Annotated in this window: 50 protein-coding genes and 1 tRNA gene (1 of these 51 only partly in view); 18 read left to right on the top strand and 33 right to left on the bottom strand. The window is 66.5% G+C overall.

The annotated features are described in order from the left end of the window. A protein-coding gene (locus ACH5AF_RS16790) for a hypothetical protein (protein ID WP_398902412.1) crosses the window boundary here: on the top strand, window positions 1-461 show its 3' portion. Its footprint begins 223 nt before the window's first position; 461 of the gene's 684 nt are visible here — the last part of the coding sequence; the start codon falls outside the window, past its left edge; the stop codon is at window positions 459-461. A 102-nt stretch (window positions 462-563) separates the two neighbouring features. Here ACH5AF_RS16790 and ACH5AF_RS16785 read toward each other — a convergent pair whose 3' ends face one another. Continuing rightward, entirely contained in the window at window positions 564-2,147 is a 1,584-nt protein-coding gene (locus ACH5AF_RS16785; protein WP_398902411.1) for a tyrosine-type recombinase/integrase, read from the bottom strand. A gap of 1 nt (window position 2,148) precedes the next feature. Next, the gene (locus ACH5AF_RS16780; protein WP_398902410.1) at window positions 2,149-2,787 is read right to left on the bottom strand and encodes a helix-turn-helix domain-containing protein; all 639 of its coding nucleotides are present in this window, start codon (window positions 2,785-2,787) and stop codon (window positions 2,149-2,151) included. Window positions 2,788-2,904: 117 nt separating this feature from the next. On the opposite strand from ACH5AF_RS16780, the gene ACH5AF_RS16775 reads away from it, so the two are divergent. Then, window positions 2,905-3,132: an integrase gene (locus ACH5AF_RS16775; protein ID WP_398902409.1), complete on the top strand. Its 228-nt coding sequence runs from the start codon at window positions 2,905-2,907 to the stop codon at window positions 3,130-3,132. Between the two features lie 81 nt (window positions 3,133-3,213). Here ACH5AF_RS16775 and ACH5AF_RS16770 read toward each other — a convergent pair whose 3' ends face one another. From ACH5AF_RS16770 to ACH5AF_RS16755, 4 genes are all read right to left on the bottom strand, one after another. Further along, a complete protein-coding gene (locus tag ACH5AF_RS16770) occupies window positions 3,214-3,516 on the bottom strand; it encodes a helix-turn-helix domain-containing protein (protein WP_398902408.1) in 303 nt (100 codons plus the stop codon). A 421-nt stretch (window positions 3,517-3,937) separates the two neighbouring features. Continuing rightward, the gene (locus tag ACH5AF_RS16765) at window positions 3,938-4,492 is read right to left on the bottom strand and encodes a flavoprotein (RefSeq protein ID WP_398902407.1); all 555 of its coding nucleotides are present in this window, start codon (window positions 4,490-4,492) and stop codon (window positions 3,938-3,940) included. A gap of 5 nt (window positions 4,493-4,497) precedes the next feature. Then, window positions 4,498-5,730: a helix-turn-helix domain-containing protein gene (locus tag ACH5AF_RS16760; RefSeq protein ID WP_398902406.1), complete on the bottom strand. Its 1,233-nt coding sequence runs from the start codon at window positions 5,728-5,730 to the stop codon at window positions 4,498-4,500. Between the two features lie 436 nt (window positions 5,731-6,166). After that, complete coding sequence (locus ACH5AF_RS16755) at window positions 6,167-6,352, bottom strand: transcriptional regulator (RefSeq protein WP_398902405.1); 186 nt, start codon at window positions 6,350-6,352, stop codon at window positions 6,167-6,169. A gap of 456 nt (window positions 6,353-6,808) precedes the next feature. On the opposite strand from ACH5AF_RS16755, the gene ACH5AF_RS16750 reads away from it, so the two are divergent. Together ACH5AF_RS16750 and ACH5AF_RS16745 are read left to right on the top strand one after the other, a co-directional pair. Continuing rightward, window positions 6,809-7,849: an AAA family ATPase gene (locus ACH5AF_RS16750; RefSeq protein WP_398902540.1), complete on the top strand. Its 1,041-nt coding sequence runs from the start codon at window positions 6,809-6,811 to the stop codon at window positions 7,847-7,849. After that, window positions 7,846-8,400, top strand: coding sequence for a guanylate kinase (locus ACH5AF_RS16745; protein WP_398902404.1), 555 nt, complete (start codon window positions 7,846-7,848; stop codon window positions 8,398-8,400). Before ACH5AF_RS16750 ends, ACH5AF_RS16745 begins: the two co-directional genes overlap by 4 nt. 3 nt (window positions 8,401-8,403) lie before the next feature. Here the strand turns inward: ACH5AF_RS16745 and ACH5AF_RS16740 are convergent, their stop codons facing one another. From ACH5AF_RS16740 to ACH5AF_RS16730, 3 genes are all read right to left on the bottom strand, one after another. Continuing rightward, window positions 8,404-9,267 carry a DUF1932 domain-containing protein gene (locus ACH5AF_RS16740; RefSeq protein ID WP_398902403.1) on the bottom strand — a complete coding sequence of 288 codons (864 nt, stop codon included), beginning with the start codon at window positions 9,265-9,267 and terminating at the stop codon, window positions 8,404-8,406. A 26-nt stretch (window positions 9,268-9,293) separates the two neighbouring features. Beyond that, the gene (locus ACH5AF_RS16735; protein ID WP_398902402.1) at window positions 9,294-9,959 is read right to left on the bottom strand and encodes an HAD family hydrolase; all 666 of its coding nucleotides are present in this window, start codon (window positions 9,957-9,959) and stop codon (window positions 9,294-9,296) included. A gap of 325 nt (window positions 9,960-10,284) precedes the next feature. After that, window positions 10,285-11,061 carry a sulfotransferase family protein gene (locus tag ACH5AF_RS16730; protein WP_398902539.1) on the bottom strand — a complete coding sequence of 259 codons (777 nt, stop codon included), beginning with the start codon at window positions 11,059-11,061 and terminating at the stop codon, window positions 10,285-10,287. An 826-nt stretch (window positions 11,062-11,887) separates the two neighbouring features. Here ACH5AF_RS16730 and ACH5AF_RS16725 point away from each other — a divergent pair. Continuing rightward, window positions 11,888-12,871: a RimK family alpha-L-glutamate ligase gene (locus ACH5AF_RS16725; protein ID WP_398902401.1), complete on the top strand. Its 984-nt coding sequence runs from the start codon at window positions 11,888-11,890 to the stop codon at window positions 12,869-12,871. A 242-nt stretch (window positions 12,872-13,113) separates the two neighbouring features. Continuing rightward, window positions 13,114-13,187: transfer RNA gene (locus tag ACH5AF_RS16720), tRNA-Lys, on the top strand. A 170-nt stretch (window positions 13,188-13,357) separates the two neighbouring features. Here ACH5AF_RS16720 and lysX read toward each other — a convergent pair. The 7 genes from lysX to ACH5AF_RS16685 all read right to left on the bottom strand — a co-directional run bounded on the left by lysX (window position 13,358) and on the right by ACH5AF_RS16685 (window position 20,374). Beyond that, window positions 13,358-14,848, bottom strand: coding sequence for a bifunctional lysylphosphatidylglycerol synthetase/lysine--tRNA ligase LysX (gene lysX / locus ACH5AF_RS16715; protein WP_398902400.1), 1,491 nt, complete (start codon window positions 14,846-14,848; stop codon window positions 13,358-13,360). A 221-nt stretch (window positions 14,849-15,069) separates the two neighbouring features. After that, the gene (locus tag ACH5AF_RS16710; protein ID WP_398902399.1) at window positions 15,070-16,332 is read right to left on the bottom strand and encodes an aminotransferase class I/II-fold pyridoxal phosphate-dependent enzyme; all 1,263 of its coding nucleotides are present in this window, start codon (window positions 16,330-16,332) and stop codon (window positions 15,070-15,072) included. Continuing rightward, complete coding sequence (locus tag ACH5AF_RS16705; RefSeq protein ID WP_398902398.1) at window positions 16,329-17,159, bottom strand: hypothetical protein; 831 nt, start codon at window positions 17,157-17,159, stop codon at window positions 16,329-16,331. The genes ACH5AF_RS16710 and ACH5AF_RS16705 overlap by 4 nt, the downstream gene beginning before the upstream one ends. Next, entirely contained in the window at window positions 17,159-17,854 is a 696-nt protein-coding gene (locus ACH5AF_RS16700; RefSeq protein WP_398902397.1) for an SDR family oxidoreductase, read from the bottom strand. The genes ACH5AF_RS16705 and ACH5AF_RS16700 overlap by 1 nt, the downstream gene beginning before the upstream one ends. After that, window positions 17,854-18,600 (bottom strand): hypothetical protein, encoded by a 747-nt coding sequence (locus ACH5AF_RS16695; protein ID WP_398902396.1) that lies wholly within the window; start codon window positions 18,598-18,600, stop codon window positions 17,854-17,856. The genes ACH5AF_RS16700 and ACH5AF_RS16695 overlap by 1 nt, the downstream gene beginning before the upstream one ends. Next, on the bottom strand, window positions 18,558-19,523 hold the full coding sequence (locus ACH5AF_RS16690; RefSeq protein WP_398902395.1) for a radical SAM/SPASM domain-containing protein: 966 nt from the start codon (window positions 19,521-19,523) through the stop codon (window positions 18,558-18,560). Before ACH5AF_RS16690 ends, ACH5AF_RS16695 begins: the two co-directional genes overlap by 43 nt. Beyond that, window positions 19,520-20,374, bottom strand: coding sequence for a phosphotransferase family protein (locus ACH5AF_RS16685; protein WP_398902394.1), 855 nt, complete (start codon window positions 20,372-20,374; stop codon window positions 19,520-19,522). The genes ACH5AF_RS16690 and ACH5AF_RS16685 overlap by 4 nt, the downstream gene beginning before the upstream one ends. A gap of 910 nt (window positions 20,375-21,284) precedes the next feature. Between ACH5AF_RS16685 and ACH5AF_RS16680 the strand changes: the two genes are divergently transcribed. Then, window positions 21,285-22,517, top strand: a complete 1,233-nt coding sequence (locus ACH5AF_RS16680) for an XRE family transcriptional regulator (RefSeq protein ID WP_398902393.1) — start codon at window positions 21,285-21,287, stop codon at window positions 22,515-22,517. Window positions 22,518-22,711: 194 nt separating this feature from the next. On the opposite strand, the gene ACH5AF_RS16675 is transcribed toward ACH5AF_RS16680, so the two are convergent. Continuing rightward, a complete protein-coding gene (locus tag ACH5AF_RS16675; protein ID WP_398902392.1) occupies window positions 22,712-23,590 on the bottom strand; it encodes a GNAT family N-acetyltransferase in 879 nt (292 codons plus the stop codon). 201 nt (window positions 23,591-23,791) lie between these two features. After that, a complete protein-coding gene (locus tag ACH5AF_RS16670; RefSeq protein WP_398902391.1) occupies window positions 23,792-24,511 on the bottom strand; it encodes an HAD family hydrolase in 720 nt (239 codons plus the stop codon). Window positions 24,512-25,049: 538 nt separating this feature from the next. Between ACH5AF_RS16670 and ACH5AF_RS16665 the strand changes: the two genes are divergently transcribed. From ACH5AF_RS16665 to ACH5AF_RS16650, 4 genes are all read left to right on the top strand, one after another. Further along, complete coding sequence (locus ACH5AF_RS16665; RefSeq protein WP_398902390.1) at window positions 25,050-25,244, top strand: hypothetical protein; 195 nt, start codon at window positions 25,050-25,052, stop codon at window positions 25,242-25,244. Between the two features lie 281 nt (window positions 25,245-25,525). Next, complete coding sequence (locus ACH5AF_RS16660; protein ID WP_398902389.1) at window positions 25,526-26,389, top strand: hypothetical protein; 864 nt, start codon at window positions 25,526-25,528, stop codon at window positions 26,387-26,389. Between the two features lie 73 nt (window positions 26,390-26,462). After that, entirely contained in the window at window positions 26,463-27,989 is a 1,527-nt protein-coding gene (locus ACH5AF_RS16655; protein ID WP_398902388.1) for an amino acid permease, read from the top strand. Window positions 27,990-28,336: 347 nt separating this feature from the next. Continuing rightward, window positions 28,337-28,891 (top strand): phosphotransferase, encoded by a 555-nt coding sequence (locus ACH5AF_RS16650; RefSeq protein ID WP_398902538.1) that lies wholly within the window; start codon window positions 28,337-28,339, stop codon window positions 28,889-28,891. A gap of 174 nt (window positions 28,892-29,065) precedes the next feature. Here ACH5AF_RS16650 and ACH5AF_RS16645 read toward each other — a convergent pair whose 3' ends face one another. From ACH5AF_RS16645 to ACH5AF_RS16575, 15 genes are all read right to left on the bottom strand, one after another. Next, entirely contained in the window at window positions 29,066-30,043 is a 978-nt protein-coding gene (locus tag ACH5AF_RS16645) for a GlxA family transcriptional regulator (RefSeq protein ID WP_398902387.1), read from the bottom strand. 257 nt (window positions 30,044-30,300) lie between these two features. Continuing rightward, window positions 30,301-31,704 carry an MFS transporter gene (locus ACH5AF_RS16640; RefSeq protein ID WP_398902386.1) on the bottom strand — a complete coding sequence of 468 codons (1,404 nt, stop codon included), beginning with the start codon at window positions 31,702-31,704 and terminating at the stop codon, window positions 30,301-30,303. A gap of 16 nt (window positions 31,705-31,720) precedes the next feature. After that, the gene (gene car, locus ACH5AF_RS16635) at window positions 31,721-35,293 is read right to left on the bottom strand and encodes a carboxylic acid reductase (protein WP_398902385.1); all 3,573 of its coding nucleotides are present in this window, start codon (window positions 35,291-35,293) and stop codon (window positions 31,721-31,723) included. 8 nt (window positions 35,294-35,301) lie between these two features. Further along, the gene (locus tag ACH5AF_RS16630; protein WP_398902384.1) at window positions 35,302-36,573 is read right to left on the bottom strand and encodes a hypothetical protein; all 1,272 of its coding nucleotides are present in this window, start codon (window positions 36,571-36,573) and stop codon (window positions 35,302-35,304) included. Window positions 36,574-37,188: 615 nt separating this feature from the next. Continuing rightward, a complete protein-coding gene (locus tag ACH5AF_RS16625) occupies window positions 37,189-38,640 on the bottom strand; it encodes an amidase (protein WP_398902383.1) in 1,452 nt (483 codons plus the stop codon). Continuing rightward, a complete protein-coding gene (locus ACH5AF_RS16620; protein ID WP_398902382.1) occupies window positions 38,633-38,851 on the bottom strand; it encodes a hypothetical protein in 219 nt (72 codons plus the stop codon). Before ACH5AF_RS16620 ends, ACH5AF_RS16625 begins: the two co-directional genes overlap by 8 nt. Next, a complete protein-coding gene (locus ACH5AF_RS16615; protein WP_398902381.1) occupies window positions 38,841-40,328 on the bottom strand; it encodes an aminopeptidase P family protein in 1,488 nt (495 codons plus the stop codon). Before ACH5AF_RS16615 ends, ACH5AF_RS16620 begins: the two co-directional genes overlap by 11 nt. 53 nt (window positions 40,329-40,381) lie before the next feature. Beyond that, complete coding sequence (locus ACH5AF_RS16610; protein WP_398902380.1) at window positions 40,382-41,305, bottom strand: ornithine cyclodeaminase family protein; 924 nt, start codon at window positions 41,303-41,305, stop codon at window positions 40,382-40,384. A gap of 41 nt (window positions 41,306-41,346) precedes the next feature. Then, a complete protein-coding gene (locus ACH5AF_RS16605) occupies window positions 41,347-42,603 on the bottom strand; it encodes an aminotransferase class I/II-fold pyridoxal phosphate-dependent enzyme (RefSeq protein ID WP_398902379.1) in 1,257 nt (418 codons plus the stop codon). Next, window positions 42,582-43,532 carry an alpha/beta hydrolase gene (locus tag ACH5AF_RS16600; protein WP_398902378.1) on the bottom strand — a complete coding sequence of 317 codons (951 nt, stop codon included), beginning with the start codon at window positions 43,530-43,532 and terminating at the stop codon, window positions 42,582-42,584. Before ACH5AF_RS16600 ends, ACH5AF_RS16605 begins: the two co-directional genes overlap by 22 nt. Before the next feature lie 40 nt (window positions 43,533-43,572). After that, a complete protein-coding gene (locus ACH5AF_RS16595) occupies window positions 43,573-44,502 on the bottom strand; it encodes a hypothetical protein (RefSeq protein WP_398902377.1) in 930 nt (309 codons plus the stop codon). Window positions 44,503-44,562: 60 nt separating this feature from the next. Continuing rightward, window positions 44,563-45,411, bottom strand: a complete 849-nt coding sequence (locus ACH5AF_RS16590) for an HpcH/HpaI aldolase/citrate lyase family protein (RefSeq protein WP_398902376.1) — start codon at window positions 45,409-45,411, stop codon at window positions 44,563-44,565. Next, complete coding sequence (locus tag ACH5AF_RS16585; RefSeq protein WP_398902375.1) at window positions 45,408-46,361, bottom strand: isopenicillin N synthase family dioxygenase; 954 nt, start codon at window positions 46,359-46,361, stop codon at window positions 45,408-45,410. The genes ACH5AF_RS16590 and ACH5AF_RS16585 overlap by 4 nt, the downstream gene beginning before the upstream one ends. A gap of 14 nt (window positions 46,362-46,375) precedes the next feature. Then, the gene (locus tag ACH5AF_RS16580) at window positions 46,376-46,909 is read right to left on the bottom strand and encodes a MaoC family dehydratase (RefSeq protein ID WP_398902374.1); all 534 of its coding nucleotides are present in this window, start codon (window positions 46,907-46,909) and stop codon (window positions 46,376-46,378) included. Then, window positions 46,906-48,639 (bottom strand): 2-isopropylmalate synthase, encoded by a 1,734-nt coding sequence (locus ACH5AF_RS16575; protein ID WP_398902373.1) that lies wholly within the window; start codon window positions 48,637-48,639, stop codon window positions 46,906-46,908. Before ACH5AF_RS16575 ends, ACH5AF_RS16580 begins: the two co-directional genes overlap by 4 nt. Before the next feature lie 529 nt (window positions 48,640-49,168). On the opposite strand from ACH5AF_RS16575, the gene ACH5AF_RS16570 reads away from it, so the two are divergent. The 7 genes from ACH5AF_RS16570 to ACH5AF_RS16540 all read left to right on the top strand — a co-directional run bounded on the left by ACH5AF_RS16570 (window position 49,169) and on the right by ACH5AF_RS16540 (window position 57,515). Continuing rightward, a protein-coding gene (locus ACH5AF_RS16570) for an IS3 family transposase (RefSeq protein WP_398902372.1) occupies window positions 49,169-50,406 on the top strand; the annotation gives its coding sequence in 2 pieces (ribosomal slippage) (window positions 49,169-49,493 and window positions 49,493-50,406; 1,239 coding nt in all). A gap of 622 nt (window positions 50,407-51,028) precedes the next feature. Next, window positions 51,029-52,336 carry a nitroreductase family protein gene (locus ACH5AF_RS16565; protein ID WP_398902371.1) on the top strand — a complete coding sequence of 436 codons (1,308 nt, stop codon included), beginning with the start codon at window positions 51,029-51,031 and terminating at the stop codon, window positions 52,334-52,336. Between the two features lie 37 nt (window positions 52,337-52,373). Then, window positions 52,374-53,891, top strand: a complete 1,518-nt coding sequence (locus ACH5AF_RS16560) for a class I adenylate-forming enzyme family protein (RefSeq protein ID WP_398902370.1) — start codon at window positions 52,374-52,376, stop codon at window positions 53,889-53,891. Between the two features lie 70 nt (window positions 53,892-53,961). After that, window positions 53,962-54,234 (top strand): acyl carrier protein, encoded by a 273-nt coding sequence (locus ACH5AF_RS16555; protein WP_398902369.1) that lies wholly within the window; start codon window positions 53,962-53,964, stop codon window positions 54,232-54,234. A 160-nt stretch (window positions 54,235-54,394) separates the two neighbouring features. After that, window positions 54,395-55,105, top strand: coding sequence for a class II aldolase/adducin family protein (locus ACH5AF_RS16550; protein ID WP_398902368.1), 711 nt, complete (start codon window positions 54,395-54,397; stop codon window positions 55,103-55,105). Between the two features lie 41 nt (window positions 55,106-55,146). Further along, entirely contained in the window at window positions 55,147-56,400 is a 1,254-nt protein-coding gene (locus ACH5AF_RS16545; RefSeq protein ID WP_398902367.1) for an MFS transporter, read from the top strand. A gap of 95 nt (window positions 56,401-56,495) precedes the next feature. Continuing rightward, complete coding sequence (locus tag ACH5AF_RS16540) at window positions 56,496-57,515, top strand: LLM class flavin-dependent oxidoreductase (RefSeq protein WP_398902366.1); 1,020 nt, start codon at window positions 56,496-56,498, stop codon at window positions 57,513-57,515. The last annotated feature ends 156 nt before the right edge of the window (window positions 57,516-57,671 follow it).

Raw genomic sequence — 57,671 nt, 5'->3', positions numbered from 1 at the left:
CGAACACCCCTGCCTGGGACGCGGACTACTTCCACGCGGGCTGGTCCAGCACATACGCGGAAGTGCCGGCGGACCGGCGGGCGTTGATGGCTGCGTACGTCGACCGCCTGCACGACCTTGACGGGAGCCTCCTGCAGGAGTCCGACCTGCGAGCAGCAGCTGCCGACGGCGGAGCCTCCGCAGTCGACCGACTCGTCCGTCGTCACGTCAGCCGGGCAGACGAACGGCACGCCGCACTGGACGGCCTCATCAGCGCCCTGATCAACCCCGATGGCATCCTCCCGAACTGGGCCCGGGAGCTCGTGCACCGCGAGGTCGACGACCTAAACATGACCCGGGAATGGCTGACCAGCGCCGTCGTCGCCTACCACCACGGCACCGCCGGCCTCCGCCCCGACACCGTCTTCGGGGGCATCCGTTACGACTTCGCCTGCGGCTCGGTTAACCTCGTACGCTCCTGACGCCCAGGTAGCCAGGCGTGCTTTCTCCCACGCGGCCTACAGAGCAGCCCCCTGCTACGGCATGAACCGGGGCAGGGGGCTTTGTCGTGAGCCGGTGCGAGGTCAGGCGGTTCGCCCCGTCGCTTCGTGCGGTGGCTCGCTCTTCTTCGTTGTGCGGGTGCGTCGTTGGCGGGGGACGAGCTTCACGACCGCCTCGGCGGCCTCGCGGGCGAGATCGTCCAGGACGGACTGGTAGATGTCCCGGGTGATGTGGGTGTCCGAGTGGCCGAGCATCTCCGAAACGATCTTGATGTCCACTCCAGCGGCGAGCGCCAGCGTCGCGGCACCGTGCCGCAAGTCGTGGAGGCGGACCGGGGGCAGGCCGGCGGCTTCCAGCTCCCGCGTGAACATGAGCGAGACCTTGGCGGGGTGCAGGAGCGAGCCGTCCTCGTCGGTGAAGACGCGGCCGGTCGTCTTCCAGGCGGCACCCCAGCGGGCCTGTTCCTTGCGCTGCCGCTTCTGGTGCTCGCGGAGTGAGTCGACCGACTCGGCGTCCAGAGCGACCAGGCGTTCCCCGCTGTCGGTCTTCGGGGCCGCCTCGTGCACCTGCCAGCCCGACTGGACGAGCTGGGTAGCGACGGTCATGGACTGGTGGGCGAGATCGATGTCCATCCACCGAAGCCCGCAGGCTTCACCACGGCGTAGCCCTCGGAAGGCGATCAGGTGCCAGAGCGTGTAGAGGCGGTGCGTGGCGACCTGGTCGAGGAAGGCGCCGGTCTGCTCCGGCGTCCAGACCATGACGGGGCTGGGCTTCTCCCCGGTCCGCTTCCAGTGGCGTACACGCTCGGCGGTCCAGACCATGGCCTTCGCGCGCGAGGCCGGGTTCAGTTCCACATGCTCGGCGGGGTTGAAAGGCGGGATGATCTGCTGGGCGATCGCGGTGTTGAGGGCGGCCCGCAGGGTGCGCTTGATCGTGTGCTGGCTGTTGGTGCGGGTGGGCTTGCGGAAGGGCGGCATCTCATCGATGGACGCCTTGAGCCACTTGCGGCGGGCGCGGTTCTCCGCGCCCTTCCAGGGGATGGTCTTCAGCTCGTTCAGGGCTGCCCGCCGTAGGGCGTTCTGCTCGATGATCTCCACGTTCGCGTCGTTGATGGCCTCGAACATCCTGTCCAGGTCGGCGACGCGGAGTCGGTCGAGCCGCAGGTGCCCCAGGTGGGGTTTCAGGTGTACGCGTACGTCGCTCTCGTAGCGCTTGAGGGACGTGGAGCGCAGCCGCTTCTTGCCCGCCAGCCACTCGTCGAGCCAGTCCACGACAGTGATCTTGGAATGAAGGCTTTGCCCGGTGGCGTAGCGCCGACGCGTCTCGTCGTAGTCCGGCAGCGGCTCCTTGTTCTTGGCGCAGGCCTCCAGCGTGTCGCTGACCGCGAGATGGCCGGCGGGGTCGTCCTCGTCGGGTATGGCGAGCAGTGCGCGGACCTTGTTCAGTTCCTTGGTCGCCTCGGCTGAGGTCTCGAAGCCGCTGCGGCGGAACTCCCGGCGGGTGCCGTCGGACCGGTTGGCCAGTTCGTGGCGTATCGCCCAGGTGCCGTGGCGCCGGTTGGCGAGCTTGGGGCAAGACTTGCCGTAGTTCTTGCCCGTCTCTGGATTGCGGCACGAGCAGCGCCGGATGGTTGTGCCGCCGGAGGAGGTGGTGGTGGTGCTGGTCACGCTAGTCCTGGGAGTCGGGTTCGTCGACGAACGAGAGATCGGCGGGGAGGGCGGGCGGAACCAGCCCACGTTCCCGCATCGCCTGGCGGAACTCCCGCAGCTCTCTGCAGTCGTCAAAGGCGAGTTGCTCGTACGAGGCGGCGGCTTCCAGGAGAGTCTCGCGGCGACCGGAGTCGAGCGTGATGCTGGCCTTCCGGCGTCGCTCCTTCGCCAGGCGGGTGGATGTCGTAGCCGTGGCCACGGCGTCGCTGTGGGCGCGGAATGTGTCCAGCACCTCTCGGGCGGAACCTGGCGGCGCGGGCTGGACCAGCGGTGTCTCGCCGGTGAACCAGGCGACGGCCTCCCACGTCGGGACCTCCCGGTCAGGAAGCACGGCGACGGAGGCTTCCGTACTCAACGGGAACAGCAGGCTGATCGGCGGGACCTTGTAGACCTCGGCGAGCACGAGGAACTCCGCCAGGTCGATCGAGGTGCGGCGCCCGGTCTCCAGATTCGTGATCGTCGTCTTGGGGACCGCCAGGCCCAGCTCGGCGCACGCCTGTGCGGCCTCTGCCACAGTGAGGCCCGCGGCCTTGCGTGCTTGGCGCATCTGCTCGGCGACGCGGGCGGTGAAGCTCGGTGACCAGTCTCCATTCGTCATAGCTACAACTTACGTCGAAAAAATGAGTGGCTGCAACATCCGTGGTACATGTTCTGCTGTCACTGCACATTTTGGCGATCGGAATTCATCATGGCGACATCGAAAGCTGACCGAGGGATGACCCGCGACGAACTGCTCGCTCTGCCTGTTGCCGTCGACCTCGATACGGCCAACAAGGCGCTGACGATCGGCCGCAGCACGGGATACGCCCTGGCGAAGAGGGGGGAGTACCCGGTGTCCGTCCTCAAGCTGGGCAACGCGTATCGCGTGGTCACGGCGGAGCTGCATCGGATCCTCGGCGTAGGCCCGGACCAGGGGGCCGAGCGCGGGCAACTGTGTGCCTAGCCAGGCGCGCCTACGGACTACGACGTTGTGTTGGCTGCGAGGCTCCGGGCGGTGGTGCTGTATGCGGCGAAGACAGCGAGGTCAGCGCGGCGAGAGAGCCGTCGACGCTGGCCCACGAGGCTGGTGATGGATGCTAGGCCGCAGCATCGGTCCGGTGAGTTCTGGCGGAGCGTCCAGGCCATCCAGCAGTTGAATGATCTTGTCGATGTTGGTCAGCTTGCGGGCTCCGGACTCGAGCATCGACAGGAAGGCTTGGCTCAATCCGGTGATTGCGGCTATGTCGTCTTGGCGGATCCCACCGTGCTGTCTGATCAGCTGGCACATACGCCCGAATTCTCGGTTGACCAAGGCTTGGCGGACATCGGGTAACTGCCAGATGCCCATGGGGACGCTGGGTGCGGTCCGTTCCTGCTGCCGGTTGTCGCGATTGCAACCGGCACACAGGTCTTCCCTGTTGTACCGACTCAGACCGCATCGGCAGAGGCTGCAGAGCCGGGTGACGCCAGCAGGTGTGGGAGTGCTTCTCACCACGATGTGCTCCGCACCTGACGGCGATACGGCGGCCCCTGACGAGCGTCGAGATGAGTAGTCAATGCCAGCCATCCCATCCGTGCGTGCGCTCGGGCAGCTGCTGGATGCGTCACCCCAGGCCTTCGTGTCGGGGAGCGCCGTGCTGAATCCCTGATCGGGCACCCGTTGCCTCCGGTAGTCGGTGATGCCCTCAGGCTGGCGCCAGTCATAACGAAGGACCCGGACAGACTGTCCGGGTCCAATTCCTCTTGCTTTTAGCATTACTGAAGGTGCGTCAGGACGCAGCCCTACCGGCCTCATCCAGTACGGCTTCCCACGGGTACCGGCGCCCTGGCATCCCCGCCCGCGGTTCGGCGAGCGGCCACATCTCGTCTCCGTAGATCAACCGCACCCCTGAATCATGAAGGGCTTTGATGTGTCCCTCCCATGCGGGGTGGCGGGTATGCGCGGCGTTCACCCGGGGCCAGACGACTACTGGGAGGTCCAGTGTCCCGATGGCTTCGTTGACCTGTGTCAACGCCTGGTTGTCTGAGATCCCCAGGGCGAGCTTGGCGACGGTGTTGGCACTCGCCGGGGCGACGACGTAGCAGTCGACTGGCGGATGCGGCCGGGAGTCACCCGGCAGGCGCGATTCGGCCCGTACGGGAAGACCGGTCAGCCCTTCGAGTTCCGTCGTCTCCCCGCTCGTGCGGAGCCACTGACCGGCGGTCGGTGTGAGCGTGACCGCGACCGTCCAGCCCCGTTCGAGTGCCGGGACCACGAGCCCCGTACGCAGCTCCTCGATCCCGCCGGCGCTCGATCCGACGACGCCCAGCACCTTGCCCCGCATCGAATTCACTGCACCGCCCTGCATCGTTGGGCCATGGCCAGCAGCTCGGACGAGTGGCTGCCGCCGGTGACCGGGGACTGTTTCCTCAGGTCGCGAAGGGTCTCGCGTACGCGTGGATTGTTCCGCACGAGCTGCGGTGAGGTGCGTTCGGCCTCCCGCAGCTCGCTGAAGGACTCGTCGACGCGACCCCTGAGGCAGAGGCCGCGGGCGTAGTCGATGCGGTGGGACACGGCGCGTTCCGCCGGCATGTGGGAGACGTCGATGCCGCCATGCTCGACGACGTACGGGATGTTCTCCAGGTCAAGCTCGATCGACAGGCGGTGCAGCTCGACGTTCGTCGGACCGAAGCACGTCTGCCAGTAGTTCTCGTCGGAACCGAGCCGGTCGGCGAGCCGCTGCGCTTTCTCCAGTAGGGAGTTGGCGGTTGGGCGATCTTGGTGACGTGCGGCGGCCACAGCAGCTCGCAGATAAATCATGCCAAGCAGGCTCAAGGCGGCCGGGTCATCGTCACGAACCTGACCGGCGAGCCAAGCCGCCGCGGTATCGCCGAGTTCGAGGGCATCCTCGTAGCGCCCGTTGGCCAGCAGTGCGTGCGTACCGGAGCGGGCGGCGGAGACGAGCGACAGCGGGTCCTCGGATTCGTCGGCGGCGCGCATGGCTCGCTCGGCCGCGAGCCACGACAGGTCGGACTCGCCGACCTTGGCGAGGGTGGTCGCCGCCAGGTGATGCGTACGAGCCGAGACGGCGAGACCGCGTCTCCGCTGATCGCCAGGCGGAAGGTCTTCCAGATCCTGGGCGGTCCTCAGCAGACCGGGCAGGGCGGCGATGACGTCGCCAAGAACGCCGGCCTGGTAATCGCCCCAGCCGCGTTCGACGAAGACCTGCGCCTGGTCCGGCCGCGGCAACTGCCGCTCCGCCGTGGGACCGAACAGCAGCTTGGAGAGCCGCCGAGGGCTCATCAACGCATCGCGGACCGCCGGCACGTCGTCCATGTGCTTTTCCTCGTCCTCCAAGAGGACGGGCTGACCCATCAAGTCGCCGAGCGGGACACGCAGTACACGAGCGAGCTCAGCGAGCTTGTCGATCCTGGGCGGCTTCCGCACGCCTCGCTCGATCTTCGACAGCCAGTCGGTGCTGTGACCGACGAGACCGGCGAGCACAGGCTGCGTATAGCCCCGGCGCTCGCGGTAGAACGCGATCCGTTCTCCGATGCTGAGGTGATCACCAAGACCACGCATGCGCGCTGCCTCCCCGACTTTGGTACGTCATCCACGGTAGCGGCCGTGCAGGCCGCGAGATCAGGGAGCGATTCGGGCTGCGGTGCCGTGCTCAACATCCGCTCTGGGGCCTGGAACGGGCCGGACACTTTGTCCGGCTACGCCCACGAGTCCATGAGGCGCCAGAGTTCTACTCGTCCGTGATCACGGCCAACGGGCGATGATCTGGGGAACTACTAGCGCGGCGGCGCAACGTAGTGGAGGTCTCCGAGCCGCGCCCAACGCCGGATCACGAAGTGCGCACAGGCGTCCTGATCACCGAGGAGTTCCGTGATCCTGCTGCCAACCTCCACGAGCACCGACAGGCCTCGCGGAGGGCTTCGGTGATCGCCCCGAAGTTCTGGGCGAGGAAAGCTGACCAGAGCCCTCTGGCCTCCCGACTACATCCGATCCGAGGTCACGATGCCGCGAGGAGAGATAGGTCTGGAGCGATGGGCGTAGGACGCAGCATCGGCCCTGTGACGTCAATGGGGGCGTTCAATCCGTTCAAGAGCACGATGATCCGGTCGATGTTGGTCAGGCGCCGCTGTCCGGACTCCAGCATCGACAGGAAGGGCTGACTCAGCTCCGTCAGGAGGGCCATATCCTCCTGACGGAGACGGCCGTACTCTCGTACCAGCTGGCACAGCCTGCCGAAATCCCTGCCGACCAGAGCGTCTCTTACGTCTTGGTGGGCCCAAACTTGGGGTGGGACGGTAGGGCTTGCGGATTGGTCCTCAATCCCGCTGCGAGCGCAGCCGGAACAGACGTCGTCGCTGTTGTACCGGCTCAAGCGGCACTGGCAGGTGATGCACCGCCGAGTGCCCGTCGCAGTTGCAGCTACCTCAGTGGTTCGCGGCTCCGACACCGTGATCGTCTCCTTCACCAGATGGTCAGCCCTGGTCCAGCAGGTGTGCTGCCGGAGTGGTCCCCATCACACCGGTGTTCAGCGGCACGGAGTATCACTGCCGCTTGGCGAAGTCGCTCATCATCGGGCGACGTGACTTTTCAACATCCGCTTACACACGGGTTCGCGCGGGGCAGACTTAAGGTCCCGATCATGATGAGTAGTGGGCAGGCGGTATCAGCCGTGGGAAAGAGCCGCGCGGGGTGGCGCCCAGACCAGCTTCGCGTCATGCGCGAAGCACACGGGCTGACGCTGGAGGGTGCCGGTGAGCGGCTACGCGAAGTAGCACGGGCAGCTGGGATCACCGTGCCTGCGGCGAACTTCCAGACGCTATGGCAGCACGAGCAGGGAGAGGTGTATCCCGGTCCGCATTACCGCCGGGCGTACTGCCTTCTCTACCGAGCCACCGAGCCCGAGTTGGGACTCCGCAAGGCTCTGCCGGGCGAGCAGACTCAGCTCAAGCTCACGCCGTCAGGAGTCGAGCCGCACGGTGATCACGTCCTCGCGGTTGAGCGCGCGGTGCTGCAGATCGCTCCGGGTGACGGTGGTAGCAGGGGGCAGGAGGTTCAGCAGCGGATCATCGACGCGTGGAAGCGTCGTCACACTGGCGGTGACCCAAATCGGCCCACCTTGTTGATGGTGGGCGGCTTCGCCGGCAGTGGGAAGTCGGAATTCTCACGGTTCATCTCCCGGCTCACCGGGTGGCCGGTCCTCGACAAGGACCCGATCACCCGTCCCCTCGTTGAGCGGCTGTTGGTCGAGATGGGAAGCGACCCGAACGACCGCCACTCCCCGGCATATCGAGACAAGGTGCGCCCCCTCGAATACCAGTGCTTGCTGGAGACCGCCTACGCCAAGGTCGACTGTTCGATCAGCACGGTCCTCACCGCGCCGTTCGTTGCCGAGGTAAGCGATGAGCGGTGGATGCGTCGACTGATCAACCGGTGCGAAGCGCGGGGGGTGACCGTGGCGGTCATCTGGATCCAGTGCGACCTGGAGACGATGCACGAGTACATCAGCTTCCGCTCGGCGGCCCGGGACAGTTGGAAATTGCAGAACTGGGACGAGTACGCGGCCACCATTGATCCCGAGCTTCGCCCCGCCGTACCGCACCTGGTGGTGGACAACCGGCTCGGCTCCGCCATCTCTCTCACCGACCAGGTGCGTCAGGTCTTCGGGACGGTCTTCGTATGAAGAAACAAGGCATCTTGCTGTACGGTCCGCCTGCGTCGGGCAAGGACACTGTTACTGCGGCTCTCGCCGAACTCCGTTCTGTCTATGTGCCGTTCACGCGCCTGAAGGTGGGTACGGGGAAGACGCAGGGCTACCGGATGGGTACGCCCGAGGAGGTGGCCGGCTTGGAGGAGCGTGGCGATGTCCTCTACAGCAATGCCCGGTACGGCAACATCTACGTCGTTGACCGCCCCGGACTCCAGTCGGCGATGGATGGCGACCGTATTCCGATCCTTCACCTGGGTCAGGTCGCAGGCCTTACGGCCATCGTCGACCGGTATCCAGCCGCTTGGGCTCGTGTCCTGTTGTGGTGCTCCCGGGAGACCACCGCTGCACGCTCGAAAGAGCGGGGCGACGGTGACACGGAGGCGCGGCTGGCCGCCTGGGACGCAACCGAGCGGGACCTTGGCGAAGACAACGAAGTCCCGTGGGATCTGCGGGTAGATACCGAGGCCAACTCGCCAGCGGATACAGCCCGTTTGATTGATGGCCTCGTAGATTCCCTGGGGTAACGGTCACAGGGTTTGCCCCGGAGACGTTCCCGGTGCGAGTTCGGTGCCCGCGCCTCCGTTGTCGGTACTCAGGAGTGCGAGGGCTTCGCCGACGGTGAGGGATCTGTCGCGGGCCTCATCCCAGGTATGGAGCACTTCGGCAGCGGCACGCATCAGGTGACCGGGGAGGCCGGTTTCAGTAAGCAGCTCGGCAGCATCTTCGAGTTCTGGAGCCCATCGCCATGCTCGGGAAGCCGTCTTGGGGATGTACTCGGTTTCCGTCAGGTAGCTGCCTGTGCGCTTAGCGGCGATCTGTAGCAGTTCATCTGAGACGCCGTTCGCGTCAGCGAGACCGTAGGCCACGGCGGCCAGAACACGGGACGCCTTCTGGTAGCTGGAGTAGGCGAGTTTCAGCGCGGATGCCTGCCCGATGGTGACGCCGAGGGGATGGGTCCGCACATCGGTGCCGGCGAAGAGGTTCTCGAGGCCTGCAACCTGAACCTGTGGGCCCGCGAGGTAGAGGGTTGGGGTCTTGCCACCCTTGGGCGGTGAACCGACGACGGCTCCGTCGATAACGACTGCGTGGGGCAGGCGCTCGGCGACGTTGCGAACGCGCTGCGGGGTGATCGCATTCGCTTCGACATAGGTTCCGCGGAAGCCGTGGGCGGCGACCTGGTCTGCTACGTCTTCCGCAGATGCAGGCGGGCACAGCGACAGCAGCAGATCGGCGCGGTCGAGGAGACCAGCGAGACTGGGGACCGGCTCGGCACCGGCCTGCTCGGCGCGCTTTCGGGAGCTCTCGCTACGCCCCGCCGGGCACCACAACACCGTCGTGCCCATGGTGCGAAGCTGCGCGGCGAAGGCTGCGCCCATGCTGCCGGGATGCATCAGTCCAACCGTTACGTGGGGCGCCGTCACGATGCTGTCCTCGTCCGCACGGTGCTCTGCAGCAGGTTGATGGCGCTGAAGACGTCGGGTACGGCGTGGTCGGGCGGGTCCAGGTGATCAGGCCAGGGCCTGCCTTGGCTGATCCAAATGGTCTTCAGGCCGGCAGACCGGCCGCCTCGGATGTCGTTCTCGGCATTGTCGCCGACGGTCCAGGCTTCTCCCCAGGGGGTGCCGCCGCAGCGGGCGACGGCAACATGGAAGGCCTCTATTTCGGGCTTGCGCGCTCCGATCTCTTCGGAGATCACGATGGCGTCGACCGACTCAGCGAGTCCCGCAGCAGCGATCTTGGCGTGCTGGATGTCGATGGCCCCGTTGGTGAGGATGCCTAGTCGCCACCCCCCGGCCCGTAGCTGCTCCAAGCCCTTGAAAGTGTCCGGTTGAGGGGCCACTCCGGAGGCGATGCCGGTGACGTAGTCCTCCCAGAGTTTCGTCGCCGGCTCGTCGAGGGCGAGTTCCTGGCGCAGCCGCTCGAAGGTAGCCGGATAGGCCCTCTCCTTGAGTGCGTGGACGAGATGTTCTTCGGCTCGTCCGTCGAGCATGCGGCCGCGGCAGAAGCCAGCCGCCCATTCTGCGAGGGCACCCTGGCGATCGATGAGGGTGTTGTCGAGATCGAAGAGCACCAGCCTCTGCATAGGGCGAGACCTTAGCCGGACCAGTCAGGGGGCAGATGCGCGTGTCCAGAAGTGTGTCACTCCGCTGCTCGACAGTGCTTTCAACGGTCACAGGAGAGACCGTCGAGATCGCCAACCGACGCGGCCCGAGCCCATCGAGGTGAAGGAAAAGCGTGTGGGAAGACCGGTCGCCGGTCTTCCACGCCGAAGTCCCTGCCCCCGAGATCACCGACTCCGAACTGACCGGGAGGGTCTCGTGGTCGCTTCCAGCGGGACGCTTCGTAGAAGCCCGCGTCATCAGGCCCGCGTCCTGGCCTCCCCTAGAGGGCGCAAACGGTTGAGCAAATTAAAGTTGAAACTTTTCGGCGAGGGCATTTTGCAACCCTGCCGTGGTGGGAGCAAGGGACCATGGCCGATCGACATCGCGATTGTGCGCGATCGAAGAAAACTCGGGACGGCCATGGGCATCTACGCGAGCAATAACGGGCCGCTGGTGGGCAGAGTTGGTGGCATGACTCTTTGCCAGAACCGTTGGATCCAGATCACCTAGCGAGAATCCTTTTGCCGCTATCCGACATTCGAGATCCCGAATAGCAACTCCGGGTGTCGCGCAGAGTTCATCGTAGCTCACGGCGACAGTTCTTTCGCTGGGGAGCTCGAGTGCCTTCTCATAGAAACGGCGCCAGATATTCACCCTCGCGGCCTCGTCCTCACCAGCCCACGAGCGACCATCGTCGAACGAGCGTCGCAAGCTCTCCACGACTCCACGCGGATTTCGGAGCATAAGAACAAACAGCGCGTCCGGCACATCGCTGACTAGGTCTTCGCCAAGCAGGAGGTTCCATGGGGAATGATCCAGGTAGAATTCGCAACTTTCCTTCACGGCTATTGACTGAGCGAATTCGAGGGCGTGCGTGCGCAAATCGCCAAGGTATTCGTTCAGGAAACGTCCAGGAATGCCCTCAAATTCGCGCGGCGCGATCTTGCGGGTGAAATAGAAGGCATTGAATTCACCCAAGTCGCAGACTCTTTTAGAGGTCCCCAGGTATCTACCCATCATCGTTGTTCCACTGCGAGGGCTTCCCAGGACGAGGACTGCGCGTGGCGTCCCGCCCGCCGGCATCATCGACCTCCATCCAGTTCTGAATAGTCGACGCTTGAAGCATCGGCGAGTATCGCGAGACGACGTGGCAAGTTACCCGAACCGGACATTTTCTTGTTCATCCCGTCTTGAGAGATCAGTGTTTCCCTGGTGGGACTGCATGCCTAATGGGCGCTCGGCTTAGGCGAGTTGGAGGATGGTCGGTAGTGGTATCGCTGCGTGACCCTACGTAGGGATCGAGCACCGCTGCAGACCGCTAGATCAACTCGCCTGGTCCCGCGTGGCTGTGGCCCATGGGAGCGACCTTCAGTGCTGGGCCGGCGTCAAGATGTGACAGTTCATCGCCTGGACTCAGCATCAGCTACTCGAGGCTGCGAGACGATCCGACGGACCTCCTCGGGGTGGGGGGATCGTCCCAGCGTGGGCGTACTGCTGTGGAGTTGTGGCCACTTCGAAGGTAGCCAGCCAACTCACAGCCAATCACATCAAGTTCGAGCGGCGATATCACGGTAGTGATTTGGTTTCGTAGCGATCAACGCGCACTCTACGGGATATCCGATGGGAGGAATGGAGGGCGTCTCCCCCGCCAGGCGACAACCGCCGGGTCCGTGATGCTCCGGCGCAGCGGTCATAGCGGACTATACGCAGGGCTGGGGAACTCATGAATCCTCTGCCGGACTCGCTAGCCACATCTCAGATATTCGAAAAGATCCGGAGGAGGTCTGCTGCATGCTCATGCTTGCGGCCAGCATGGAGGTTCAGGATCGTGGGTAGCCGACGTGAGGCGGCAGTAACGCCAATCCCCTCAAGCAACGACATTCCGTTCGCATACCAGGTTATAGCTCACGTGGCGCCTCGGCTGGGCATTGAGCTGGAACTCGAGCCGTGGGGCGGCGAAGCGGCCCGGCTCGGATTCCCAAATGGTCGGATCGCCTACTTTCGCCACGGCAACCTCGATATCAACCCCTCAGGTAGCGCCGACCTCGCTCGGGACAAGTACGCATGCGCGCACTTCCTCGCTAACGCCGGTATCCCAGTTCCATCGAGCTTCCCGATCCGCGCACTTGACGAGGTTGCGGACGAGAAGCTACGCAGCTTCGTTGCGCAGCACTCTTGGCCGCTCGTCGTGAAGCCCAATAGCCGCTACGGCGGTCAGGGAGTCGAGAAGGTCGACAACATGTCGGCCTTGCGTCACGCCGTGAAGCAGGCGTTGAACATGGACAAGATCGTTCTGATTCAGCCCTACGTTCGGGGGCAAGATGTCAGAGTCGTGGTGCTCGATGGTTCACCGATCGCAGCGTACAGCCGTATCCCGCCGGTACTGATTGGTGACGGCAGGCGTCCGATTCAGCTACTCCTCGAAGACTTGTATGCCGATGGTGAGCCTGCCGGGCCAGCAAAGCGACTCCCGGATCGCGGTGAAGCCGCAGCCCGACTGGCGAGGCGAGAAGGCGGCCTGCGTCGTGTACCTCGCAGCGGCGAGTACGTTCCCCTCGCGGACGCGGCCAATGTCGCGACCGGGGCGGCCGTAGTCGACCTGTCTCGGAAACTCCCGGCGGATGTAGTGTCCTTGGCGGTCAGCGCGGCCCGGACTGCGGGGCTGCGCCTGGCAGGGGTGGATCTCCTGGTCGACCTCGGGATCGAGCACTCCGACGTCGTTCACTCCCAGGCCCACCGCGACGTAACGCACGATGGCCGTCGCGACGGGCAGTGCGTCGTCTTGGAGATCAACAGTGCCCCTGAGCTCGACGGCTTTGCCTCGCTCGGCGACAGCCAGGCCGCTCTCGTTGAGCATCTGTACGAAAGGATCCTGCTGGAGATAGCCAGATAGCCGACATGCAGTTCCAGATGGATCAGAGCGGTGGCTTCGATGCCTGGCCGCGGAAAGCGGGCATCGCGATCGGCTAGGACAGGCCGACCTCCAGAGCTCCCGTCCCGGGCAACCCTGGACCGACACGGCGGGCAACATGGGTTGTTCCGACACGAGGGCTGTCGTGTCGGCCAGCTTCGACTCGCAGGTGGAGACGTGGTCGGAGTGGCCCCACGGGCTAGGTACCATTTGTGGGTCAGTAGGCGCCGCTAGCTCAGTTGGTTAGAGCAGCTGACTCTTAATCAGCGGGTCCGGGGTTCGAGTCCCTGGCGGCGCACCCTCGCCAAGTTGCATGGCTGGCAAGGCCGTTCACCTCCTTGAGGTGGGCGGCCTTTGGCGTTCTTCCCGGCGGCGGCGGCAGGCCGCGAGCTCATCACTTCCAGGGCTTTCAATGGCCCCTGCGTCAGGGTCACGCAGAGGCCACATCAATAGGAGCGCCGGGATGTGTCAGCTGGGCTTCACCAGAGGGAACAGGATGGTTTCGCGGATGTTCTTACCGGTGAAGGCCATGATCAGGCGGTCGATGCCCATGCCCATGCCGCCCGTGGGAGGCATGCCGTATTCCAGGGCACGGAGGAAGTCCTCGTCGAGTTGCATGGCTTCCGGATCGCCGCCCGCGGCTAGCAGGGACTGCTCAGTGAGGCGCCGGCGCTGCTCGATTGGGTCGACCAGTTCCGAGTAGGCAGTGCCCAGTTCGGCGCCGAAACCGATCAGGTCCCACTTCTCCGCCAGGAGCGGTTCGGAGCGGTGCTGGCGGGTAAGGGGCGAGGTCTCGACCGGGTAGTCCATGACGAAGGTGGGCTGCATGATTGTGTGCTCGACGAGCTCCTCGAACACCTCCTGGACGAGCTTGCCCTGACCCCACTTGGCGTCCCAGTCGACCCCACGGGCGTCAGCGAGCTTGCGGACGCCCTCGATCGGGGTGTGCGGGGTGATCTCCTCGCCGAGGGCGTCCGAGACCAGGCCGTAGACGGTCCTCCGCGGCCACTCGGCGAGGCCCAGGTCGTACTCGACAGTGTCGTGGACGACCACGGTCGTGCCCAGTGCCGCCATGACGGCCTGTTGGACAGACCGCTGGGTGAGGTCGGCCATGCCGTTGTAGTCGAGATAGGTGCCGTAGGTCTCGAGCATCGTGAACTCGGGGTTGTGCGTGGAGTCCGCACCCTCGTTCCGGAAGTTCCGGTTGATCTCGAAGACCTTCTCGATGCCACCGACGACGAGCCGCTTCAGGTACAGCTCAATCGCGATCCGGAGATACATCTCCATGTTGTAGGCGTTGATGTGAGTCTTGAACGGCCGGGCTGCCGCACCGCCATGGATCGGCTGAAGCATGGGCGTCTCGACCTCGAGATAGCCCTCAGAGTGCCAGAAGTCCCGGATCGCACGAACGGTGTCGCTGCGCAGGTGGGCCATCTTGCGGGCCTCATCGTTGACGATGAGGTCGAGATAGCGGTAACGGACGCGTGCCTCGGGATCAGTGAGGCCGGCGTGCTTCTCCGGCAGCGGCCGCAGGCACTTCGACGTGATCGCCCAGCTCTCCGCCATGATCGACAGCTCGCCGCGCTTGGACGAGATGACCTCGCCCGTCACACCGATGTGGTCACCGAGGTCTACGTCGGTCTTCCATGCCTTGAGCGCCTCCTCACCGACGCCCGCAAGCGAGATCATCACCTGAATCTCGGCGGTACCGTCCCGAAGAGTGGCGAAGCAGAGTTTGCCGCCGATCCGCGACAGCATGACCCGTCCCGTGATACCGACCTTCTCCCCAGTCACGGTGTCGGCTTCCAGCTCGGGGTACTTCCCCCGGACTTCGCCGATGGTGTGCGTGCGCGGGTAGGTCACCGGGTACGGTTCGATGCCGTTCTCTCGGAGGCGCGCCACCTTCTCCAGACGGACGCGCATCTGCTCCGGGGCACCCTCGTAGATCTCGTCACTCATGGCACAAGGATAGGCGGAAACGCGCTGCGGCTTCGCCGTGGTTAAGGCCTTCTGAACCGCCAAGGCCATTCTCTGGAAGCCGGGTTGGCTACCACTTCAGATGCTCGGCGCCTCCCCATTGTTCGTCGCCGTCTACGCCGCGGCATCTCCCAGCAAGCCGAAACGGCTCACCCGTGGGTCGAGTGAGCCGTCGCGAAGGATCAAGGCCAGATCTGAGCAGGTCAAGTGGCACTTCCTGCATAGCTACTCGCCAATCCCATGAGTGCAGGGACCTGTGAGGTGACTTCGTTGATTCGTTCGAGAAGGCCATCAATCTGCTCGCTGTTGTGCATGGCTGACACGGTGAGACGTATACGACACGTCTCCGGCGAGACGGCTGGCGGGGTGACGGCGACGCACCAGTACCCCTTGTCGAGCATCAGCTCCTCGAACTTCGCCGCTGCGTGTGGTGTTCCCATGTGGAGGGGGACGATGGGTCCGTCGCCGGGCGGGTGGATGCCCATACGGGCCAGGCCAGTTCGGAGCCGACGCACGTTGGCCCAGAGGGTTTCGCGTACTCCCGGCTCGCTTCGAAGGATGCGCAGGGCCGCGATGGTCGCTGCCGCCTGTTCTGCCGGCAGGCTCGAGGTGAAGCGGTAGCCCGAGCTGAAGGTGCGGAGCATTGCGATCGTCCGCTCATCGCCCAGAACTGCTCCCCCCATGCCCCCGAAGGCTTTGCTGAGGGTGGCAACTTGGAGGGGGATTCGGCCGGTGAGGCCAAAGTGGTCGGCAGTACCAGATCCGTCGGCACCGTACACGCCTGTGCCGTGAGCATCGTCCACCATGAGGACCGCTCCGTGCGCATCGCATATCTCGACGAGGCGGGGGAGATCCGCCAGGTCCCCATCCATGCTGAACACCCCCTCCGTGACGACGAGGATGGCGCGCCCTCTGTACACGGCGAGGATGTCGGCCAGGTGTTCGGCATCGTTGTGCCGGAACCGAACCCGCTCGCCAGAGGATTCTCGCGCACCCATCTGGATGCTGCGGTGACACAGCTCGTCGTAGATCACCACTGGTCGGCTGTTGGGCGACGGGGACCCGTACCAGCGGTGCGCCAGTTCACTGGCATCGAGGATGCCGTGGACGGCTGCGATGTTGGCCAGCAGTCCGGTCGCTGTGATGAGGGCTGAGGGCTGCTTCTTGAACTCGGCGAGCTCGTCTTCGAGTTGTTCGAGTAGCCCGAGGTTGCCGCCGAGACGACGGGATTCGCTGGTGGCGTGGGTGTGCTCGCGCAGTGCTTGGGAGGCCGCGGCCTTCACCTCGGGCCGGTGGTTGAGGCCGAGGTAGTTGTTCGAGCAGAAGGAGACCACCGTGCTGCCATCGTGGAGGCGTACGTGCGGTGTGGGCAGTGTCTCGCTCCGGCGCTCCGGGGGGAGAAGTCCACGGCCGGCCAGCCAGTCGTGTGCGGCATGAAGGTCGGAGAACAGCGTTGGTGTGTTCATATGGCGAGCCTCAGGCTGGAAGTCACGGTGAGCAGGGGCGCGGCGTGGAAGCCGCTTTGGTGACGGGCAGCGAGGTCAGTGGCCCAGCGAAGGAGCGCGTCGTCCTCGACAAAGAAGCTGTCCTCCGCTTGGCTTGCAAGGATTCCGCGAATGGACAGGTCTGCTAGCGCCTGTCGGCAATGAGGGGCTTCCAGCTCTGCGAATCTGCGGTAGCCGGAATGGACGCCGAAGCCACCGTTGGGGTGGTCCGTGTCGAGGATGCGGGCCATGACCTCTTCGGCATCGAAGCCCCTGCTTCTGAGGTCGGGGAGGCAAAGGGTCACGATGGTGGCCCACGCCCGCCTACGGAGTCCCGCGAGAACGTCTCTGTTGCCGGCTACGTGTCGGCTGAAGGCCAAGGCGCCCATCCAGGCCAGATACCAGGTGTCCTCGCTGCTGTTCCAGTAGGAGTCACCCAACTTCCGGGGAAGCGCGGGCTCGCCGTTGATCACGGGGATACCTCGGCCTGCTGCGGCGTCGTGTGCCTGGTCGATGGTGAAGTATTCGCCGGGGTAACGGCAGTCGAGGCGCATCCCATGCTGGTGATGCAGGTTGCGGTAAGCGTCGATGAAGCCGCTCAGGCGGTCAAAGAGAGCGTCGTCAGGCTTCGTGCCAGCGGGGAGGATGACGTTGACGTCGATGTCGCTGTCTCCGCGGACGGCGGCGCCAAAGGGCAGGCTTCCGCTGGTGAATGCCACCACCGCCTCGGGTATGTGGAATTCGACGAGCTTGCCGAGCTGCTCGTGGATGCGGTCAGCCTCGTCCAGGCCGATGATCTCGCGGGGCATCACAGGTCCCCCACCGCGTTGTTGACGAACAGCGTCTCCACGCAGGCCTGCGGAGGAAGCTGAATTGCCGCGACAGTCAGCTCAGCGATGGATTCGGGATGCATGAACTCCTTCTTCTCTTCGGGCCGCAGATGGTCGTACGAAGGCGTATCGACTGAGCCGGGCTGGACACTCGTCACCCTGATGCGGCGTGGCCGGAGCTCGTCCCGCATGCTCGCGGCGAAGCCCTCCAGCGCGTGCTTGGAGGCGCAGTACAGGGACCAGTCGGCAAAGCCCCTGCGGCCCGCGATGGAGGAGACGAATGTGACCACCGCCTTGCCGTCACGAAGCAGAGGCGTGAACGCCTGGGTGGAAAAGATCGACCCGGCCACGTTCGTGTCGAAGAGTTCGTCGTACTGGGCGCGGCTGGCGGAGGGGAGCGGCGTCGGGTAGCCAACTCCCGCGCACAGGACCAGGGCATCTACGCGTCCGGAGGAACTCGCCACAGCGTCAGCGGAGTTGTTGACGGCGTCGAGGTCGCGAACATCGACATCGTGAGTACGGCAGCCCTCGTGATCGGCGTGGACGTAGCTGCTGGCTCGCCGGGCAAGGATGTGGACCTTCCAGCCGAGGTTGAGCAGCTGGGTGCTGATCGCCTCGCCGATTCCGAGGCTTCCTCCGGTGATAACCGCGACACGCTCGGTGATCTGGATCATCACTGACCTCCGGTCAGGTCCTCTTGGATGGACTGGCACAGGTCGTCTACCGCGGCAGCGATCCGCTCCGGAGTGCTGGTGAACACATCACCGTCGCGGTTGTGGTCCGAGATGACGAGCAGGCAACGCACTTGGTGGCCGGCGAGGGCAGCCGCGGAGAACAGATGCGCACTCTCCATGTCGACGCAGTCAGCCGCACCCGTGAGCTGGTTGTGGAGAAGCGTGGAGTCGGCCAAGCATCCGACCGTTGCGGCAACCGCGCCGGGCACCAGCGGCTTGGCCGGATGGCTACGACTGTGGAACGACAAGTCCGTGGAAAGGGGCGACTGGCCGGACACTCCACCAGAGGGGTCGGCGATGAAGGCAGACACCGGATCCACGGTGGTACCGATCGGTTGGTTCCGGAGGCCACCCGCCAGGCCGACGAACGTGATCCGAGACGCTTGGGGAAGGGCGAAGACGATGTCCGTGGCCGCAGTCCCTTGAGGAACGTGTACGACGGCAGCATCCCCGAGCAGGGAAGTACGCCACCACCCGTCGCACTCCGTTCCGCCACGGGCTAAGGCAGTGTGGATACCGCGGATGGGGGTCAGGACCGCTTCAGGACCGAGCCAATCGCACCCGAGCAGCGTCATACGTGCCCGCCGCCGCCACTGCTCGTCCGGCACCTGCACCTTGCTGGAGACCAGCTCTCCCTGCGCGTTCACGACGAGATCACCGGCAAAGAAAGCATCGGAAGCGGGCAAGCTGTGGCCAACTCCCGGACCGGGCTCATCATGGCTTCCACGCCCGCGCGCAGCGCGGCGAAGGACGCTTGTTCCAAGTTCCCCAGGCGGAACCGGTCCTGGTCCAGCTTGTAGAGCCACGAGCACGTGGCCAGGTCCCCGTTCGGCGCCACGAAGAACACCGACTGTCCCGCTGGGCACCCCTCGACATCGCTGGGCTGCGGTTTCCCGAGGCTGTGATCGATCTGCATTCCGAGCTGCTCGTACTTCGCCTGGAGTTCCGAGAGCTCATCGAACAGTTCCTGCTTGCGTCCGGCAGGCAGAGCCAGCTCCGGGTGACGGGCTGCTCGCCCTGCGGGGAACACAGAGTTGATCACGAGCGCCTCGACACCCATACGAGCCATCTCGGCGCAGAACTCGGCGACGTGATCGACGTTGCCAGGATGGACGACATGGGATACCCGAACGGGAACTCCAGCAGAAAGGAGTCGCTGAACAGCATCTATGGCCCGGTCGAAGGATGCCGGCTTTAGGCGCACGAGCGCCTGAGACTCCCGGTTGTGCCCGTCCACACTCACCGTTATTCGACGCAGAGCCGTCCCGGACAGAGCGTCGGCGACTTCCTGTGTGATGAAGTAACCATTCGTGTTGGCATACACTTCGGTCACGTTCGGGTCGATGGCGGCGATAATTTCGACGAGATCGTCCCGGGCGAATGGTTCGCCTCCGGTCAGGTAGATCTCGGTGACCCCGGAAGAGGTCATCTCTCGCACTGCGGCGAGGAAGCGGGAGGTGCTGAGATCGTCCGAGCGGGAGATCTCCGGTGAAGAGTCTGACAGGCAGTGCTTGCACGACAGGTTGCAGTAGTTGGTGACCTCCCATATGACCGTGGCCCCCTCGGCAGGGGGACGGAATCGGCAACGGTCCCCAGATGTCTTAGTCATACCTCTCCCCTTTCAACTGCTTCGATCCCAAGGGCTGCATTACTGAGCACGGCTTGCTCGAACCCATCCGTTACCGGGCGCTGGCGGCGATGCCATGCCGCGCACTGGGCCGCCCAAACGGCAATAGCTCCAGCCATCCGACTGGCCAGATCCAGCCCTGTCTTCGCCTCCACCATCAGCCGCCCTTTCCTCAGAAAGTCCAGGCGCATGTGTTCCGGAAGCGTCAAGGAAGGCGTCAGGCACAGGGCCGCAATATCGTGCAACGGGTCTCCGGGGCCGTAGAACTCGTAGTCCAACAACCACGCCCTGGGCTGACCAGGATCGACAAGTACGTTGGGTGGGGTGGCGTCCCCATGGCAAGGCACTCGCAGTGGGTCCTCTATCGCCACGTGGAGTGCTCGGCTGCTGGCTGGCACGCGAGCGGCGAGGGCTGCGGCCACCTCGGCCTGCGGGCCGCTGATTTGAGGTGGTGGGTCGTCGGGCCACGGCCCGGGAAGCCCAACGGAGGCAACCACCGTCTCCATCACCACGTGCATCCACGCGGCAGGATCGCCGGCCGCTGGGTCGTCGAGCATCACGCCGGGAAGATCTTCCAAGACCAATGTCGGCGGATCCTGGTGATGTTCCAAGACTCGGGGAGCGAGTCCGTCCGGCATCTGCTGCAACGCGCGGGCTTCTCGCTCATACGGGTCTCGAGCGGCGTACCGCTTGACGTACTTCGGGATGTCGGTTGTCGAGTCTCCCACTCCCTGCACATGCCACAGTGAACGTCCCGAACGGTCGACGTGGACTGGCCTCCATCCGGCGACGCACTCTTCCTCGCTCGAAGTACCCGCCGAGTTCGTGCCCATAGGAAGCTCCTCGACTGTGCAATTGATGCAAGAAGGAAAGATCCACTGGCGCTCTAGCAGCCGCTGTCACGGCCGTGGTGGTTTAGCGCGCTGCCGCAACTTTGGTTGATCTAATGGGAGTTGGCACATCACACCCGCGATATCACCCAGGTAATGTGGCGCTCTGTGGTCGCGCATGCGGGCTTGGCGCGTCGAGGCCGGCGCCGACTGCGCAGGGCGGAGTCGAGACAGCCCGGGGCCGCAAGATCAGGCCAGTGAGTTCAAGTGGAGCCTGCAGGCCATCGAGCAGGCAGACGATCTTGTCGATGTTAGTGAGGCGGCGCGCACCCGATTCCAGCATCGACAGGAACCCTTGACTTAACCCGGTTAGCGTGACCATGTCATCTTGACGGAGGTTGCCGATCTCCCGCACCAGGGTGCACAGAGCCCCGAAGTCCCGGGCTACTAGCGCGTCCTGGACACGCCTGTCCATCCACACCTCCGGCGGTACGTGAGGTGGTTCCGGGGGTAAGAACTGGGGGACTCGAAGGCATCCACTACAGCGGGTCTCGCGGTTATAGCGACTCAGACGACAGGAACACCGAGAGCACCGACGGTCGCGCTCAGTAGTCACGCCAGCCCCGACGATGCGCTCTCTCGGCACAGTTGTCATCCCCTCGTCGCTGTCAATCAGTCGGGCTCTGAATTGAGCCAGGCAACGCTCGCCTCCGTGACGGCCGCGGGTTCAAGCCGTGGACGCTCACCACCTCGCGATCGACACTCTGTAGCCGGACGATTACCTTCGAAAGGGCGGACAAGGGGGGCACTTCTAGTGCCCTCGCTCTGTCCTCACGGTCTGCACGCGGCATGCGACACATGCGTGCGAGACTCGCCAGGAAGGGACATCTGACGGCTTCGTGGAGGGCACGACATGATCGACGATCGCCCCCGCTGGGCAGGGCGCATGGAGTCTGAGCGTGCCGCTCGCGGCTGGAGTCCTCTCGACGCTGCCCGGGCCATGCGCGCCCATTCGACCCACGAGCTGCCAGACGAACGGACGCTTGCACGATCGTGGCGCCGCTGGGAGTCCGGCGCGGTCGAGCCCCGAGATCACAAAGGGCTGATCGCGGCTGTCTTCGGCACAACCACCCACGCGTTCTTTCCCATAGACCATCGCCGGGATGGAAACGCCGAGGTGCTTGACGTTTCAGGCATGGACACCGTCGAAATCGTGGCCCGGTTGCGGGCTTCAGATGTCGATGAGGCCACCCTGGACGCGCTCCGCATCACGGTCGACAGGCTTTGCACGGAGTACGCCTACATGCCTGGCGACCAGCTGTTGGTTGAAGGCAGAGCATGGCTCAACCGAGTCGTCAGCATGCAGCACCAACGGCTCACGCTCGGACAACACCGTGATGTCCTGTCCCTCGCGGGAATGCTTACCCTGCTCGTGGGCTGCGTGGAGTACGACAGCGGGGGTGTGACCCGCACCCATGCGGAGGCCACTCGGCAAGCAGCCCTGGCTATCGGGCGCGAGGTCGGAAACGCCGGCATTCAAGGTTGGGCGCATGAGATGCGAGCGTGGTTTGCTCTCACTACCGGAGACATGCGCGGCGTAATATCCGCGGCCGACTCCGGTCTCGCTGTCGCGCCCGCTGAGTCCGTCGCCGTCCAGTTGCTGGCGCAGAAAGCCAAGGCGTGGGCCAGGCTCGGCGACAGGCGCCAGACTGAGGTCGCGCTCGACGCTGGCCGCAGTCTCCTGGAATCCATGCCCTACCCGGAGAACGTACAGAACCATTTCGTAGTTGATCCGGGAAAGTGGGATTTCTATTCCATGGACTGCTATCGCAAGGTGGGTGACAACCAGATCTCCGAGACCTTGGCGCGTGAAGTCCTGCGAGCCGGGGTGGACTTTGACGGGACCGAGCGTTCGCCAATGCGCAACGCCGAAGCCCGGATTACCCTGGGCGTCGTCGCTGCCCGGGAAGGTGATCTCGGAACTGCCCTCGCCTATGGAGAGCAGGCATTGCGGAGTGACCGGCAGTCCCTTCCTTCACTGACCATGGTCGCCAGCGACCTGGGCGCAGTTCTCACCCAGCGATACGACGACGATCCTCAAGCGCGCGATTTCGTTCAACATATGCGTTCCCTGGGTTCCCGCTGATATCGACTGAGTCCGACACCATTCTTCGCGCAGGGTTCCCCTGGGGAGAAGCAGAGACTGCTCTCTCGCCACTCATGCTCTGGGGCGCAGCGCCACAGGTTCGTCGAAGACGCCCAACGGGTGCCGCCGGCGAAGCCGCCTCGGATGACAAAGGCGCTCGGTGCGCAGCCCGTTGTGGAACCTCCGAGAGTTCCTCACCCCGCTTCTGGACCGCCATACGAGAAGTCGTACAGCGCAAAGTCAGTCACCGGGCGGTACCCGATCCGCTGGTAAAGGCCGTTGCTGGTGGGGTTAGCCAGGTCCGCGAACAGCAGGACCTCCGCCGCGCCCGCGGCCAGCGCGGCCCGGCTCACATCAACTGTGGCGGCTCCCGCATAACCACGGCGTCGTAGGTGGGCCGGGGTGTAGACCGGGGCCACCCTGATCTGGCCAGCGACCATCGGGGTCGCCCCCGCCATGGAGACAGGGGTGCCGTCCGGGGTCTGCCAGAGCCTGATTCGCCCGTGGGCGATGCGCGTGTCGGCCCAGGAACTCGCGTCCGAGGAAGCGACTCCGCCAATGGAGTCGACGAACTCGTGGTACCAGCACATGAGTTGCTCACGGTCAGGTTCGCCCGCGACTCGCCCCTGGCCGTCCGGGAGCGGCTCCGGTGACGTAAGAGCGCCGAGCCTGTACAGGCGCTGCCGCTCGTGGAGCAGCGGGGTCGCATCCACGTGTCGCTGCCAAGCCTCAGCGAAGGCTGTGGCGGTGTCGTGGTCCGCGTTGACTCCGGGGAGAAGGTAATCGAGGCCAGCCAGATGAGCGGCGAGGGCGTCGGCCTCCTCGGTGGTGAGAGGGGTGAGGACTAGGCGGCGGGGTGGGGTACGGAAGAGGGCCGCGCGGACCTCGCCTCCCCGCTCCAGCCAGCCGAGGATGGGGGCCTCGGCACCATACGCGGCCACCCCACGCTTACGCAGGGACTCGGTCACCGTCAGCGGAATGGTGTGCAGCACGGGGCGTGACTGCAGGAAGTCTCCAGCTTGGTCGAGAAAGCCGTCGAGATCTTCGGTGAGGTGCCACTGCCCCGGACGCATACCTCACGATCACTCGCGCTGTCGACGTGCGCTCGCGGGATTCCGCTAGTCAGGTGACAGGGCCGAGCAGCCCGCGCCGGAGGCCCTCCCAGGAACTCCGGAGGCTGTCGGCGGCGGGCGACACAGCGAAGATGACGACCATCGGGGGCTTTCCCGCCAGCACCTCGTTCCACGCCGGCCGAGCCAGCGATGGGAAATCGTTCAGGACGTAACTGACGTGATCGCGTCTATCAGCTGCTGTACGTCTTCCAGATTCTCGAGAACGACATCGGCTCCCGCTTTCTCGAGGTCCCGAGCGGAGGTCTTGCCTGAGGACACACCAACGACCGAAGCGCTGCCCTCCAGGCCGGTGCGCACGTCCTCAAGGGAATCCCCGATGATCACCGTGTTGGCGCGGGTGAAGACCGTGCCGTGCTTGACTTGAGCGCGCTTCTGCGCGATGCCGGCGAGGGTGGGGCGGTGGTCATCGTCTGACGCGTACCCCCCGATCTCAGTATCGAGGTAGGTGTCGAGCTTGAAGGCTGCGAGCTTCAGAACGGCGTTTGGCTTGAGATTTCCGGTAACGACCGTAGCCACCCAGTTCTCGTAGTCGTGTACTGCTTTCAGCGCGGCAACGGCTCCCGGCATGAGGACGCCATGGAGCCGGAGGTCTTCGGTGTGGGCTGCGAGCCGTTTGGGCAACATCTGCACCATGCGCGGCAGCAGCTCTGGGACCGTCGCCTCCGGTACGCCGTTGTCCAGGAGCAGGGAGCGGATGGCGAGGGGCATGGTCACGCCGGTGCCGCGCGCCGGCAGACGCTCGGCGGGGCGGCCTACGACTTCGGCAAACGTCTCGCGGTACACCTGGCGGTCGATGTCGCCGACGTAGAGCAGCGTGCGGTCGATGTCCCACAGGACGAGGGTCGGCTGGGCGCGGGTCACGTTCAATTCCTTGCTCCCGTCGCAGCGGCGGCACGGTCCACTAGGGCGGGGCGGCGCCACACCTGCCCGGATACGGCAGGGATTGCTTGACTCAGGCCGCGCGAGCGAAGGCAGGCCGAGCACCTTGTTCCCGAGTTGTATTGGCTCAGTTGGCAGCCGCACTGTTCACAGCGTCGCGGCGACTGCGCAAGCACCTCTTCCTCCCCGATGAGCACGGCCCTGTTGGCTCAACTGCCCCTTGTGAACTCGTAATCACTCCAGTGATATCACCTGGGGAATGTGTGCACTGGGCGTTTTCCCGTCACTCTGGAACTCCCGCAATGCGTGGCGTCGACGAATCGTTCGGGAACGGATCATTCGGGCGCACGCCTGTCCCTGGCGCTGCGGATGCGCAGTTGTCCCTGAACTCGTCTACCGGAGTCCAAGGTGTCCTCGGTCTTACACGTACGGCTCACACAATCTCGGCCGGGCCGCTCGTGGGAGACGGCGTGGCGGCCTCTCTCGCGTTGCGGCACGATCTCCTCCGCAGGGGTGTGCTGTGGCCGTTAGCATCTCCGCCGTCGCGCTGCTGGCCATCATCGCCTTCCTGCTCATCAAGAAGGGCGGACTCAACGCCGGGCACGCCGTCGTCTGTATCCTTCTGGGCTTTTACCTGGCCAGCTCCTCGGTCGCGCCCACGATCTCTGGAGCCACTTCGCGCGTGATCGAAATGATCGGCGGAATCAAGTTCTAACGGAGAGTACAACCGACAGTGCGGCAAGTCGTCGTTTTCTTCTGACTTGACCGCTCAGTCGCTCTACACAGTCGCTCGTTCCCTACGTCGGGTTTCCGCTGCGGCGGAACGCATTCCGGAGGCTACAAGGTGCTAATGGACGCCGCCATGGAGCGCGGCGAGCAAATATCCCAGCCGTCTGAAGCGACGGTGGTGGGATAGCCATGAGACGCGTACCGGCGTTCGACCGGCATCCGGCTCGTGATGACTTCCCGCTACGGACGGTTTTGCAAGACGCTGCGATGGGCCGATGGGAAGGCGCCCGGGAGCTGCTGGCCGCGACCGGTACAGACTGGGACCGGCGCATCTTCCGCCTCCAGGTCCTCGCCCGCGCCGGAGTACGGCTGACGTTCGGCGATACGTGGGCGCAGGCCGAACCGCGGTCCCCGCACGCCTTGGCCCTCCTTGCCACCGTCCAAGCCTTGCGGTCGATGGCCGGCCCGCGGGGTGGGGGCAACAACGCGGCGATGGGGCGTGCGTGGGAAATGTGCGACGCCGCCTGCGAGGCCCTGCCGGCTGATCCGACACCGTACGTCGTCATGCTCGCTCTCCTCCGCTACCACTCCCCGAGCGGTGACCGCCAATGGCGGGCGACGGTGCAGACGGTGTGGAAGCAGGTGCAGGAGCGCGACCCGTGGAACAGAGAGGCGCACCACGAGCTCCTTACCTACATGTTCCCCTCCTGGCATGGCGTGGGGGGCGAAGTGTTCCACTGGGCACAGGAGCGATGCGCGCACATCCCCCGGGGGCTGCCGCTCCACACTCTCCCTTTGGTCGCTCTCGCCGAGTCCCACCGTGTACGGATGGAGAGGGAGGGTCACCGGTACGGGCTGACGGTTCATCCGTGGACGGACAACCCGTCGACGCGGCAGACATGGGAGAACTGGTGGACGTACCGGGCCCCCGGCAGCCCTCACGCCGCATTCCATGAGGACGCCAACTACCTCGCCCATGCCCTGTCCTTCGCGAATCAGCACAGGGAAGCCGCGGAGGTATTTGACGCTATCGGCCCGTACGCCACCGACGTTCCCTGGAGCTACTGCGGGGACGCTCCGACGCTGTTCGCCCGCCATCGCACCTGGGCGGTTAAGGCGTCCGCACCGTAACGCCTTTCGCAGGTAGTGACCTCAACGCACCCTGCGCATCTACCAGTTACGACCAACGGAAGTAGGTCTTGCCATGCCCCTGGACATTCCGAGCGTCACACCGTCGGAAGAGGAACGCCTCGCAGAGCTCGGCATCACCCAGACTCTGGACCGCTCCATGTCGGGGCGCCAGAACTTCGCCGTCTCGTTCACGATCATCAGCATTCTGTCCGGCTGCCTGACCATGTACGGGTTCGGCATGAACACCGGCGGGCCCGCCGTGATCATGTGGGGGTGGGTGCTCGTCGGGCTGATGACCCTCTTCGTGGGCCTGGCCATGGCCGAGGTCTGTTCCTCCTACCCGACCTCCGCCGGCCTCTATTTCTGGGCCCACAAACTCGCCCCGCGCAAGTCCGCTCCGGCCTGGGCCTGGTTCACCGGCTGGTTCAACACCCTCGGCCAGGTCGCCGTCACCGCGGGCATCGACTTCGGCGCCGCATCGTTCCTCAACGCCTACCTGAACCTTCAGTTCGGGTACGCCGCCACCCCCGGCCACACCATCACGCTGTTCGGCCTCATCCTCCTGCTGCACGCCGCCGTGAACACCTTCCGGGTGCGAATCGTGGGCTTCTTCAACACCGTTTCCGTGTGGTGGCATCTGATCGGCGTCGTAGTGATCGTCGGCGCGCTCCTGGCCATCCCCGACGCGCACCAGTCCCCTGGGTTCGTGTTCACCGAGTTCGTCAACAACACCGGCTGGGGCTCCGCCGTCTACGTGGCCCTCATCGGTCTGCTGATGGCGCAGTACACCTTCACCGGCTACGACGCGTCCGCCCACATGACCGAGGAGACGAAGAACGCGTCCATGGAGGGGCCGAAGGGAATCGTCCGGTCCATCCTCGTGTCCTGGGCGGCTGGCTTCGCCCTCCTTTTCGGGCTGACCTTCGCCGTCCAGTCCTACGCAGGCTCCCTTGATTCAGAAACCGGGGTGCCGCCAGCGCAGATCTTCATGGGTGCCCTCGGCGAGAGCACCGGCAAGATGATGCTCCTCATCGTCATCGGCGCCCAGCTGTTCTGCGGCATGGCATCCGTGACCGCGAACTCCCGCATGATCTACGCCTTCTCCCGCGACGGCGCGCTCCCGCTCTCCACCGTGTGGCACAAGCTGCACCCGGGAACCCGCACCCCGACCAACGCCGTCTGGCTCGCTGCCGGGGGCGCGTTCCTCCTCGGCCTGCCCTACCTGTTCAACACCACCGCGTACGCCGCTGTCACCTCCATCGCAACGATCGGCCTCTACATCGCCTACGTCGTCCCCACACTCCTGCGCCTGCGCCAAGGGGAGGACTTCAGGCGGGGTCCCTGGCACCTGGGCCGCTGGTCCAAGCCCGTCGGCGTACTCGCGGTGATCTGGGTCGCGGTCATCACCGTCCTGTTCATGCTGCCCCAAGCCAGCCCGGTGACCATCGAGACGTTCAACTACGCGCCCCTCGCCGTTGGCGTGGTGCTCGCCTTCGCCGGAACGTGGTGGCTCGTCTCCGCACGCAAGTGGTTCCTGAACCCGAACCACCCACGGAACGCCGCTCCGCTCAGCCCCGTACCGCAGAAGGCGTCCCGATGACACACCCAAGCCCAGGGGGCGTACGAGCGGCACGGTGAAGCAGCCAACGCCACCGCCAACCGTTCGACGGCCCGCCGCCTGTCCCTGCTGATCCGATGCTCACTCTGACCGGCCTGGCGGGCCGACCGAACCTCGGTGATCGTTCTGATGGCGCGGCAAGCCGTACCGGCGCTGGAGAGGTTCGCCCTACCGATTGCCCTGACCAGCGCATAAGGCTCCATGACGACTGCATTGTCAGTGGCCCCTGGCATCCTGCACACCCACATCCACAACTCTGCGTACCGAGGATGACACGCAGAGTCCAGGGGTCGCTATCGCGTACAGAAAGGCGCACCGCTGTGAACAAGATGCCCGCTGCTCTCCGTGACCTGCTGGCCACGGTGACCGACGCCTACACCGTCGTCGCCGTGCACTCCCGGCCCGACGACTTGCGCCCCCCGGTGTGGGAGATCGAAGGCCCCGACAGCAAGCGGTGGTTCGCCAAACAGCATGTGGGCGATCGTCTACATCAGCGCGAGGTGAACGCATACCAGCAGTGGACGCGGGCCCTCGGAACGGATCGTGCACCCTTCCTGGCTGCCTCCAACTCGAAGGGGCGGGTCGTTGTGGTCACCGCCATTCCTGGAAGCAGTCTCGACAAGCTCCGCCTGCCGGCCGAGCAGGAGCGCGAGGCGTACCGGCAGGCCGGTCTCCTGCTCGCCCGACAGCACACCGCGGACCCCGGTCAGCCTCCGACGGCAGCAGCGGAAGCGGACTGGGACGAAAAGCTCACGAACCTGCTGGACGGCGCCGCGCGATACGTGACCGCCGACGAGATCGCGATGCTGCACTCCCTCGCCAAGCAAGCCCCTGCCGTCTTGCCGAAGGTCGTGGCGCACGGGGACTACAGGGACCTTCACTAGGCAAGTCAGTTGTCGGAACCGTTCTTGTCGGACCGATGCCCGAGCTGAGGCAAGGCTGCCTCGATATCGCCGCACTCCGTCGTCACAGGGGAATCGGTGTAGACGCGTGCCCACACTTGGTCCGGGCGGAAATGTTGATCAACCGCGCTGGATTTCGGCTCAGATCATCGGCGATCAGGAGAACCGGCTTCGGTAGTCGACGGGCGAGACTTGAAGGACGTGAAGGAATGACTTGCGCATGGTGGTCTCGGTGCCGAATCCGGTCTCGCACGCGATCACCCGAGGGCTCTCCGTACCTTCGATCAGCATGTGGGATGCGACGGCCACCCGAGCACGCTCCACGTACTCCCGTGCAGTCATGCCGACCTCGGTGCGAAAGAGGCGGCTGACATGGCGCTCGGACAGGCTGGCGTGATGGGACAGCGAACGCAGGGACCAGTCTGCGCCGGGATTGGTGAGGACCTGCTGCTGTACCCGGCGTAAAGCGGGGCTCTGTGCCTCGCGAGCCCGCGGCTCGATGAACTGCGCCTGACCGCCCGGCGTTCTCAGATGGGTGAGGAGCAATCGGGCGGTCCGCTGGGCGACACCACGCCCAAGATCCTCCTCCACCAGGGACAGCGCCATGTCGAGGCCGGAAGCGCCTCCTCCCGCAGTCGTGACATGACCGTCCTTCATCACCGTGTCCCGGCAGTCCACGGTGACGTCCGGGAAGCGGCGGGCGAGTTCGTCAGAGAACTCCCAGTGTGTAGCCGCCTTGCGGCCGCTGAGGAGACCCATTTCCGCGATCAGGAAGGCACCTGTGCCCACGGCTGCTATTCGCTGGGCCCGGTCCGCCACGTCTTCCAACGCGCGGAGCACCTCCGGTTCGGACGTCGGGATCCCGTCCACGTCCGGCATGATCAGCGTGTCGGTGCCGATGACGTCCGCGAGGTCACAGTCCGGGATCACTGTCAGACCACTCGCTGTGCGCACTGGTGCGCCGTCGCGTGAGGCCGTCCGCACGTCGTATCGGAAGCCTTCCGAAACTGCCGCATTCACGCAGGAGAAGACATCTGCGGGACCGGAGAATCCAAGGCCCTGAACGCCTTCAATGAGAAAGATCAAGACGGAGTGTCGCTGCGTGTCACCACTTGCGTCGGCCAGGGGGTTCACGGGCCTGTCCTCTCGGGGGGTACCTCGTCTGTTGCGGGATGCTTACCGTGTGACGGGACCGCCCTCCGTGTGACCGAAAACGGTGGGCTTCGGGGCGAGGCCGGTCGGCGGACACCGGCGCCTCATCGTACCCGCGGCACCGTTCTGGTCACGTGCGGGAGCCCGGCGAGCGTCGGCGATCGCGGCGGCGACCGGAGTGCTGTTCTCCGGGCTGCCGATGTCTTCCCGCGCCTTCGGCACGTGTCCCGCTGGAGTGATCATGATCTCAGCCGAGGTGTGCCGATGCGGGCACGCCTGCCCGCGGCGGCGCCCACCAGGAGCATCAGGAGATAGACCACGAGTGCCGCGCATGCCGGGATCAAGATGGTGTCGCCGGACTGCAAGCCGCCCAGCAGCGCTACTCCGAGAGAGGCACCTGATTGTCGCCCCGCGGTCAGCATGCCACTCGCGATCGCGGTGCGATGACTCGGCGCCGTGGCCATGACCAGGGTGATCTGCGGAACGGTGGCCAGACCGAAGCCCAGTCCGACCGCGAAGAGGCCGACGCTCATCCCCACCGGTCCGGAGCTGCCGAACGCCATCAGAAGCACCGCGCCCAAGACCGTGAGGGACAGCGCGATCAGCAACATCCGCAAGGCGCCCAATTGTGCACTGATCCGGCTGGCCAGCAATGGCGTGAACGTGATGGGTAGCGCGGCCGGCAGGAAGCTGATCCCGGTGGCTACGGGGCCGTAGCCACGCACCTGTTGCAGATAGAGACTGATCACGAAGACCAGCCCGTAGTACCCGGCGAACAGCAGCAGGCCGACACCGACGAACCCGCTGAAGCCACGGCTGCGCAGGAGGTCGGCCGGGAGCATGGGATGCGTGTAGGTCCGCTGTCTGACGACGAATGCGGCCAACGCCACGCAGACCACCGCGATCGCTGCCCATACCGGTCCGCCCCAGCCGATCTCGTGGCCCTTCACCAGCGCCAGTGTGGCTCCCCCGAGGAAGACGGCGGCGAGTGCCTGACCGACGAAGTCCTGGGGTTCCGTTCGCACTTGGTCGGCCGGCGGCATGAAGCGCGATGCCATCCACAACGCGCCGATGACGACGGGTACGTTGATGAGGAAGATGCTTCGCCATCCGATCGATGCGACCAGGGATCCGCCCACGGTCGGTCCGAACGCCACCGGGCTTGCGGCGACCGTGGCCCAGACGGCCATGGCCTTGGCGCGTGCCTCCGGATTCGGGTACGCCCTCGTCAGCATCACCAGGGTGGCGGGCATCAGCAAGATCGCACCGATGCCCTGGAGGATGCGCAGGGCGACCAGAGCCGGGCCGTTGGGTGCGACACCGCACAGCAGTGACGCCACCCCGAAGACGCCGACGCCGACCCGGTACATGGGGACTGCGCCGAAGCGCGCGACCGCCGTGGCGCCGGCGAGAACCAGGCTCGCCAGGACGATCACGTAGGAGTCCACGACCACCTGCATCATGGCCAGGTCCGCGTGCAGGCTCGTCTGCATCGTGGGGATGGCCACGTTGACGACGGTGGTGTCCAGGACCACCATTCCGTAGCCGAGGCACGCGGCCGTCAGTACGCGACGGGGTCGAACCGTGTCGTCACGCCCTTCTCCGAGGCCGTCGACGACGACGGTAGGGTTTTCTTCGGACATCGTCTCGTCCCAACTCCTACAGCAGCGCCAGTAGTTTCAGATCGGCCACGTATTTCTCGATCAACTGCTTGGACAGTCGCGGAACACCCTCGTCGCCGCCCACTCCGCATTCCCGGACTGTGGCGTGGAACCGTTCAGCGGGAACGAGTGCTCCCGACAGGGGCCGTGCCGGTGTGTCGTACGCGTGGATCAGCGGCAGGAGCGAGTGCTTCCGCTGCCGCTCGGGCAGTGCCTTCAGCGCGATCTCGAATCGGGTGCGCCAGTCCTGGTAGTCGTCGATGCGGTTGATCCGGCAGCCGAGTTCGATGAGCCAGTCGACGAACTCGTCCAGCGAGATGCCGTCGTCATGGTTGTTGACGGCGTTGTAGGTCGAAAAGCCTTCCCTGACCTGCTCGCCGAGGGAAGTGACGGCGGCTGCCGTGAAGTCGACCGGCAGACCGCTGTAGTGGGCGCGTCGGCGTTCGCCTTCCGCATCCGTCGTGTAGAAGGAACGCGGCGCCACGCCGGTGGCGACGACGCTCAACAGCAGTCGGGTGAAGCGGTCGGGGACGTTCAACTGGCCGGCGAAACGGCTGTGGGCGAGGATCATGTCCGAGCGGAACACCCCGACGGGCAGACCACAGTGATCGTGTGCCTCGCGCAGCAACACCTCGCCCGCCCACTTGCTGGTCGCGTACCCGTTCGCGTAGGTGTCGTTGAGAGGACGCACCGGGCTCGCCGCGCGGATGTCGACGTCTTCACCGATGAACCCGCCGTCCGGCAGCATCGCCACACCCACCGTCGAGATGTAGCTGAACCGCTTGCGGCGCGTGGTGAGCGCCAACCGGATCAGTTCGGCTGTGCCCACGACGTTGGGCTCGAACAACTGGGCATACGGCAGCACGTGGTTGACCAGTGCGGCAGAGTGCACGATCTGGTCGACGGTCCCTGCGAGGCGGTCCCAGTCGGCGTCCCGCAGGCCGAGTCGTGGGACGGAGACATCTCCCGCGAGCACCTCCAAGTGGCGCTCGGCCAGTGTGCGGTAGCGCTCGTCGAGTTCCGCCGACCCGCTGGTGAAGGCGTCGTCGATGCGCTGCCGGGCCGCTGCGTCGTCGCGTCCGCGCGCGAGGCAGATCAGCTTCCCGCCCGTAGAGGCGAACCGCTCGAGCCACTCCAGGCACAGGAAGCGGCCCAGGAAGCCGTTCGCGCCGGTGAGCAGCACGGTTCGGGTCGCGTCGGCGGCACTCGGCAGTGTCGTGGCCCGGTCCAGTGTCCCGGCGTCGATGAATGCGTCGAGTGTCAGGTCGGCGGCGCTCACCTGTGAACTCGCGCTGCCGTGCACCGAGGTGAAGCTCGGGCGCCTCATCTCCGAGCCGCGCACGGTGTCGACGTATGCGGCGATGCCGGTCAGGGTGGCTTGCGGCCCGATGATGGCCTGAATGGGTATGTCGATGCCGAAGACCTGCCCGAGCATGGTCGAGAAGGTGTGTGCGGAGAGCGAGTCCCCACCCAGGTCCGTGAAGCTCTGGTCCGGCTGACATTCCGGTGACCGCAGTCCGAGTGCGACCTGTGCGGTGTCGGTGACGGTGTCGAGTGTGGGCCTGCTGCCGCCGGTGGCGCGGACCTGGGCGAACAGTCCGGTCCGGCGGTCCGCGATCTCCTTGTACTTGTTCTCCAGTCGCTCGCCGTAACGGGCCTTGAGTTCGGGCCGCAGATGCTTGCCCACGCCCGAGAGCAGGCCGTTCTCCACGGAGAACCTGTCGGGTTCGAGGAGGAAGTCGTTCGGAATCTCGTACGGCTTCAGTTCGGCTTCCGCCGCGAGTCGCCGTATGGACTGGCTGACGGCCGCTCGGACCTCGTCGGCGTCGGATGACCCGATTCTCGCGAAGTCCGGGACGACCACCGCGAGCAGGAAGGCCTGCTCACTGCTGCCGTACAGGTAGATCTGCTCGATGTACGGACTGCTCGAATACAGGGCTTCCAGGCGGGAGATCTCGACGAATTCGCCCTGGGAGAGTTTCACGACGTTGTTGATTCGGTCGACGTACACCAGACGATCCGGTGCGACTTCCGCCATGATGTCGCCGGTTCTGTAGTACCCCTCGTCGTCGAATGCCCGGTCGGTGACTTCGGGTTGTCTGTAGTAGCCGCGGACCATTCCGTCGGACTTGAGTCGCAGTTCACCTCGCGGGTGGGGCCTGTCGGTCTGGAAGTACCCCAGTTCGGGCACGTCGACCAGCTTGTAGTCGATGACGGGTGGTCGCCGGACCTGCTGGTTGACGACGACCGGACGACCGGTCTCCGTCGAGCCGTAGCAGTCGGTCACCAGGATTCCGAGGACCGATTCCGTGAATTCGCGCATCTGCCGGGAGAGCGGGGCGCTCCCGCACAGTGCGCTGAGAATGCGACCGCCGAGGAGCCGGTCACGTATCTCCGCGCGCGCCGCGGCACGGGTCGCATCATCTTCCCCTTCTCGTCCCGCGAATCGATCCACCTCTATCTGATAGAGCTGGAAGACCATGTCGCAGATCCGGGGGACCAGGCTCAGTACGGTGGGCCTCGCGAGGGAAATGTCCTCGAACAGCGTGGACAGGTCGCTGCGTCCCACGAAGAAGCCGATGCCGCCCGAGGCGAGCCCGGAGACCAGCCAGGACCGGCCGTTCGCATGGCTCATCGGCATGTAGTGCAGGACGATGGTCGGCAGCGGCGCGTCGCCGCTCGCTCCCGCGTTGGTCATGCCGCCGCTTGAACGCTGCCACATCTGAGTGAGCATTCCTTCGGTGTACATGGCGCCTTTCGGGGTGCCCGTACTGCCGGAGGTGTAGATGAGGCCGGCCAGCCGATCGGGATCGCTGTCCGTGAGGGCCGTCGGGGTGTCTGTCGCCAACTGCCCCTGGCCGCGCTCCAGTTCCTCGGAGAGCGTCACCACCGTGGCACGTCCGCGCAGCTTGTCGACGACTCCCGATAACGTCTCACGCTGGTCGTCGACTCGGCCGTCGTAGTCGAAGACCACGAGCCGTTCGATGGAGTCGCTCCGGAGCACCACGTCCACCGCGATGCCCACTGACTCGACATCGGCCGCCAGGATCCGCGGGCGTGTCTCGTCCACGACCGGCGCGAGGTGCGCGGCGGAGGCACTTCTCGGCAGCGGGACCGACACCGCGCCCAGCATCATGCAGGTGAGGTCGATGGTCGCGTAGTCGATGCCGGTGAACCCCAGGACGGCGACGAAGTCACCTGCTACGAATCCGCCGGACACACCGGTGGTCCATGTCCCCGCCAGCGCGCCGACTCTCGCCCACAGCTCGCCGTAGGTGATCGTGTCGAAGTGCGGGAGGAGTTCCAGGATGGCTCGGCCCGTCGCGCGATCCGTGACGACCTCCCGTGCCCGCTGTGCGAGAGCGGGCCGGTCGTTGTATCCCGTTATGGCGGCGGCGATGGTGCCGGCCAGACTTCCCGCGGCCCTCCGCGTGCCGTCCGCCACCGTCGCCGACGGGATCGCCGCGGCGAACTCCCGGTCGTCCACCCGCAGTGCCGCGATCCGTTCCGCCAGCCACCGCTGCTGCCTCTGCTGCTGCTCGGAGTCGGTCGTCGACTCCGGTTGAGCCATCGGTGCGGTTACTCGACGAACGCCCACGACACCCCACCGCCCTGCGACAAGTTGACCACCGGGGAATGCGCGGTACCTCGCACAAGGAGACCGCTGGCTCCCTCGCCGTAGAGGTACATCCCCAAGACGTAGTGATACGGCACGAGTTCACCGTCCGGGCCGGGCAGCTCCAGGCTTGACGTGTGCAGCCTTCGCTGGCAGTTCCATCCCGAGACGTCGACGCTCAGCAGTGCGCGGAGTTCCTCCGACGAGTACCGGTCGCCGATGAGCACTTCCTTGCCGCCGTAGGTGTAGCTGCGTTTGAAGACCAGCCGGTCCTTGTCCGCCAACGCCGATTCCAGGGTGGCCGAGGACAGGTCGAAGGTGTGCGGCACGTACTGCTGGACGACCTGCCGTTCCTCCTCGCTGAGGATCTTCTGGTACTCGGGGTCGCAGAGCATCGAGAACCACCGACGGTGCATCTTCAGCTCGCCCTCGAACAGATCGGAGAAGGTGGCCCCGCTGTCCCGCAGCGCCACCAGGAACTCTCCCTCGTCAGAGGTGTCCTCGACGGTGACCAGGCGGTGGATGAGTGTCTTCCCGGCCTCGGCCGGGGCCAGCCACTCGGACGGGTAGGTCAGTTCGTCGTGGTAGTGGATCTCGATGTCCGGCGCCATCAGCCGGAGGTAGCGCTGCAACAACCAGTGCGGGCTGAACCCGTAGGCGCGATGCTTGGTCGAGTCGAGTATGACGAAGCGGGTGAAACCGCCGCGCCGGCATTCGGCCATGTAAAGATGCGCCTGCTGCCGGATCGGCGACACCCCGACTACGGACCGGCCCAGCAACTCCGCCAAGGCGTAGGCGCTGTAGTAGCCCTCGGTCGCACCGACCCCGGAGAAGTGGTTGATCTCGCAGAAGTAGTAGCCGGAGTCGGTCGGGATGATGTCGGCCCGCAGCATCCGCAAGCCACGCGAGGCAACGGTGGGCCAGTCCATCTGAGCTGCCATCTTGGGCGGTACGTTGAACAGTGCCCGTAGTTCGTCCGGCGTCCGTGTCGTGCACAGATGCCGCACGAGCTTCTCCTGCGCGTCGACCAGAGTACGCGTCGCACGGACGAGTGTGGCGTGGGTCGCCGGGTCGATACGGAAGTAGTACGGCAGCGACCGGAAGGCGATCCCGAGATCGTCCAGGAGCTGGTCGGCGCCGCGCGCGGCCATCGCATGGTCGGGCGCGGCGCGTTGGGCGGCCAGGAACGCGCGGTTGTACTCGGTGAACATGGGCAGTCCTCGTGGTTGAGACATGATGCGGTCCTCACCTCAGCGCGCGGTCGTATGGGCTTCCTGCTGCGCTCGGATCCGGCAGAACGCGTAACCGGCGGCCAATGGGTGCGACGGCATCAGGATCAGGAAGGCGGCCAGGGCGGTGACCGCGTCGACGTCGGTCGGTGTCGGGAGCCCGACACCGACCAGGCAGGCGCTTTCCTGTCTGCTGCCAGCAGCGACCGACGCACCGCAGGGGCCGCTCGCGTCCAGGCGGTTGCCACGAGCACCTCGTATTCGGACGAGTGGCGGAAGGCCAGACCGGGATGCACCACGTCGGACGAGCCGGGAGCGAAGTCCGTCGACCGCATGTGCCCGGCACCCACTTGAGGCTGACGAGCCCGGTGTCGCCGAGGCAGCGGGTGCTGAGGACGGTGACGGCGCGTCCGGGCAGCGCCCGGCGACCCAGCGGGTGACGGAGCTGGCGCCCACCCTGATCACCAGGCACCGCCGACCGCGACCGAGCCCGGTCAGCCGTCATGCGGTACAGGTGTCGAGATCGCCCCGTTCCTTTCGAGTCGCAGCCGTTCCAGCACTCCTGGTGTGTCTTGTGCAGCGAACCTGAGGGGTAGTCGGTCACCGGTCTTGTCCCGCCGCTCATGCCCCCGTTCCCGTGTTGTCCGGTTCCGGCGGGCGCCGGTGGCGCTGTCCGAGTTCGGCCTCTAGCGCCGCCGCGACACGCAGGACGGTCGCCTCCTCGAAGGCCCGCCCGACGATCTGGAGGCCGATGGGCAGGCCGTTCGCGGCGAACCCGATCGGCAGGGACAGCGCCGGATGACCGGTGACGCTGAACGGGATCGTCTGCATGTCGTTGGCGAGCTTGGGCGGCGGCCAGTCCGCCGGGAAGTCGCTCCACAGCGCGGCGGTGGTCTGTCCGCACACGGTGATCAGTACGTCGTGGCGGTCGAAGACCGTCTCGTCGAGTTGCCGGGTCAGCCGCCGCCGCACCTCGTAGGCGCGCATGAGATCGGAGGCTGCGATCCCGGCTCCCGGCATCACACGCTGGTACGTGTAGCGGCCGAACGATCGCGGGTGGCGTCGCAGGTCGTCCTCAAGATTCGAGAACGCCTCCGCCGCACAGATGACCCGGCCGCACGCGTTGAACACCTCGTAGGGTGGCAGCGTGACCTGCTCGACGCGCGCACCCAGGCTGTCGAGCACGCCGAGCGCCTGCTCCACGCCGGTGACGATCTCGGGCATTGTCATGGGGTCCTCGGCGTACCAGCCCGGTGAACTGGCCACACGTAGTCCGGCGACGCCGCGGTCCAGCGCCGCGGTGTAGTCGGGGACCTCGATGTCGGCAGTGCGCGGATCGGCCGGGTCGGCGCCCGCGATCACGCGCAGCGCCGCCGCCGTGTCGGCAACCGTCCAGGTCAGCGGGCCGAAGTGGTCCATCGTCTGCGAGAGTGTCCATGCGCCGTGCCCGGACACCCGCCCGTAGGTCGGTTTGAGGCCGACCGCGCCGCAGTGGAACGCCGGGCCCCGGGTGGATCCGCTCGTGTCGGATCCCACGGTGACCCGCACCAGGCCCGCAGCGACCGCCGCTCCCGAACCCGACGACGAACCGCTCGGCACATGCTGCTCGCTCCACGGGTTCCGGGCGGGCGGGACGGGCAGGTCGAAGCTCGGACCGCCGATCGCGAACTCGAACGTGGTCAGTTTGCCCAGCCCCACTCCGCCCCCGGCCTGCAGGCGGCGTTCGACCGTGCTGTCGGCGCGCGCCACCCGGTCGGCGCGCAACCGCGAAGCGTTCGTGGTGGGCACACCCGCCACGTCGAAGATGTCCTTCAGCGCATACGGTATTCCGTGCATCGGGCCACGGTCCCTGCCCGCCCGCAGGTCCCGGTCGGCGACCGCGGCACGCCGCAGCGCCGTCTCCTCCGTCACCTGGATGAAGGCGTGCAGAGCCGGGTCGAGCAGGGCGATGCGGTCGAGGGCGTGGCGGGTCAGCTCGACCGAGGTGAGCTCGCCGGAGCGCAGCAGCATGCCTGCCTCCTGGACGGAGAGTTCGTGCAGCGCCGTTCTCCCTCCTGTGCGTTCCTCAGCCACCGGGTGCCCCCCTCTTCCCGCCCGGCCTCTCGTGGCCCGGCGGGTCGCCGGGCCCGGCGTCGGTATCGCGCAGCAGTTCGGCCATGGCCCGCAGCCCCTGATAGCCCCGCAGGACGCCGCCCTTGAGGTCTGCGGGCACGTCGATGCCCAGCCGCGCGGTGAACGCGTCGAATTCCGCCTCGGTCGCAGCCGCGGTCACGTCAGCTGCCATCGCCGCAGGGTTCCCGCGGACCCGCCTCGCGCTGGGCGGCGAGCCAGGACTCGACCTCGTGCGACTCCGTGGGAAGCGCCTGGGTGAGCAGGTGTGCGCCGGTGGCGGTAACCAGAACGTCGTCCTCGATCCGTACGCCGATGCCCCGCAGTTCCTCGGGCACGAGTTCGTCGTGCGGCTGGAAGTACAGGCCGGGTTCCATGGTCAGCACGTAGTTCTCGTTCAGGACGCCGCCGGCATACGCCTCGGGACGGGCGTGTCCGCAGTCGTGCACGTCCAGACCGAGCATGTGGCCGAAGCCGTGCAGCGACCAGCGACGGTACGCGATCGACGACGGGTCCAGTGCTTCTTCGACGCTGCCCTTGAGGAGGCCGAGGCCGCGCAGCCCCTCGGCCAGCACCCGAGTGCAGGTGTCCTGGATCTCCGCGAAGGCGACGCCCGGGGCCATCACCGCGAGCCCCGCGGTCCGTGACGCGTGCACGATGTCGTACACGTCCCGCTGAGCCGGGCTGAACGTCCCGGAAACAGGCAGGACGCGGGTCACGTCGGCGGTGTAGAGGTTGACGTTCTCGATGCCCATGTCCAGGAGCAGGATCTGCCCGGGCTCGATTGAGCCGTCGTTGCGGGACCAGTGCAGGATCGTCGAGCGGGGACCGCCGGCCACGATCGAGCTGTAACCGACGCCGTTGCCCGCGGTGCGCGCGCGCCAGGCGAAGACGCCCTCGATGAACCGCTCGGAAGTCGGGGCGTCCGGCCGCAGCCGCCGGGCGACGTCCTCGAATCCGCGGATCGTGGCGTCGACCGCGTCCTGCAACTGGGCGATCTCCCACTCGTCCTTCTCCAGCCGCAGCTCGGAGATCACGCTCGCCAGCAGCGCGTCCCGCTCGACGTTGTCGGCGGTGACGGGCAGTGCGCCGGGCCGGAGCCCGCCGTCGAGACCGGCGTGGTAGCCGCGCAGGACACGAAGCCGGGGTGAGGCCGCCACCGCGTCCAGCACCGAGAGCAGTTCACCGAGGGGGCGTGTGTCGATCTCCAGGATGGTGGACTTCTCCTGGGGTGAGAACCGTCGGCCGTGCCAGATTTCGCCGTCCATCCGGTCGAGGTACTGGGCACCGGACGCGACGTCGGAGCGCGGCTGGGTGTAGAGGACGGCGTCGTGACCGGTGGCCGTCGGGTGCAGCACGAGGACCGAGTCGGGTTCCTGATCGCCGGTCAGCCACAGGAAGTCGCTGCCGGCCCGAAAGTCGTACGGTGCGCCGAAGGTGCGCGAGTGGATGTTGCCCGTGGGGATGACCAGGGTGTCCCCCGGAAAGGCCGCCGAGAGCAGGGCCCGGCGCCGGGCGAGGTGCTTGACCTGGGGAACCGGGGTGAGGTCGGGCTCCTTCGTACGCCAGCCAGTCGCCATGAGGTCCAGGAACCGCTGGGGGATGGCCCTGTCGTGGCTGCCCGAGAGCTCTTCCCGTCCGATGTTGGCCAATGTGCTTCCTTTCCTACCGGGGTGGTCGTCTTCTTCGGTCAGGTGGACTTCGGTCACGACGCGAGGGCCGCCGCGGTCCGGATGCCCGCGCCCTCGCCGTGGCTGATCAGGTGGGCGCAGGTGATCAGGTCGAGATAGGCGCAACCGGTGGAGGCGAAGACCGTCCGTCGGCGCGCGAACTCGGCCGCTTCGGGCCCCAGCAGGGCGCCGAGTTCGAGTGCCTGGGCGTGGCTCTCGCCTGCCTCGGCGACCGCCGTGCCGAGCTCCTCGACGATCACCACGCTGCCGCGGAGCAGGTCGGCGGCCAGCTCACGTGACCGGGTGGTGTGCGCCCCCATGCAGTTGACGTGCGCGTGAGCCGGCAACTGCGCCGAGATCGGCAGCGGATCGGGCGACGTGGTCGCGGTCGACAGGATGTCCACGTCCCGGCTCGCGTGCTCAGCGGAGTCGCATACGACGACGTTCACCGGTCTGCCCTCGGCACCGGCCTGCGCGGCGATGTCGCGGGCGAAGGCCGCCGTGCGGCTCGCGGTGCGGGACCAGACGCGGACCTCCGTGAGATCACGCACCGCCGATACCCCGAGGAACTGCTGCCGGGCCTGGACACCCGCCCCGATGATCCCCAGGACGCGGCTGTCCGGCGCGGCGCACCGGTCGGTGACCAGCGCAGTCACGGCCGCGCACTTGAGGTTGGTGACGGCGGCGCCGTCCAGTGCGCCGAGGTAGCGGCCGGTGGAGACCGAGAACATCGGCACGACCGAGGTGACGGTCGCACCGCGGCCCCGTGCAGGCGATGCCACGATCGCCGCGACCTTGTTGACGTAGAGGTCGTGGTCGGGGGAGACGGCGGGCATGGAGATGAACTTCGCGCCCGCCGCGTCCTCGACGGTCTCGCGGGGCGGGACCGACATCCGTCCGACGGCGCCGCTGCGCAGACCCTCGCGCATTGCCTCCGCCAGCGACCGGACCGACGCCACGGACGAGATGCGTGGATCTGCGCGCGGTTCCTCCGGCGCCGTCACAGGAACCCGTCCAGCACGTCCTGGAGGACGTCCACGAACTTCTCCGTCATCGCGGCGGTCATGTCACCGCGCAGCATCAGCCGGATGCCTGCCTGTCCGCGCGGGACGACCGGGAAGAACATCGCCGAGCAGTAGTAGCCGCGCCGGTACAGCTCGGTGGCCAGTTCCACCGCCCACTCGTTCTCGCCCACGGTGACGAACTTGATGTGCGAACCGACGCCGCGGACGGGCCGGTCCTTCATCCGTCGGTCGAAGAGGGCGATGTTCTCGGCCAGTTGGCGCTGGCGCTCACCGAGCTCCGGGGAACGATGGACGGCGATGCTGCCCAGCGTCGTCCCGATGGCGGCGGTACGCAGTCCCTGGGACCAGCCCATCGGGCCGGAGCGGTACAGGAAGTCGAAGATGCTGGCCGAGCCGAGCATCGCGATCCCGCCCGTGCTGCCGAATGCCTTGGCGGTCGAAGCGACGATCATGGTCCGGTCGTCGAGTTCACGGAACACCGACCGCGCGTAGCCCTCGCCGTTGGGCCCCTGGGTGGACAGGGCGTGGGAGTCGTCCATGTAGACGTACATCCCGTATTTCTCCTGCAGGGACCTGATGCCTTCCAGGTCGGCGAGACCGCCGGTGGAGTAGGCGCCCTCGCAGACGTAGGCCACGCGCGGGTACTTGCGGCACACGTCCTCCAGGAATTCCATGTCGTTGTGCGGGGAGGTCAGCACCAGCGACTCGTCGGCCACGACCGGCTTGACGAAGTTCATCGAGAAGTGCGCGAACCTGTCGAACACGACGACCAACGGATCGGTGCCGGTGACGTGTCCGGACGCCAGCAGCGGCAGTACCGCGGAGCTGAGCACCCCGCAGGAGATCGACGGCAGCACGGGCGTGCCGAAAAGCTCCGACAGCTCCTCCTCCAGCCGGTGTGCAGCCTCCAGCCGGATGCGGAACTCGGCCATGGCTAGTCCCGTGACCTTCTCCTCGCGCAGGGCGGCGACACCGGCCTCGACGATCGTCGGATGGCTGTTCAGCCCCAGGTAGGAGCAGGAGGCGAGATTGAGGAACTCGTGCCCGGTGCGCACGTCACGCAGCCGGTTCTGGCCGCCAGTGGCGTCGACCCGGATGTCGAGCATCCCGTGCTCTCCGGCGAGCTGCCACGCCGCCTCGCCCGCCGGGATCATGCGCTGATTGTTGCGGAACCGGTGCGGTCCCATCGACGTGTCGAACTCCGCGTCGGTCACGGTGCCACGGGTGTGCATGAGTCTCCTCGGGTCGCGAGCGCGGGGGACGGGGCCGCGGATTCCGTGGCCGGTGCGCGCAGGAAGGCACCCAGCCGCTCCAGGGCTTCGCGTGCCTTGGCCAGCCGTTGATGGTGCAGATGCCAGACATGGACCATGCCCGGCCAGACCTCGAGCGCGACCGGCACCCCGGCGTCGGCCAGTTTCGCGGCGAACCGCTCGGCATCGCTGTGCAGCATCTCCCGCTCGCCCACCTGTATGAGTACCGGCGGGAAACCGTGGGGCTCGCCGTAGTGCGGTGAGACGTACGGTGTCTCGGGCGAGGTTCCGGCCAGATAGGCCTCCGCGACGTTGTCCACCACAGAGCGGGTGATGAGCGGATCGATGCTCTCCTTCGCCGTGAAGGTCTCCCCCGTCCCGAGGAGATCCGTCCACGGTGAGACACAGGCCGCGGCCCTGGGCATCGGCAGCCCGCGGTCCCGGGCGGCGAGCAGGGTCGCGAGCAGCAGGCCACCGCCGGCGGAGTCACCGGCCATGACGATCGAGTCCGCCGCCCGGCCCTGCGCCAGCAGGGCCGTGTAGCAGTCCAACGCGTCCTCAAGCGCCGCCGGGTACTTGTGTTCCGGTGCCCTGCGGTACTGCGGGTGCAGGAAGGGGTGTCCGGCACTGCGCGCCGCCTCCGCGACCATGCTGCCGTGGCTGCGTTGCGAGCCGAAGACATAGCCGCCGCCGTGCAGCCAGAGTCCGATTCGCGATCCGTCGGACTCCGGAGGGGTTAGCAGGTAGGCCGGTACGCCGCCCAGCTCGCACTCGGACACCTGGATGTCCGGCGCCACCGGCGTGCCCCAGCGGTCGTAGAACCGACGGCCTTCGAAGAGGTCCTCGGGCCAGTCGTCGGCCCGCAGGAGTTCGAGCAGGCTCGTCAGCTCCGCCTGGTCCGCGTCGTCCATGCCCGGTACCTCCGGGCGATGCAGCAGTGACATATGTGCCTCAACTACCGAGGGTCGCCGGGCTCTGCGCCGCGAGTTCGGCGCTCACACCCTGGTGATAGCGATCGTGGTCCGGGGTGTTCGCCTCCGGCACCTGGACCTTGACCTCCGGCATCGCGAGCCGGTAGTGGCGGTACCAGTTGTTCAGGTTCTGACCGTCCTCGAACTGCAGCTCGATGTGGCGCAGGGGGCGCTTACCGGGCTTGGCCGGGTCCACCAGGCGCGGCGTGGAGCCCGCGTGCGCCAGCCCGCCGGCGACCTCGTTGTTGAGCACGACCATGACCATGTCGTTGATCAGGTCGACATCCACGGCCACCGCGTGGTCGGCGAGTATCGCCTCGACGTGCTCCTGCCGGACCGCGACGTTGTAGCTGTGCGGCATCAGCTCGATGAGGTCGGCCGGGTCGGTGCCCGTCAGGCGGCAGTACTCCCGGGTGTCGCACACGATCGGCAGGCCGCCCGTGATGTTCGTGTTCGGACCATAGACGTTGCCGATGAACGTGGTGGCGGCGTCGAAGTGGACGCACTTGGTCGTCAGGAACTCACGCGACTCGGTGTGGTCGGAGTTGGGTGTGAAGCTGGTGTTCTTGTTGAACCCGTCCACGTCCATGCTCGCCACCTGGTCGTAGTCCATGACGACCGGGGTGTACTGCGCGAAGTCGACCTCAGCTGTGAACCGGCGGAACACGGCCTCGAAGTAGTCGCGCACGGCCGCCGCGTCGGCCTCGCGACGGATGTCCATGCCGTGCTTGGAGAGGAGCGCGCCAGCGCCGTGGCAGACGGCCAAGCCGGCGCCGTCCGCAACCAGCTTCACCAGGCGAGCGGTCAGGTCTGCGGGCACGGTGGTGAACCGGCCGTCGACCAGCTCCACTTCGTATCCGGAGACGTCGACCATGGCCTGTTTCACGATGTTCGCCATCGAAGAGCTCACGATGTCCTCCACAGTTTTCGGTTCGCCGTTCTCGGGTGGCGTCCTCATACGGTCGGCGGGTCAGCGGACCGGGCGCGCGATCCCGTCGTGCAGGGCGAGCATGCGCCTGGCTTTCAGGACGAAGGGCGGTGCGAGCACCCGGTCCTTGCTGACGGCGAAGCCAGCGTCGTCGGCCTCGTAGTCCTTGATCGTCTGACGGTGGCCGTCCAGTTCCTCCGGGGCGGCGGTGAACGTCTCGACGATCGGGTCGACCTGCTTGGGGTGGATGGCCGCCTTGCCGGTGAAGCCGCATGCCTTGGCCGCCTCGCACTGGGCGCGGACCACGTCCATGTCCCACAGCTCGAAGGAGTTCCCGTCGATCGACGGGAGGCCGTAGCGGGAGGCGGCCACGCACATCCGGGCTCGCGCATGGGCCAGGTACGACTCGTCCGGCGCCCACATCTCCGCGACCAGGTCGGCCTGCCCGAAGCAGAGCCCGTCGCTGAGCGCGGCGATTTCGAAGGCGTTCTCCACCGCGTCCACGGTCTCGATGAAGCTGTAGATCTCCGGCGGGGTGGGCAGGCCCGACAGTAGTGACCGGTAGATGGCGACGTCCCGCCCCGCGGCGATCTTCGGCGCCAGCACCGTCTGCACGGGAAGGCCGCCGATCTCCCCGCCGAGGCTGAGGATCGTCTGGATGTCGAGCAGGCCGTCCGGGGTCTCGATGCTGTTGACGCGCAACATCACACCGGCCAGACCCGTCCCCGTCAGGTCGACCTCGCCCAGCCGCTGACGAGCGGTGGGCTTCGCGTTCTTCGGTACCGAGTCCTCAAGGTCGAGCACCAGCGCGATCGAGTGTCGCGGCACGTTCTTGAGCAGGGTGTCGACGCGTGACGCCGGAACGTAGAACAGACAGGGATCGACCTTCATGCCCGGGCCTCCCGTCCGAACAGCGCGTCCATCTTCTGCTGCGAGAACGTCTCGTAGCGGATCGGTTCGTACTTGGCCGGCCGGTCCCGCATGAACTTCGGGAAGCACTCGATGACCGTGTCGTCGTTGGCCAGCTTGAAGAAGACGATCGACTGGCGTGGGCGCTCGACGAGTTTCACCCGGTGCGGGGTCGAGACGTACTCGTCGTTGGACCAACGCGCCATGAGGTCACCGATGTTGACGATGAACCAGTCGCGCTCGGGCACCTCCACATCGAGCCAGTTGCCCGACAGGTCGCGCAGTTGCAGACCGGGGCCGTCCTCGGTGAGCAGGGTGATCAGCGTGCCGTCGGTGTGCTCTCCCATGCCCTGGTCGTTGAGGAACTCCCGCTGCGTCCCCGGGTAGTACTGGGAGCGCAGCGAGTCGTTGGACCGGTCGGTGCGGACGGCGAAGAAGTCACGCGGCAGGTCCAGCGCGACGGTCAGCAGCTCGGTGACCCGCGCGGCGACGGTTTCGCACGCGGTGAAGTAGGTCTTCAGTGCGGCGCGCAGCTCGGCTCCGCGCTCGTCGTCGGGGAAGGGCAGGTCCTCGGCGTTGTCCAGCACGAGCCGTCCGGTGCTGAACTTCTCGACGTAGTCCGAGGGCATGCCCTGCTTTCCGGTGTAGGCGTAAGCGTTCTCCGACAGCAGTGCGCTGTATCCATAAGGGCTGTAGTCGTTGTCACCGCGGGCCGTGCTCGTGCGCATCCGCAGCAGGTCCTTCTCCTCGGTCGGTCTCCGGAAGAAGTCGAGGGACAGTTCGTAGGCCTCGTCGAAGACTCTGCGGTCGATGCCGTGGTCTCGTACGACGAAGAAGCCGACCTCCGTGCAGGCCCGGGATATCTCCTCGGCGACCTTTTCCTCGTCTCCGTTCCGGGCCTGTTCGAGGCTGATCACCGGAAGTGCGGTCATGAACGTCTCCTGCCTTAGCGCTGAGGACCAGTAGCCGGGCCGACCGGATTGCGCATGGACGCCAGAAGGGTGCGGTCGAACTCGATGACCTGCGCCCCGTCCTGGTTACGGCCCACCGTGTGGACGGTGATGATTCCTTCACCCGGCCGGGAGTCGGACGGACGTTTGGCGACGATCTCGGTCTCGGCGTAGAGGGTGTCCCCGACGAACACTGGGGCGTTGAGCCGGACCTTGTCCCAGCCCAGGTTGGCGACGGCCTTCTGGCTGATGGTCTTAACCGTCATCCCGTTCACGATGCCGAACGTCACCAGGCTGGACACGAGCAGCTGCTTGAACGGTGTCCGAGAGGCGTAGACCTCGTCGATGTGGAGCGGATGCTGGTTGAGGCAGAGCAGCGAGCTCCAGATGTTGTCGGTTGTGGTGATCGTGCGGCCAGGGCGGTGTTCGAAGACGTGGCCGACGACGTAGTCCTCGTAGCGCAGGCCCTCGTCCTCGCGGAACCGCCCGGGCTCCAGTTCGACGTAGGCCGGCAGCGTCGGTTCGTTCATCGGGCTCCCTCCCTCGGCCCGGTGAGATGCGGCACTGGTCCTGTGCCGTCCGCTTGGGCCCCGCTGCGGTGCAGGGCCGCCAACATCGCCTGGATAGAAGCAGCTTGGGGCGTCGCGCCCAGGCCCACGCCCCACACCGGGCTGTGCTCGACGAACGCTCGGGCATAGCAGATGTGTTCGGCGCCGGACTCGGGTCCGGCCCCGTCGCGCACGAGCTGGTCCAGTTCGGCGTGCACCCCTTCCTTGCGGAGGGTTGCCAGCAACGCGCCTACCGGGTCGTCGCCGTCGAGTTCGGCTTCCGCGAAGCCAGCCCACCCGCCCGTGTCGCAGTACTCGGCGCGGAAGGTGTCCCAGATCCGGCCCGGTTCCACCTCGACGCCGGTCACGTCGGTGACCCGCTGGATCACCCCGGCGAATTCCACCCGCAGTTCGACGGGCAGGTCGAGCCCCCACCGGGTGCGCAGGACATGCGCGATGCCTCCCTTGCCCGACTGGCTGTTGACTCGGATGATCGCCTCGTAGCTCCGGCCGACGTCCTGCGGGTCGATCGGCAGGTACGGCACATCCCACGGCAGCTCGGCTATTGGTACCCGGGCCGCGGTGGCCTGGTCCTCCAGGTGGGTCAGTCCCTTGGCTATGGCGTCCTGGTGGGTGCCGGAGAAGGCGGTGAACACGAGGTCGCCTGCATAGGGATGCCGGTCCGGCACGGCCATCTCGTTGCACTCCTCGACCGTCCGACGGACGGCCGGCAGGTCGGAGAGGTCGAGCTGTGGGTCGATGCCACGGCTGAACAGGTTCAGAGCCAGGGTGACCAGGCAGACATTGCCGGTCCGCTCGCCGTTGCCGAAGAGTGTGCCCTCAACGCGGTCGGCCCCCGCCGCCAGCGCGAACTCCGCCGAGGCCACCGCGGTGCCACGGTCGTTGTGCGGGTGGACCGACAGGATGATCGAGTCCCGTCTGTCGAGGTTGCGATGCATCCACTCGACCTGGTCGGCGAACACGTTCGGCGCGTGTGTCTCGACCGTGCTCGGCAGGTTGAGTGTTAGCGGCCGTTCCGGAGTAGCGTCGACGATCTCGGCCACGGTGTTCGCGATCTCCAGTGCGAACTCGGGTTCGGTGACGTTGAACGTCTCCGGCGAGTACTCGAACCGGATGGCTTCGCCGGCACGGTCAGCCAGCCGCACCATGTGCTCCGCGCTTCCTCGTGCCAGCGCCACCACCTCGGACGGCGTCATCCGTAACACGATGTCGCGCCACAGACACGCCGTGGCGTGGCAGAGGTGGACGACGGCGCGGTCCGCGCCGCGGACCGCCTCGAAGGTGCGGTCGATGAGTTGGGGGCGGGCCGGGGTGAAAACCGTGATGGTGACGTCGTCGGGGATGTGGTCGCCGGTGACGAGATGGCGTACGAACTCGAACTCGGCCTCGCTGGCCGAGGGGTATCCGACCTCGATGTCCTTGAAGCCCAGGCGGACCAGCAGGTCGAACATCGCCCGCTTGCGTCTCAGATCCATCGGATTGGCCAGCGCTTGGTTGCCGTCGCGCAGGTCCACGGAACTCCACAGCGGCGCGTGGTCGAGTGGATGGTCGAGCCACATACGGGTGCCGGGTTCGACCAACTCCCTCGGCGCGGCCCGGCGGTAGCGGTGGACCGGCATTCCGGACGGCTGCTGAGGGTTCCACCAAGGTTGACGGGCCGGTTGGTCGATGGTTGGTGATGAAGCCTTCATGGACTCCCTCTTGGCAAGCCTGCGTACTACTCACGAACAGTGCCTGTCGGACGGGCCCCGCCCGCCCCCGCGTACACGACGCCTCCTCGACGATGCGCAGGGCGTTGGCCGCACCGAGGCTTCGCACCGAGACACGCTCATGGCGCGGTACCGGCAAGCCTCTGGTCGCACGTCAACGTACTGAGGCATTCGGGGGGCAGGAGGCAGTTGAAGAGGCAGGTTGTGATCGGCGTCGCCGAGAGACACGAGAGTCAGCCAGGTCTCCTGTCGGCGACGGTGAAGGCAGATACCGCCGACACATCCTCCCCTGGAGCGCAGTGGCCTCGACGCTGGCCCTTCAGTTGTAGATCATGGTCGGGGTCGTAGTTCGTCGATCTGGCTGGGGGTAACTGGCGTGCAGCAGGTCGAGTTGCTGGATGTCTTGGCCACGGTGTCGGACCGGGCGTGGGCGGAGAAGGGGGCCTCCTCCTGAGTGGTGGACACGCTGATACTGGATCTGCTTGATCCGGAGGAAGCGAGAAGACCGCCGATGGCGATGAAGGACTATTCGGACGAGTTCAAGGCCGATGCCGTGGCCCTGTACGAGTCCACACCCGGGGCGACCTACAAGAGCATCGCCGCTGACCTGGGCGTCGACCGGGCGACCCTGCGGGAGTGGGTCCTGCGGGACCGTGAACGCCGTGGCGTCACCGGCACGGCTGCGAGCCCGAGCGTCCCACCTCGGGAGGCGATGCCGTCTGCTGACCCGGACGAGCGGGTGCGGCAGTTGGAAGCCCGGGTGGCAGAACTGGAGGCGAGTGAGCGCAAGCTCGCCACCGAGCGGGACATCCTCAGCAAGGCGGCCAAGTATTTCGCCGGGGAGACGAACTGGTGATGAGCCGCTTCCAGTTCGTTGACGACCACCGGGACACCTACGAGGTGAAGCGGCTCTGCCAGGTCCTGGACGTGAACCGGTCCAGCTACTACAAGTGGCTCGCCGGTGCCGAGGCCCGGGCTGCCCGCCGGCACGAGGACCGGGTCCTGGCCGAGGAGATCCGCGAGGTCCACAGCGAGTCCGGCGGCGCCTACGGCTCCCCGCGAGTGACCGCCGAACTCCGCGCGAAAGGGCGGCGGGTCAACGAAAAGCGGGTCGCCCGGATCATGCGGACGTTCTCCATCACTGGAATCCGCCTGCGCAGACGTGTGCGCACCACCGTCCCGGACCTAGCCACCTCACCGGTCCCGGACCTGTTCCAGCGGGACTTCACCGCCAGCGAGCCGGGACGCAAGTACATGGGCGACATCACGTATCTCCCGCTGGCAGGCGGCCAGTTCCTCTATCTCGCGACCGTGCTGGACTGCTTCAGCCGCAAGGCCGTCGGCTGGTCCATCGCCGGCCACATGCGCACCAACCTGGTCGCCGACGCACTGCAGATGGCGGCTGCAACCCGCGGCGGCCTGGACGGCGCCGTGTTCCACTCCGACCACGGAGCGCAATACGGCTCCCGGGCCTTCGCCGACCTCTGCGACCAGCTCGGCCTCACCCGGTCGATGGGCGCGGTCGGCACCAGCGCCGACAACGCAGCCTGCGAAAGCTTCCACGCCTCCCTCAAACGCGAGACCCTCCAGGGCGCCCGCGACTACGGCGACGCCGGCACCTGCCGCCGGACTGTCTTCGCCTGGCTGACCCGCTACAACACCCGCCGCCGGCACTCCGCCAACGGCCACCTCAGCCCCAACGAATACGAACACCGACACCACACCGCTAAACTCACGCTCGCCGCGTGATCAATAACCGCGTGCCCACCATCACGGGGGAAGGCCCAAGTGGGCCGGGAAGCTGAATGATCCGCTGCCGGAGGTTGGCCGGTCGCGTACGGCTGGCCGGATCAGCGGTGGATGTTGTCGCGGATCAAGACTGTGATCGGCCGCCACTGGCACCTGAGCTCATCCTGCAAGGGGCGCGCAAGCTGCTGATCCGGCCCGGGTGCTCCTGCCAGGTGCCGGCCAGACGGGCCGTCGAACGCAACGAGGACCACATCACCCGGCTGGGTGAAGGAGACCTGGCCGCAGGTGAAAGCCCCCCGACAGGAGACCTGGCTGACTCTCGTGTCTCTCAGCGACGCCGATCACAACCTGCCTCTTCAACTGCCTCCTGCCCCCCGAATGCCTCAGTACGTTGACGTGCGACCAGAGGCTCGTCCGAGGAGTTGGTGCCCTATCACAAGCGCATCAGCCACTTGGGCGAATCATTAACAGGGCACTTCTCATGGACACGTGGTGGGTCATGGAGACGCGTGAGCAGACCGGAATGCGAGCGGAGACACGTGAGGAAAGCAGCCCCTCATTCAGTCGTACCTGGTTGGACATGATCGCCCTCAGGCCGGTGCCGCGCCCTGAGCGTGTCTCGGTGCGAAGCCTCGGTGCGGCCAACGCCCTGCGCATCGTCGAGGAGGCGCTCGTGCACGCGGGGGCGGGCGGGGCCCGGAGTGTCCCCTCCGCGGGTGCCCTCTTCCCGTACGACATCCTCATTGTCACTACGGAGGAAGCCAGCGACACCTCTCGGCCCGTCATCTATAGAGTCGATCTCCCCCAGGCCGTCTGCGTCAGGCTCCCGCTGAGTATCGAGCGCACCGTGGAACTCCATCGTGCGTTGGCCCACGGGCAAAGCCCCGATGCCGTCGACCACATCGTGGTGTTGGCCAGGCCTTGGTTGTCCATGCGCAAGTACGGTCCACGCGGCTACCTCTACACCCATCTAGACGCCGGTCACGCCGCCACGAACTTGCTCGGCACCGCGCTCGGCAGAGGCACTGCGACGCTGCGGCTGCGCGTCCCGCGTCCCGCGGTCCGGGCCGTCATCGACGACTTCCTGCCCTATCGGGAGGTCCACTCGGTGATCTCGATCGCAGCGCCCACGGGAGGCTCCATGGAGCTCTCCGTACTCGGCCAGTCCCGCGATACGCCCGCCGACTCGCACGGGGATCTGGAGCACTTCTGCTGGTCGCAGATACCCGCTGTGCTGCCGGACGGGGGTGACCTGCCTGCCCCGGTGGAAGTGGCCCCGGTCGTCGCGCCTGGCGACAGATTGGCTTCCTCGTCGAGGATCGGACGCCACGAGTGGCGCCGTCTAACACAACTGCGCTACTCCTGCAAGGCGTTCGCGCCGGAGGACCAGCCCCCCTCGGCGGTGGCGCGCACCCTGAGCGTGCTCAGTACCGCCCTGCCGACAGACCTGCGACGCTTGAACGGCGAGCGGGATGGCGGTGTGAGCATCTCCCTGATCATCGGCCCTGGGGCGAACGTGGACGCCTGCCGGGAGAGGTTCCCCAGCGGCGACGTGAGACTGGTGGTCTCCGACGCCGTCGGCGACCGCGACGCGATCACCCGGCTTTGCTTCGGCCAGCGGCACATCGGGGATGCCCAGGCCCTCGTCCTCTTCCATATCCCCAAGGAGCGCGTGCTCCTGGACGGCCACCCGCAGGTGCTGCGTGACGCGCTCTTCCGGGCCTCGGCCGCTGCCCAGCTGATCTATCTGGGTGCGGCCCGCAACTCGGTCGCGGTGACGGCCGTGGGCGGTTTCGACGGGCCTGGCCTGCGCGCCGTAGCGGGCATCGGGGACGACGAAGAAGTGGTGTACCTCATGGCCCTCGGCGCCGAGGCGGAGGGCGGCCACAAGATCGACCGGTTGGCCGCCGCCCACGCCCACGGTGAGTAGCGGGACGAGTGGGAGTAGTCGGCGGGACGACGCACAGATGTGGGAAACAGGGTTCATGAGTGTTCTGAAAGACGTACTGGTCCGGCAATTCGCCGCTCATGCCGACCGGGTGGCGGTCGGCGACGCGAGCGGCAGTCTGACCTATCGCGAACTCGGCGCCGCTGCGCAGCGGTTCGCCGAAGCGATCGACGCGTGGTGGAAAACGGACGGATTGGTCGGCGATGCGGCCCATAGTGACCGCGTCCGTGTCGCTGTCTACGCGGCGAACTCAGCGCGCTACATAGCGGCGTACACCGGACTGCTGCATGCCGGCATGGTGCCCTTTCTGATTGACCCGGCCCTGGGCGCCGAGGAGATAACCGCCATCGTGGGCGAATGCGGCATCGACGCTTTCGTCCATGACCGGGAGTTGCCGGGTGAGTTTACCCAGTGCGATACGACAACGATCGGCAGCCTGCAGGTGACCCGGGTCTTTGCCGGATCTGGCAGGCCCCGTCCAGCCCTCCTGGGGACCACGGAGGTCTGCCGGTTCACCTCGGGCTCTACCGGATCCCCGAGTTGTATCGAGTTCTCCGGCACTGCTGTTCACAACGCAGCGAAGGCATGGCAGGAGGCGACCGGACTGAGCGAAGGGGAGCGGGTGCTCTGCTTCGCAGGGATCTTCAACGGGCTGGCCTTCAACACCTCGCTGTTGCCCGCCTTCCTCGCGGGCGCAGCCCTGTGGGTGCCGTCCGGTCTGCCGAGCTCCGGCCACGTCATCCGGTTCCTGAAGCAGGTCAAGCCGACACGGCTCACCGGTTTCCCGGCGCTGTACGAGTCGCTGCTGCGGCGGGATGCCGACATCCCCGAGCTCGCCAATCTGCGCAGTGCGCTGTCCTCGGCGGCGCCGCTGAAGGCGGAGACCGCACGCGCGCTGCGGGAGCGCTACTCCCTGTCGGTGTGCAACTACTACGGGGTCGCCGAGGCGGGGCCGCTCACCTACGACCCCGAACCCAGTCCGGATCGGGGTGTGGGATACCCGCTGCCCGGAGTTGAGTTCGTGTTCGCCGGCGGGGCAGACGGCATCGGCGATGAGAGCCTGGTGGGGGAGATCCGGGTACGCAGTTCCTCAATGGGATCGCGGTATCTGAACGCCCCCGGCGTTCTGGAGGGCCGACTCGACGCTGACGGCTTCTACCGCACCGGGGATGGAGGCCTGCTGGACAGCGGTCGGCTGATGCTGAGGGGGCGGGTGGGCAAAGCCATCAACCTCGGCGGGCGCAAGGTCGATCCGGTCGAGGTCCGCGCCGTCCTGGCAGAGTGCGGGGCGACGGAATCCGCCGTCTTCTCCGTGGACAAGCGCAACGGCGATCCCATGCTCGTCGCGGTGGTGGCTGGTTCGGACGGCCTGACCGGGGACGAACTCCGGGCCCGGTGCCTGCGACGCCTCGCCGCCTACAAGGTGCCTGAGCGATTCCTGGTCGTAGACCGACTGCCCAAGACGAGCCTCGGCAAGCCCCGGCTCAGCGCGGCGCGGCAGCTCTTCGCCGAGATGCAGGGCGGGCCGGCCGTCTGACACGGCTGGGATCCGCCGCTCGGCGCAACTCCACGTTTTCCCTTTCCCTGCAGATCTGAAGGAGATCCCGATGTCCAAGCACCAACTGCTCATGGAGCGCACCGCGAAGCTCGTGGCGACGGCCAGCGAAGGCGTCGTGAGCGAGGCGAAGGCGCTCCAGAGCGGCGTCACCCTCACCGAGCAGGGCCTGACCTCGCTCGCCTACCTCCGGCTGATCGACTCCGTGGAGACAGAGTTCGGCGTCTACATCGACCTGGAGGAGGACACGGGCTTCCTCCAGTCGGTCGAGGGGTTGGTGAATTACATGGTCGAGCAGGGCGTGAGCGCGCCCAGCGAGGCCTGAGCCTGTTCTCAGCCCGCAGCTGGAGCCCAGGCGGCCGATGCCCTGGCGGCGCTGGTCGCCGATCCAGAACAGGTGACCCATTTCGCTTCCCGAAGGAGACCTGATGACAGCGGATACATCCGTCGACCTGCCCCCCATCGTCCAGCGACTGCGGATTCAGGTGGCGATCGCGGCACGCTCGCTGTCGATCGGCGGTCATGACGACTTCAACCAGGGACAGGTGTCGGCCCGGGTGCCCGGAGCTGACCACATGCTCATCAAAGGAGCGCTCAAGGGGTTCGACGAGTGCACACCGGAAGACGTGATCGTCGCTCCGCTGAACCCGGATGCGCCGGCGCCCGCCATGGCGCCACCGGAACTGCCCCTGCACCAGGCGGTGTACGAGGCACGCCCGGATGTCCACGCCATTGTCCACAGCCATGCGCCCTACACGCTGGTGTTCGGAGCGACCGACCTGGCACTGCGGCCGGTGTCGCACGACGGCGCGTACTTCGAGGACCGCGTTGATCGGTTCACGATGACCAGTAACACCATTCTCGACATCGAGACCGCACGTGGGGTGGCCAAGGCGCTCGGCGGCAATCCCGCAGCCTTGCTCCGTAACCATGGGGGCGTCATCGTCGGGAAGTCCATCCGCCATGCGACCGTGCACGCGCATACTCTGGAGCGCGCCTGCCACCTTCAGTTGATCGCTGAACAGGTCCCCGGGGGTTACCACACGTCGACGCCTGATGACGTGCGGGCCAAGCGCGAGTTCATCTACGGTGACCTGGCGGTCCGTTCCTATTGGGACTACGCCGTCGGCCAGGTGCAGCGCACATGGCCGGAGGCCGCGGACTGGAGTGTGTCCAAGCCCGCGCGTCCTTCCTGAGCATCAAGTCCGCACCACCGCAGCAGAGGAGAACGACCCGCGTGGACAACAGGACCGAACCGGATGCCGAGTCGAACGAGGCACCCACAGACGCCGCCGTGCAGTCCATGGCGAGCGAGGGTGGCCGCAACACCCGGAACCTGGTTCTCCTGACAGGGTGCCAATTCCTCTTCTACATGGGAGTGAGCGTCGATCTGACGCTGACCGCGATTGTGGGTCTGTCGCTGGCCCCGTCTGAGGCGCTGGCGACCGTGCCGCTGACCCTCATGGGCGTGGTCGCCATGATTTCCAACTTCTCGGCGGGCCTGCTCAGCACCCGGTTCGGTCACCGCAAGGTGCTGATCGCGGGGGCGGTGCTTGCCGTCGTGGGCGGCCTGGTCTCCATGCGGGGCATCCAGGCGGGTAGCTTCGCCGTGCTCTGCCTCGGTACCGCCATCGTCGGCGCCTACAAGGCGACGGGCGGCTACTTCCGCTATCTGGCCGCAGACACCGCGCCCCCCGGCCGGCGTGAGCGCTCCATCAGCATCCTGCTGTGCGGCGGTGTGGTCGCGGCGATAGCGGGGCCCCTTGCGGCGACCGCCTGCAGTGGCCTGCTCAGCACCCGATACGCGGGCTCGTACTTGCTGGTCTCGGTGCTTGCAGCCGGTGTGATCCCGCTGGTCTTGGCCGTCAGGGAGAACGCCAAGGGCACTTCCGGCCCCAAGGAACACGTTGAGGCCGTCCGGATCCGTGTCGCGGTCAGGACCGCGGATTTCCGTACCGCCTACGCCATCATCACGGTGGCCGGCAGCATCATGACCCTGCTCATGGCGGCCGGTCCTCTCGGCAGCGCGCACGCCGGGCATTCCGAGGCGCAGGGTGCGATGGTCATCCAGTGGCACATGGCGGGCATGTACGCCCCGTCCCTCTTCAGCGGCTGGCTGAACACCGCAATGGGCGCACGCCGTACTGCGATCCTCGGCTCCGCCATCCTCGCGTCAGGCGGCCTGGTGGGCGCGTCGAGCACGAGCCTCGCGGCCTTCGTCGTATCGCTGGGGCTGATCGGTGTGGGCTGGAACTTCCTGTACGTGGCGGGAAGCTCCTACGTGGTTCGCTGCTACCCGCCTGGCGCGGGGGGCCGGGTCCAGGCCGTGGTTGAGGGCGGTACCGGAATCTTCGTCACCGCGTCCTCTCTCTCGTCCAGCATCCTTTTCGCCAGCCTGGGCTGGCAGGTACTGAGCACGCTTGCGGCACTGCCGCCGCTGGCGCTCTGCCTCTGGCTGGCTGTTCGCTCAGACGGCGAACGGCCGAAGTGACACCGGTTGGAGTCACATCCGCCGGAGTGAAGCTCCGCCGCCCGTCGTCCGCCGTCCCGGCCGGGTGGCCCCCGTACGTCCAGGAAGGAAGCATCATGCTTCGACGTCGCTTCGACGTCTACGGAACGGCCCTCTCGCCGCACCCGCGCGAGGGAGCGCCACTACCGCTCATCGGCGAGCTCGCCGGGCTGGCGGAACAGCACGGCGTGGACGGGTTGCTCGCGTTCTACAACCATCAGAACCTCGATCCCTGGGCGGTCGCGGGGGCGATCCTCCAGCAGACCAAGACCGTCGTCCCGCTGGTCGCGCTGCAGCCGTACGCCATCCCGCCCTTCACCGCCGCCAAGATGATCCACAGCCTGACCCGGCTCTACGGGCGCCGGGTGGACGTCAACCTGATCACCGGCGCGGCTCAGGAAGAGCTGGGCCAGATATGCGAATCCCTCGACCACGACGAGCGCTACGAGCGGGCCGTCGAGTACCTCGCGGTGCTGCGTGCCCTGCTCACTACGGACGAACCGCTCGCCCACGAGGGGAGGTTCTACCGGTACCAGGGGCTGCGGACGTACTCCCGGCTGGATCCGGCAGACCGCCCGCGCGTCTTCGTCGCGGGTTCCTCTCCCGCTGCCCAGCGGACCGCCGCCGTGGCCGACATTGCCATCACCCACCCCGAGCCGGTCGACATGTTCGCCCGCACGTTTCTCCAGTCGCGTCCCGGACCGGGCGCTACGGGTCCTGCGATCGGCATCCGCATCGGCCTGGTCGCCAGGGAGACGGATGAGGAAGCGTGGGAGGCCGCCAGGGCCCTCTACCCGTCGGACCGTCTGGCGCAGCTCAAGACTGTGATGCGCAAGAAGTCGGAGTCGGACTGGAGCAGACGGCTGGCGACTCTCGCCACCGACGGCGATGTCTACGACGAGGTGTACTGGACCGGCGCCTACCGCGCCGACAAGGGCACGATGCCGCTCCTCGTCGGCAGCTACCGCCGGGTGGCCGACTACCTCGACAGGTACCTCGGACTCGGAGTGAGCACGGTGCTGCTGGGAGGCCTGCTCACGGAGGAGGACTTCCGCCACACCGCAGTGGTGATCTCCGACCTGAAGAGCCGGGAGTAGCCGACCCGCGTGCATGCCCGGGCAGCCGACAGACCCCGGTCCGTGAGCCGGAAGTGTCCTTCCGGCGCCCGGCCCGGGGGCTGTTGGGGGGGGGTTTCGGGGGGGGCGTGCGTGGTGGGGGGGGTCGCCCCGGGTGGGTGCGGGGGGGTCGGCCCC

This window comes from Streptomyces sp. NPDC018833 (assembly GCF_044390825.1).
Taxonomy (GTDB): domain Bacteria; phylum Actinomycetota; class Actinomycetes; order Streptomycetales; family Streptomycetaceae; genus Streptomyces.
Note: the sequence above shows the minus strand (reverse complement) of the source record. Positions and strands in the feature narration are given on the sequence as shown.

Bases quoted from the DNA above. Each gene is read 5' to 3' on its own strand.
- ACH5AF_RS16780 (WP_398902410.1), bottom strand. From the start codon at position 2,787: ATGACGAATGGAGACTGGTCACCGAGCTTCACCGCCCGCGTCGCCGAG.
- ACH5AF_RS16775 (WP_398902409.1), top strand. From the start codon at position 2,905: ATGACCCGCGACGAACTGCTCGCTCTGCCTGTTGCCGTCGACCTCGAT.
- ACH5AF_RS16770 (WP_398902408.1), bottom strand. From the start codon at position 3,516: ATGGGCATCTGGCAGTTACCCGATGTCCGCCAAGCCTTGGTCAACCGA.
- ACH5AF_RS16765 (WP_398902407.1), bottom strand. From the start codon at position 4,492: ATGCGGGGCAAGGTGCTGGGCGTCGTCGGATCGAGCGCCGGCGGGATC.
- ACH5AF_RS16760 (WP_398902406.1), bottom strand. From the start codon at position 5,730: ATGCGTGGTCTTGGTGATCACCTCAGCATCGGAGAACGGATCGCGTTC.
- ACH5AF_RS16755 (WP_398902405.1), bottom strand. From the start codon at position 6,352: ATGGCCCTCCTGACGGAGCTGAGTCAGCCCTTCCTGTCGATGCTGGAG.
- ACH5AF_RS16750 (WP_398902540.1), top strand. From the start codon at position 6,809: ATGATGAGTAGTGGGCAGGCGGTATCAGCCGTGGGAAAGAGCCGCGCG.
- ACH5AF_RS16745 (WP_398902404.1), top strand. From the start codon at position 7,846: ATGAAGAAACAAGGCATCTTGCTGTACGGTCCGCCTGCGTCGGGCAAG.
- ACH5AF_RS16740 (WP_398902403.1), bottom strand. From the start codon at position 9,267: ATGCATCCCGGCAGCATGGGCGCAGCCTTCGCCGCGCAGCTTCGCACC.
- ACH5AF_RS16735 (WP_398902402.1), bottom strand. From the start codon at position 9,959: ATGCAGAGGCTGGTGCTCTTCGATCTCGACAACACCCTCATCGATCGC.
- ACH5AF_RS16730 (WP_398902539.1), bottom strand. From the start codon at position 11,061: ATGCCGGCGGGCGGGACGCCACGCGCAGTCCTCGTCCTGGGAAGCCCT.
- lysX (WP_398902400.1), bottom strand. From the start codon at position 14,848: ATGAGTGACGAGATCTACGAGGGTGCCCCGGAGCAGATGCGCGTCCGT.
- ACH5AF_RS16710 (WP_398902399.1), bottom strand. From the start codon at position 16,332: ATGAACACACCAACGCTGTTCTCCGACCTTCATGCCGCACACGACTGG.
- ACH5AF_RS16705 (WP_398902398.1), bottom strand. From the start codon at position 17,159: ATGCCCCGCGAGATCATCGGCCTGGACGAGGCTGACCGCATCCACGAG.
- ACH5AF_RS16700 (WP_398902397.1), bottom strand. From the start codon at position 17,854: ATGATCCAGATCACCGAGCGTGTCGCGGTTATCACCGGAGGAAGCCTC.
- ACH5AF_RS16690 (WP_398902395.1), bottom strand. From the start codon at position 19,523: ATGACTAAGACATCTGGGGACCGTTGCCGATTCCGTCCCCCTGCCGAG.
- ACH5AF_RS16685 (WP_398902394.1), bottom strand. From the start codon at position 20,374: ATGGGCACGAACTCGGCGGGTACTTCGAGCGAGGAAGAGTGCGTCGCC.
- ACH5AF_RS16680 (WP_398902393.1), top strand. From the start codon at position 21,285: ATGATCGACGATCGCCCCCGCTGGGCAGGGCGCATGGAGTCTGAGCGT.
- ACH5AF_RS16675 (WP_398902392.1), bottom strand. From the start codon at position 23,590: ATGCGTCCGGGGCAGTGGCACCTCACCGAAGATCTCGACGGCTTTCTC.
- ACH5AF_RS16660 (WP_398902389.1), top strand. From the start codon at position 25,526: ATGGGCCGATGGGAAGGCGCCCGGGAGCTGCTGGCCGCGACCGGTACA.
- ACH5AF_RS16655 (WP_398902388.1), top strand. From the start codon at position 26,463: ATGCCCCTGGACATTCCGAGCGTCACACCGTCGGAAGAGGAACGCCTC.
- ACH5AF_RS16650 (WP_398902538.1), top strand. From the start codon at position 28,337: ATGCCCGCTGCTCTCCGTGACCTGCTGGCCACGGTGACCGACGCCTAC.
- ACH5AF_RS16640 (WP_398902386.1), bottom strand. From the start codon at position 31,704: ATGTCCGAAGAAAACCCTACCGTCGTCGTCGACGGCCTCGGAGAAGGG.
- car (WP_398902385.1), bottom strand. From the start codon at position 35,293: ATGGCTCAACCGGAGTCGACGACCGACTCCGAGCAGCAGCAGAGGCAG.
- ACH5AF_RS16630 (WP_398902384.1), bottom strand. From the start codon at position 36,573: ATGTCTCAACCACGAGGACTGCCCATGTTCACCGAGTACAACCGCGCG.
- ACH5AF_RS16620 (WP_398902382.1), bottom strand. From the start codon at position 38,851: ATGGCAGCTGACGTGACCGCGGCTGCGACCGAGGCGGAATTCGACGCG.
- ACH5AF_RS16605 (WP_398902379.1), bottom strand. From the start codon at position 42,603: ATGCACACCCGTGGCACCGTGACCGACGCGGAGTTCGACACGTCGATG.
- ACH5AF_RS16600 (WP_398902378.1), bottom strand. From the start codon at position 43,532: ATGGACGACGCGGACCAGGCGGAGCTGACGAGCCTGCTCGAACTCCTG.
- ACH5AF_RS16590 (WP_398902376.1), bottom strand. From the start codon at position 45,411: ATGAAGGTCGATCCCTGTCTGTTCTACGTTCCGGCGTCACGCGTCGAC.
- ACH5AF_RS16585 (WP_398902375.1), bottom strand. From the start codon at position 46,361: ATGACCGCACTTCCGGTGATCAGCCTCGAACAGGCCCGGAACGGAGAC.
- ACH5AF_RS16580 (WP_398902374.1), bottom strand. From the start codon at position 46,909: ATGAACGAACCGACGCTGCCGGCCTACGTCGAACTGGAGCCCGGGCGG.
- ACH5AF_RS16575 (WP_398902373.1), bottom strand. From the start codon at position 48,639: ATGAAGGCTTCATCACCAACCATCGACCAACCGGCCCGTCAACCTTGG.
- ACH5AF_RS16560 (WP_398902370.1), top strand. From the start codon at position 52,374: ATGTGGGAAACAGGGTTCATGAGTGTTCTGAAAGACGTACTGGTCCGG.
- ACH5AF_RS16555 (WP_398902369.1), top strand. From the start codon at position 53,962: ATGTCCAAGCACCAACTGCTCATGGAGCGCACCGCGAAGCTCGTGGCG.
- ACH5AF_RS16540 (WP_398902366.1), top strand. From the start codon at position 56,496: ATGCTTCGACGTCGCTTCGACGTCTACGGAACGGCCCTCTCGCCGCAC.